Origin of the sequence: Streptomyces sp. AHA2, assembly GCF_036857595.1 — a bacterium.
In the GTDB taxonomy this organism is placed as follows: Bacteria; Actinomycetota; Actinomycetes; order Streptomycetales; family Streptomycetaceae; genus Streptomyces.
Genome location: NZ_JAUQWJ010000003.1, coordinates 624,923 through 681,425 on the forward strand (window position 1 = coordinate 624,923; position 56,503 = coordinate 681,425).

54 protein-coding genes and 1 tRNA gene (2 of these 55 cut by a window edge) are annotated in these 56,503 nt (G+C 73.4%); 33 read left to right on the plus strand and 22 right to left on the minus strand.

Going from position 1 to position 56,503, the window contains the following annotated elements:
• From tmk to Q5694_RS10240, 7 genes are all read left to right on the plus strand, one after another.
• Positions 1–1,936: the 3' portion of a dTMP kinase gene (tmk, locus tag Q5694_RS10210; protein ID WP_333932244.1), read on the plus strand. 1,397 nt of this gene lie to the left of the window's left edge; 1,936 of the gene's 3,333 nt are visible here — the last part of the coding sequence; the start codon falls outside the window, past its left edge; it ends in the stop codon at positions 1,934–1,936.
• Between the two features lie 421 nt (positions 1,937–2,357).
• Entirely contained in the window at positions 2,358–3,563 is a 1,206-nt protein-coding gene (locus Q5694_RS10215) for a DNA polymerase III subunit delta' (protein WP_333932245.1), read from the plus strand.
• 120 nt (positions 3,564–3,683) lie between these two features.
• Positions 3,684–5,312: an alpha/beta hydrolase gene (locus tag Q5694_RS10220; RefSeq protein WP_333932246.1), complete on the plus strand. Its 1,629-nt coding sequence runs from the start codon at positions 3,684–3,686 to the stop codon at positions 5,310–5,312.
• 107 nt (positions 5,313–5,419) lie between these two features.
• Positions 5,420–5,496: transfer RNA gene (locus Q5694_RS10225), tRNA-Thr, on the plus strand.
• A 169-nt stretch (positions 5,497–5,665) separates the two neighbouring features.
• The gene (locus tag Q5694_RS10230) at positions 5,666–6,073 is read left to right on the plus strand and encodes a YciI family protein (RefSeq protein WP_333932325.1); all 408 of its coding nucleotides are present in this window, start codon (positions 5,666–5,668) and stop codon (positions 6,071–6,073) included.
• Positions 6,074–6,081: 8 nt separating this feature from the next.
• Positions 6,082–7,227 (plus strand): RNA polymerase sigma factor, encoded by a 1,146-nt coding sequence (locus Q5694_RS10235; RefSeq protein WP_333932326.1) that lies wholly within the window; start codon positions 6,082–6,084, stop codon positions 7,225–7,227.
• A 394-nt stretch (positions 7,228–7,621) separates the two neighbouring features.
• Entirely contained in the window at positions 7,622–10,021 is a 2,400-nt protein-coding gene (locus Q5694_RS10240) for a BTAD domain-containing putative transcriptional regulator (protein WP_333932328.1), read from the plus strand.
• A gap of 132 nt (positions 10,022–10,153) precedes the next feature.
• On the opposite strand, the gene Q5694_RS10245 is transcribed toward Q5694_RS10240, so the two are convergent.
• Both Q5694_RS10245 and Q5694_RS10250 read right to left on the minus strand, forming a co-directional pair.
• On the minus strand, positions 10,154–11,842 hold the full coding sequence (locus Q5694_RS10245; protein WP_333932247.1) for a bifunctional 3'-5' exonuclease/DNA polymerase: 1,689 nt from the start codon (positions 11,840–11,842) through the stop codon (positions 10,154–10,156).
• 55 nt (positions 11,843–11,897) lie between these two features.
• The gene (locus Q5694_RS10250; protein ID WP_333932248.1) at positions 11,898–12,638 is read right to left on the minus strand and encodes a Clp protease N-terminal domain-containing protein; all 741 of its coding nucleotides are present in this window, start codon (positions 12,636–12,638) and stop codon (positions 11,898–11,900) included.
• 47 nt (positions 12,639–12,685) lie between these two features.
• Between Q5694_RS10250 and Q5694_RS10255 the strand changes: the two genes are divergently transcribed.
• Positions 12,686–13,813 (plus strand): DUF2786 domain-containing protein, encoded by a 1,128-nt coding sequence (locus Q5694_RS10255; protein ID WP_333932249.1) that lies wholly within the window; start codon positions 12,686–12,688, stop codon positions 13,811–13,813.
• A gap of 505 nt (positions 13,814–14,318) precedes the next feature.
• On the opposite strand, the gene Q5694_RS10260 is transcribed toward Q5694_RS10255, so the two are convergent.
• From Q5694_RS10260 to rpmB, 4 genes are all read right to left on the minus strand, one after another.
• A complete protein-coding gene (locus Q5694_RS10260; RefSeq protein ID WP_333932250.1) occupies positions 14,319–14,858 on the minus strand; it encodes a DUF4232 domain-containing protein in 540 nt (179 codons plus the stop codon).
• 158 nt (positions 14,859–15,016) lie between these two features.
• On the minus strand, positions 15,017–15,577 hold the full coding sequence (locus tag Q5694_RS10265) for a hypothetical protein (RefSeq protein ID WP_443040842.1): 561 nt from the start codon (positions 15,575–15,577) through the stop codon (positions 15,017–15,019).
• A gap of 134 nt (positions 15,578–15,711) precedes the next feature.
• Positions 15,712–16,017 carry a 30S ribosomal protein S14 gene (gene rpsN / locus Q5694_RS10270; RefSeq protein ID WP_333932253.1) on the minus strand — a complete coding sequence of 102 codons (306 nt, stop codon included), beginning with the start codon at positions 16,015–16,017 and terminating at the stop codon, positions 15,712–15,714.
• The gene (gene rpmB / locus Q5694_RS10275; RefSeq protein WP_333932255.1) at positions 16,017–16,253 is read right to left on the minus strand and encodes a 50S ribosomal protein L28; all 237 of its coding nucleotides are present in this window, start codon (positions 16,251–16,253) and stop codon (positions 16,017–16,019) included. Before rpmB ends, rpsN begins: the two co-directional genes overlap by 1 nt.
• Before the next feature lie 63 nt (positions 16,254–16,316).
• Between rpmB and rpmG the strand changes: the two genes are divergently transcribed.
• The 5 genes from rpmG to Q5694_RS10300 all read left to right on the plus strand — a co-directional run bounded on the left by rpmG (position 16,317) and on the right by Q5694_RS10300 (position 19,044).
• Positions 16,317–16,481: a 50S ribosomal protein L33 gene (gene rpmG, locus Q5694_RS10280; RefSeq protein WP_333932256.1), complete on the plus strand. Its 165-nt coding sequence runs from the start codon at positions 16,317–16,319 to the stop codon at positions 16,479–16,481.
• A gap of 2 nt (positions 16,482–16,483) precedes the next feature.
• Entirely contained in the window at positions 16,484–16,732 is a 249-nt protein-coding gene (locus tag Q5694_RS10285) for a type B 50S ribosomal protein L31 (protein ID WP_030235956.1), read from the plus strand.
• A 4-nt stretch (positions 16,733–16,736) separates the two neighbouring features.
• Entirely contained in the window at positions 16,737–17,954 is a 1,218-nt protein-coding gene (locus Q5694_RS10290; RefSeq protein WP_333932257.1) for a CobW family GTP-binding protein, read from the plus strand.
• Positions 17,955–17,960: 6 nt separating this feature from the next.
• Positions 17,961–18,194 (plus strand): 30S ribosomal protein S18, encoded by a 234-nt coding sequence (gene rpsR, locus Q5694_RS10295; protein ID WP_333932258.1) that lies wholly within the window; start codon positions 17,961–17,963, stop codon positions 18,192–18,194.
• A 634-nt stretch (positions 18,195–18,828) separates the two neighbouring features.
• Positions 18,829–19,044, plus strand: coding sequence for a DUF397 domain-containing protein (locus Q5694_RS10300; RefSeq protein ID WP_333932329.1), 216 nt, complete (start codon positions 18,829–18,831; stop codon positions 19,042–19,044).
• Between the two features lie 89 nt (positions 19,045–19,133).
• Here the strand turns inward: Q5694_RS10300 and Q5694_RS10305 are convergent, their stop codons facing one another.
• Complete coding sequence (locus Q5694_RS10305) at positions 19,134–19,628, minus strand: ATP-binding protein (protein WP_333932259.1); 495 nt, start codon at positions 19,626–19,628, stop codon at positions 19,134–19,136.
• Positions 19,629–19,992: 364 nt separating this feature from the next.
• Between Q5694_RS10305 and Q5694_RS10310 the strand changes: the two genes are divergently transcribed.
• The 6 genes from Q5694_RS10310 to Q5694_RS10335 all read left to right on the plus strand — a co-directional run bounded on the left by Q5694_RS10310 (position 19,993) and on the right by Q5694_RS10335 (position 25,485).
• Positions 19,993–20,817, plus strand: a complete 825-nt coding sequence (locus Q5694_RS10310; RefSeq protein WP_333932330.1) for a helix-turn-helix domain-containing protein — start codon at positions 19,993–19,995, stop codon at positions 20,815–20,817.
• 70 nt (positions 20,818–20,887) lie between these two features.
• Entirely contained in the window at positions 20,888–22,351 is a 1,464-nt protein-coding gene (locus Q5694_RS10315) for an aldehyde dehydrogenase family protein (protein WP_333932260.1), read from the plus strand.
• Between the two features lie 137 nt (positions 22,352–22,488).
• A complete protein-coding gene (locus Q5694_RS10320; RefSeq protein ID WP_333932262.1) occupies positions 22,489–23,037 on the plus strand; it encodes a DinB family protein in 549 nt (182 codons plus the stop codon).
• Between the two features lie 24 nt (positions 23,038–23,061).
• A complete protein-coding gene (locus tag Q5694_RS10325) occupies positions 23,062–23,703 on the plus strand; it encodes a PadR family transcriptional regulator (RefSeq protein WP_333932263.1) in 642 nt (213 codons plus the stop codon).
• 73 nt (positions 23,704–23,776) lie between these two features.
• The gene (locus Q5694_RS10330) at positions 23,777–24,727 is read left to right on the plus strand and encodes an ATP-binding cassette domain-containing protein (protein ID WP_333932264.1); all 951 of its coding nucleotides are present in this window, start codon (positions 23,777–23,779) and stop codon (positions 24,725–24,727) included.
• The gene (locus Q5694_RS10335; RefSeq protein WP_333932265.1) at positions 24,724–25,485 is read left to right on the plus strand and encodes an ABC transporter permease; all 762 of its coding nucleotides are present in this window, start codon (positions 24,724–24,726) and stop codon (positions 25,483–25,485) included. The genes Q5694_RS10330 and Q5694_RS10335 overlap by 4 nt, the downstream gene beginning before the upstream one ends.
• Positions 25,486–25,544: 59 nt before the next feature.
• Here Q5694_RS10335 and Q5694_RS10340 read toward each other — a convergent pair whose 3' ends face one another.
• Positions 25,545–26,951 (minus strand): glutamate decarboxylase, encoded by a 1,407-nt coding sequence (locus tag Q5694_RS10340; RefSeq protein WP_333932266.1) that lies wholly within the window; start codon positions 26,949–26,951, stop codon positions 25,545–25,547.
• A gap of 47 nt (positions 26,952–26,998) precedes the next feature.
• Complete coding sequence (locus Q5694_RS10345) at positions 26,999–28,285, minus strand: ion channel protein (RefSeq protein ID WP_333932267.1); 1,287 nt, start codon at positions 28,283–28,285, stop codon at positions 26,999–27,001.
• A gap of 102 nt (positions 28,286–28,387) precedes the next feature.
• Here Q5694_RS10345 and Q5694_RS10350 point away from each other — a divergent pair, with 102 nt between their 5' ends.
• Entirely contained in the window at positions 28,388–29,149 is a 762-nt protein-coding gene (locus tag Q5694_RS10350; RefSeq protein ID WP_333932268.1) for a MerR family transcriptional regulator, read from the plus strand.
• 19 nt (positions 29,150–29,168) lie between these two features.
• Here Q5694_RS10350 and Q5694_RS10355 read toward each other — a convergent pair whose 3' ends face one another.
• Positions 29,169–29,534, minus strand: a complete 366-nt coding sequence (locus Q5694_RS10355; RefSeq protein ID WP_333932269.1) for a YbjQ family protein — start codon at positions 29,532–29,534, stop codon at positions 29,169–29,171.
• 134 nt (positions 29,535–29,668) lie between these two features.
• On the opposite strand from Q5694_RS10355, the gene Q5694_RS10360 reads away from it, so the two are divergent.
• Complete coding sequence (locus tag Q5694_RS10360) at positions 29,669–30,646, plus strand: DedA family protein (protein ID WP_333932270.1); 978 nt, start codon at positions 29,669–29,671, stop codon at positions 30,644–30,646.
• A gap of 117 nt (positions 30,647–30,763) precedes the next feature.
• On the opposite strand, the gene Q5694_RS10365 is transcribed toward Q5694_RS10360, so the two are convergent.
• Together Q5694_RS10365 and Q5694_RS10370 are read right to left on the minus strand one after the other, a co-directional pair.
• The gene (locus tag Q5694_RS10365; RefSeq protein WP_333932271.1) at positions 30,764–32,461 is read right to left on the minus strand and encodes a threonine/serine ThrE exporter family protein; all 1,698 of its coding nucleotides are present in this window, start codon (positions 32,459–32,461) and stop codon (positions 30,764–30,766) included.
• Positions 32,462–32,577: 116 nt separating this feature from the next.
• Complete coding sequence (locus tag Q5694_RS10370; protein ID WP_079311408.1) at positions 32,578–33,069, minus strand: inorganic diphosphatase; 492 nt, start codon at positions 33,067–33,069, stop codon at positions 32,578–32,580.
• 79 nt (positions 33,070–33,148) lie between these two features.
• Here Q5694_RS10370 and dacB point away from each other — a divergent pair, with 79 nt between their 5' ends.
• From dacB to folE, 6 genes are all read left to right on the plus strand, one after another.
• Positions 33,149–34,726, plus strand: coding sequence for a D-alanyl-D-alanine carboxypeptidase/D-alanyl-D-alanine endopeptidase (dacB, locus tag Q5694_RS10375; protein WP_333932272.1), 1,578 nt, complete (start codon positions 33,149–33,151; stop codon positions 34,724–34,726).
• Between the two features lie 121 nt (positions 34,727–34,847).
• Positions 34,848–35,972, plus strand: coding sequence for a zinc-dependent metalloprotease (locus Q5694_RS10380; protein WP_333932273.1), 1,125 nt, complete (start codon positions 34,848–34,850; stop codon positions 35,970–35,972).
• Positions 35,973–36,168: 196 nt separating this feature from the next.
• Positions 36,169–37,206: a tRNA lysidine(34) synthetase TilS gene (gene tilS, locus Q5694_RS10385; RefSeq protein WP_333932274.1), complete on the plus strand. Its 1,038-nt coding sequence runs from the start codon at positions 36,169–36,171 to the stop codon at positions 37,204–37,206.
• 62 nt (positions 37,207–37,268) lie between these two features.
• Entirely contained in the window at positions 37,269–37,829 is a 561-nt protein-coding gene (gene hpt / locus Q5694_RS10390) for a hypoxanthine phosphoribosyltransferase (protein ID WP_333932331.1), read from the plus strand.
• A gap of 187 nt (positions 37,830–38,016) precedes the next feature.
• Entirely contained in the window at positions 38,017–40,056 is a 2,040-nt protein-coding gene (gene ftsH / locus Q5694_RS10395; protein ID WP_333932332.1) for an ATP-dependent zinc metalloprotease FtsH, read from the plus strand.
• A 107-nt stretch (positions 40,057–40,163) separates the two neighbouring features.
• The gene (gene folE / locus Q5694_RS10400; RefSeq protein ID WP_333932275.1) at positions 40,164–40,769 is read left to right on the plus strand and encodes a GTP cyclohydrolase I FolE; all 606 of its coding nucleotides are present in this window, start codon (positions 40,164–40,166) and stop codon (positions 40,767–40,769) included.
• 9 nt (positions 40,770–40,778) lie between these two features.
• On the opposite strand, the gene Q5694_RS10405 is transcribed toward folE, so the two are convergent.
• The 6 genes from Q5694_RS10405 to Q5694_RS10430 form a co-directional block, all read right to left on the minus strand.
• Positions 40,779–41,267 (minus strand): DUF3180 domain-containing protein, encoded by a 489-nt coding sequence (locus Q5694_RS10405; protein WP_333932276.1) that lies wholly within the window; start codon positions 41,265–41,267, stop codon positions 40,779–40,781.
• A 58-nt stretch (positions 41,268–41,325) separates the two neighbouring features.
• Entirely contained in the window at positions 41,326–41,937 is a 612-nt protein-coding gene (gene folK / locus Q5694_RS10410; RefSeq protein ID WP_333932277.1) for a 2-amino-4-hydroxy-6-hydroxymethyldihydropteridine diphosphokinase, read from the minus strand.
• Positions 41,934–42,293, minus strand: coding sequence for a dihydroneopterin aldolase (gene folB, locus Q5694_RS10415; protein ID WP_333932278.1), 360 nt, complete (start codon positions 42,291–42,293; stop codon positions 41,934–41,936). The genes folK and folB overlap by 4 nt, the downstream gene beginning before the upstream one ends.
• A gap of 238 nt (positions 42,294–42,531) precedes the next feature.
• Complete coding sequence (locus Q5694_RS10420; RefSeq protein ID WP_333932279.1) at positions 42,532–43,038, minus strand: nuclear transport factor 2 family protein; 507 nt, start codon at positions 43,036–43,038, stop codon at positions 42,532–42,534.
• Positions 43,035–43,916, minus strand: coding sequence for a dihydropteroate synthase (gene folP / locus Q5694_RS10425; RefSeq protein ID WP_333932280.1), 882 nt, complete (start codon positions 43,914–43,916; stop codon positions 43,035–43,037). Before folP ends, Q5694_RS10420 begins: the two co-directional genes overlap by 4 nt.
• A 97-nt stretch (positions 43,917–44,013) precedes the next feature.
• Positions 44,014–45,846, minus strand: coding sequence for a phosphatidylglycerol lysyltransferase domain-containing protein (locus Q5694_RS10430; protein WP_333932281.1), 1,833 nt, complete (start codon positions 45,844–45,846; stop codon positions 44,014–44,016).
• Between the two features lie 233 nt (positions 45,847–46,079).
• Between Q5694_RS10430 and Q5694_RS10435 the strand changes: the two genes are divergently transcribed.
• Complete coding sequence (locus tag Q5694_RS10435) at positions 46,080–47,201, plus strand: alpha/beta hydrolase (protein ID WP_333932283.1); 1,122 nt, start codon at positions 46,080–46,082, stop codon at positions 47,199–47,201.
• A gap of 161 nt (positions 47,202–47,362) precedes the next feature.
• Entirely contained in the window at positions 47,363–48,544 is a 1,182-nt protein-coding gene (locus Q5694_RS10440; protein ID WP_333932284.1) for a hypothetical protein, read from the plus strand.
• A gap of 163 nt (positions 48,545–48,707) precedes the next feature.
• Here Q5694_RS10440 and Q5694_RS10445 read toward each other — a convergent pair whose 3' ends face one another.
• Together Q5694_RS10445 and Q5694_RS10450 are read right to left on the minus strand one after the other, a co-directional pair.
• Positions 48,708–50,030: a PH domain-containing protein gene (locus Q5694_RS10445; protein ID WP_333932285.1), complete on the minus strand. Its 1,323-nt coding sequence runs from the start codon at positions 50,028–50,030 to the stop codon at positions 48,708–48,710.
• 191 nt (positions 50,031–50,221) lie between these two features.
• Positions 50,222–50,794, minus strand: coding sequence for a PH domain-containing protein (locus tag Q5694_RS10450; protein ID WP_333932286.1), 573 nt, complete (start codon positions 50,792–50,794; stop codon positions 50,222–50,224).
• A gap of 31 nt (positions 50,795–50,825) precedes the next feature.
• Between Q5694_RS10450 and Q5694_RS10455 the strand changes: the two genes are divergently transcribed.
• Positions 50,826–51,977, plus strand: a complete 1,152-nt coding sequence (locus Q5694_RS10455) for an NADH-quinone oxidoreductase subunit D (RefSeq protein ID WP_333932287.1) — start codon at positions 50,826–50,828, stop codon at positions 51,975–51,977.
• A 24-nt stretch (positions 51,978–52,001) separates the two neighbouring features.
• On the opposite strand, the gene Q5694_RS10460 is transcribed toward Q5694_RS10455, so the two are convergent.
• Complete coding sequence (locus Q5694_RS10460; protein WP_333932288.1) at positions 52,002–52,997, minus strand: SAM-dependent methyltransferase; 996 nt, start codon at positions 52,995–52,997, stop codon at positions 52,002–52,004.
• Between the two features lie 118 nt (positions 52,998–53,115).
• On the opposite strand from Q5694_RS10460, the gene Q5694_RS10465 reads away from it, so the two are divergent.
• Positions 53,116–54,306, plus strand: coding sequence for a sensor histidine kinase (locus Q5694_RS10465; protein ID WP_333932290.1), 1,191 nt, complete (start codon positions 53,116–53,118; stop codon positions 54,304–54,306).
• A 107-nt stretch (positions 54,307–54,413) separates the two neighbouring features.
• A complete protein-coding gene (locus Q5694_RS10470) occupies positions 54,414–55,085 on the plus strand; it encodes a response regulator transcription factor (RefSeq protein ID WP_333932291.1) in 672 nt (223 codons plus the stop codon).
• Between the two features lie 20 nt (positions 55,086–55,105).
• Here the strand turns inward: Q5694_RS10470 and Q5694_RS10475 are convergent, their stop codons facing one another.
• Positions 55,106–56,215 carry a DUF5937 family protein gene (locus Q5694_RS10475; protein WP_333932292.1) on the minus strand — a complete coding sequence of 370 codons (1,110 nt, stop codon included), beginning with the start codon at positions 56,213–56,215 and terminating at the stop codon, positions 55,106–55,108.
• 159 nt (positions 56,216–56,374) lie between these two features.
• Between Q5694_RS10475 and Q5694_RS10480 the strand changes: the two genes are divergently transcribed.
• A protein-coding gene (locus Q5694_RS10480; protein WP_333932293.1) for a hypothetical protein crosses the window boundary here: on the plus strand, positions 56,375–56,503 show its 5' portion. 84 nt of this gene lie beyond the right edge of the window; 129 of the gene's 213 nt are visible here — the first part of the coding sequence; the start codon lies at positions 56,375–56,377; its stop codon lies off the right edge, out of view.

A 56,503-nucleotide genomic window follows, 5' to 3' on the forward strand; every position in this document is an offset into this window, starting at 1 on the left:
CCTGCTGCTGCCCGTCGCCGCGCTGGTGCTGGCCAAGGTCGACGACCGTTCCGGCGTGCCGCTGCGGCAGGACCTGAAGGACGCCCTGCTCCGCGGTGACGACCCCGACCAGGCCCCCGCGGCCACCGGCTTCTTCATCGCCCTGGAGGGCGGCGACGGGGCCGGCAAGTCCACGCAGGCCGAGGCCCTCGCCGAGTGGATCCGCGCCAAGGGCCACGAGGTCGTGCTCACGCGCGAGCCGGGGGCGACGCCCGTGGGCAAGCGGCTGCGGTCGATCCTGCTGGACGTGTCGAGCGCCGGCCTGTCCCACCGCGCGGAGGCCCTGCTGTACGCGGCCGACCGGGCCGAGCACATCGACACCGTCGTCCGGCCCGCCCTGGAGCGCGGCGCGGTCGTCATCTCCGACCGGTACATCGACTCCTCGGTGGCCTACCAGGGAGCGGGCCGGGACCTGTCGCCGACCGAGATCGCCCGCATCAACCGCTGGGCGACGAACGGACTCGTGCCGCATCTGACCGTGCTGCTGGACGTCGCGCCGGAGACCGCCCGCGAGCGGTTCACGGAGGCTCCCGACCGGCTGGAGTCCGAGCCCGCCGAGTTCCACGCGCGCGTGCGGGCCGGTTTCCTCACCCTGGCCGCCGCGGACGCCGGGCGGTACCTGGTGGTGGACGCCGCGCAGGAGCCCGAGGCCGTCACGACCGTCATCCGGCACCGGCTCGACCAGGTGCTGCCGCTGTCCGAGGCCGAGATCAAGGCCCAGGAGGAGGCCCGGAGGAAGGCCGAGGAGGAGGCCCGCCGCAAGGCCGAGGAGGAGGCCGCCCGCAAGGCCGAGGAGCAGCGCCTGGAGCGCGAGCGCCAGGAGCAGCTGGCCAAGCTGCGCGCCGAGGAGGAGGAGCGCAAGCGCCGCGAGCTGGAGGAGGCGCAGCGCCGCGAGGCCGAACGGCAGGCCGAGGAGGCCCGGCGCCGGGCCGAGGAAGCGCGCAGGAAGGCCGAGGAGGAGCGGGCACGTCTCCTCGCGGAGGAGAAGGCCCGCGCCGAGGAGGAGGCCCGCCGCAAGGTCGAGGAGGAGCGGCGCCGCAAGCAGGCCGAGGAGGAGGCACGGCTGCGTGCCGAGGCCGAGGCGCTCCGGCTGGAGAAGCAGCGCAAGGCCGAGGAGGCCCTGCTGCGGGCCGAGGAGGCGCGGCGCCTCGCGGAGGCGGCGGCGGCCGCCGCCGAGGCGGGCCCCAAGAGCCCCCCGCGCGGCCCCGCGGCGTCCGCGGCCGGCCGGGACGCGGCGACCGTGCCGACGCCCGTGGTGACGCCGGGCGGCTCGGCGGAGGACACGACCGTGCTGCGTCCCGTGCGGGACGAGAACGCCGGCGACCGCGACTCGCGCCGGGCGTCCGGTGCCTCCGCTTCCGGCGCGTCGGCGTCCGGTGCCTCCGCGTCCGGTGTGTCCGAATCCGAGGTGACGGCCGAGCTGCCGTTGCCGCCCGCTCCGCAGGGCACGGGGGAGGAGACGGAGGTGCTGCCCGCGGTTCGCCCCGGTGCCGCGCCCGGTCCCTCAGCGGACGAGCCGTCCGGCGCGGCCGACGAGACGGCCGTCCTGCCTCCGGTCCGCCCGGAGGACCCGGAGGACACGGCCGTACTGCCGCCCGTCCGGCCGGACGCCGAGGAGACGGCGGTGCTGCCGCCCGTGCGCGGTGACGGACCGGAGGACCGGGTGCCGCCCGGGTACTTCCGCGACGAGGCCGCCCGGCCCGACGGCGGCGAGGACCGCACGCGGGAACTGCCCCAGGTCGACCCCGAGGGCGCGCCGCGCCGCCGCCGCTCCGACTGGGCGGAGGAGACCCCGCTGGACGACCTCCCGTCCCTGGCGGACGAACTCCTCGGACCCCGCGAGGACGAGCCGGACGAGGGCCGGGGCCGCCGGGGCAGGGGCGGCCGGGGCCGCTGAGGCCTCCGGCGGGCCCGAGAGGTGTCCGGCGGGCGGCCGAGAGGCTTCCGGCGGGTCAGGGGCGTCGTACCGGGCCCGGGCCGAGCGGGGGCGGGAACCCGGTCCGCGCCGACCTGCCCGGGCTTTGCCGGCCCGGGATCGCCTGCCCGGGCTCGACCGCCAGGCCGGGCCGACCCGGCGGGGTCCGTGCGGTCGGACCGGGCCGGCACGCACCCGCCGGCCACGCCCGGCCCGGCGGACTCGATCCGGCGGGTGCTCGCGAGGCCCGGGCAGGCCGGTACGGCGCGGACGGCCCGGCCCCCCTTACCTCCGGCGGCACCTTTGTCGCCCAGCCCCCGCCCCCGCCCCCGCCGCCGCTGTCAGTGGCCGCCCCCACAATGGACCTGGCAATGCGCAATGTGACGGAAGGGCGGCGTGACCCGTGACCGTGTGGGACGACCTCGTCGGGCAGGAGAGGGTGAGCGAGCAGCTTGACGCTGCCGCCCGGGACGCCGACGCCCTGGTCACCGCGGCCTCCGCCGACGCCCCGCCGCCCGAGGCGTCGAAGATGACGCACGCCTGGCTGTTCACGGGCCCGCCCGGAGCCGGGCGGAACCAGGCGGCGCGGGCCTTCGCGGCGGCCCTGCAGTGCGTCAGCCCCGACCGCGCACTCGGCGGCTCGCCCGGCTGCGGCTTCTGCGACGGCTGCCACACCGCCCTGATCGGCACGCACGCCGACGTCACCACCGTCGCCGCGGTCGGCACGCAGATCCTCGCCGACGACATGCGCGACACCGTCCGCAAGTCGTTCACCTCGCCGGCGAACGGACGCTGGCAGATCATCCTCGTCGAGGACGCCGAGCGGCTGAACGAGAAGTCGGCCAACGCCGTCCTCAAGGCCGTGGAGGAACCCGCCCCCCGCACGGTCTGGCTGCTGTGCGCCCCCTCCATCGAGGACGTCCTGCCGACCATCCGCTCCCGCTGCCGCCACCTGAACCTGAGCACGCCGTCGGTGGACGCCGTCGCCGACATGCTCGTCCGCCGCGAGGGCATCGAACCGCCCGTCGCCGCCGCGGTGGCCCGCGCGACCCAGGGCCATGTCGACCGCGCCCGCCGCCTGGCCACCGACCCGGCCGCCCGGGAGCGGCGCGCCGCCGTGTTGCGGCTGCCGCTGCGCGTCGAGGACGTCGGCGGTGCGCTGAAGGCCGCCCAGGAACTGGTCGACGCGGCCGCCGAGGACGCCAAGCAGCTCGCGGAGGAGACCGACGCCAAGGAGACCGAGGAGCTGAAGGCCGCCCTCGGCGCGGCGCAGGGCGGTCGCATGCCGCGCGGCACGGCGGGCGTGATGAAGGACCTGGAGGACAAGCAGAAGCGCCGCAGGACGCGCACCCAGCGCGACAGTCTCGACCTCGCGCTGACCGACCTGACGTCCTTCTACCGCGACGTCCTGGCCCTCCAGCTCGGCTCGCGCGTGGCCATCGCCAACGCCGACGCCGAGGAGGCTCTGGAGCGGCTCGCCCGCGGCAGCACCCCCGAGTCCACGCTCCGGCGGATCGAGGCCATCGCCGCCTGCCGGGACGCCCTCGACCGCAACGTGGCGCCCCTGCTCGCGGTGGAGGCGATGACCATGGCGCTGAGAGCGGGCTGAGGCTCCGCGGGAGCTCCGGCGGACGCCCGTGGGAGACCCGGCGGGTTGACGGTGTCACTCGTCCGAGGCACGCCCCGCACGCAGGGCACTTGAGGCGTCGCTCAGCGTTACGCTCGCTGGATGTACACGAGGCGCCCCCCACGCTCCGCCACCGCCCCCCGCTCCGGCGGCGGCCACCGCAGGACCCGCAGCCGGGCCAGGACCGCGGCCGGTCTGCTCGCCACGGCCGCGCTGCTCGTCTCCGCCTGCTCCTCCGGAAGCTCCACGTCCACCGCGTCGGCGGCCGGAGGCACGGCCGCCCTGGCCGCCCTGCCGCAGGCCACCCCGGCGGCCCTCGCGTCGTACTACGGGCAGAAACCGGCCTGGCGGGGTTGCGGCGTCCCCGGCTTCGAGTGCGCCACCGTCAAGGCGCCCCTCGACTACGCCGAGCCCACTGCCGGCGACGTGAAGCTCGCCGTCGCCCGCAAGAAGGCCACCGGTCCGGGCGAACGGCTGGGCTCCTTGCTCGTGAACCCCGGCGGGCCGGGCGGCTCGGCGGTCGGCTACGTGCAGCAGTACGCGGGCATCGGCTACCCGGCCGAGGTACGGGCCCGCTACGACATGGTCGCGGTCGACCCGCGCGGCGTGGCCCGCAGCCAGCCCGTCCGCTGCCTGGACGGGCCGGACATGGACAGGTACACGCAGACGGACTCCACGCCCGACGACGTCGAGGAGACGGACGGGCTGGTCACCGCCTACCGGACGTTCGCCGAGGGATGCGGTGCGGACGCGCCCCGGCTGCTGCGCCATGTGTCCACCGTGGAGGCGGCCCGGGACATGGACATCGTCCGGGCGGCGCTCGGCGACGAGAAGCTGAACTTCGTCGGAGCCTCCTACGGCACCTTCCTCGGGGCGACGTACGCCGGGCTGTTCCCGAAGCGGGCCGGCCGGCTGGTGCTTGACGGCGCGATGGACCCGTCGCTGCCCGCGCGGCGGCTGAACCTGGAGCAGACGGCGGGCTTCGACACGGCGTTCCGCTCCTTCGCCCGGGACTGCGTCCGGCGGTCCGACTGCCCGCTGGGCGGCGCGGGCACCAGGCCCGAGCAGGTCGGGAAGAACCTCAAGGCCTTCTTCACCGAGCTGGACAGGCGGCCCGCCCCCACCGGCGACGCCGACGGACGCCGGCTGACCGAGTCGCTCGCCACGACCGGCGTGATCGCGGCGATGTACGACGAAGGGGCCTGGGAGCAACTGCGCGAGGTGCTGACCGCGGCGATGAGGAAGAACGACGGCTCCGGGCTCCTCGCCCTCTCCGACAGCTACTACGAGCGGGACGCCGACGGCGCCTACAGCAACCTGATGTTCGCCAACGCCGCGGTGAACTGCCTGGACCTGCCGGCCGCCTTCGACACCCCCGACGAGGTGCGCAGGGCGCTGCCCCAGTTCGAGAAGGCGTCGCCCGTGTTCGGTGAGGGCCTGGCGTGGGCCTCGCTGAACTGCGCGTACTGGCCGGTCCGGGCCACGGGGGAGCCGCACCGCATCGAGGCGAAGGGCGCGGCGCCCATCCTGGTGGTCGGCACGACCCGCGACCCCGCGACGCCCTACCGCTGGGCCCGGGCCCTGGCCGGTCAGCTCTCCTCGGCCCGCCTGCTCACCTACGAGGGCGACGGGCACACGGCCTACGGGCGCGGCAGCTCCTGCATCGACCGGACGATCAACGCCTACCTCCTGCGGGGCACCCCGCCGCCGGACGGGAAGCGCTGCTCGTAGCGGCTGCTCCGGCCCCGGAAGCCCGGCCTCCGGGGCTGGTGCGGAGCACCCTCGGAAACTGTGTAGACTTACCGTCGTTGCTGATCGCACCATAGTGCGGACAGCGCGCCGCCTTAGCTCAGATGGCCAGAGCAACGCACTCGTAATGCGTAGGTCTCGGGTTCGAATCCCGAAGGCGGCTCCACTGGAACCCCAGGTCGGATGGATCCCGGCCTGGGGTTCCGTCGTGCGGTGAGGGTGCTCTGCCGATCCCGTCGAAGGAAGTTCCGCGGTGATGTCGAGAACCCGGTGGTGGCTTCGTCCCCGGGGTGAGCGCGACCACAATGGGTCGCATCCGCACCGAGGAGAGCACCATGGCCAAGTACCTGCTGCTGAAGCACTACCGCGGCGCCCCGGCGGCGGTGAACGACGTGCCGATGGACCAGTGGACGCCGGAGGAGATCTCCGCGCACATGCAGTACATGCAGGACTTCGCGGACCGGCTGGAGAAGAGCGGGGAGTTCGTCGACGGTCAGGCGCTCGCTCCCGAGGGGGCGTGGGTCCGCTACGACGGGGAGGGGCGCCCGCCGGTCACCGACGGCCCGTTCGCGGAGACCAAGGACCTCATCGCCGGGTGGATGGTGATCGACGTCGACACCTACGAGCGGGCCGTCGAACTGGCCGGTGAACTGTCCGCGGCGCCCGGGAAGGACGGGAAGCCGATCCACGAGTGGCTGGAGGTGCGCCCGTTCTACGGCGTGCAGCCCACCGTCACGGAGTGACCGCACCCGTGGACGAGGTCCTGCTGCGCAGCCTCACCCCGAGCGTGCTCGCCGTCCTCGTCCGCCGCGGAGCCGACTTCGCGGCGGCCGAGGATGCCGTCCAGGACGCCCTGATCGAGGCGGTCCGGGTCTGGCCGGCCGACCCTCCGCGGGACGCGAAGGGCTGGCTGGTCACCGTCGCCTGGCGTAAGTTCCTCGACGCGGCCCGGGCGGACGCCGCCCGGCGCCGCCGCGAGGACCTCGCCGACGAGGAACCGCCGCCCGCAAGCGCGCCCGCGGTGGACGACACGCTCCAGCTCTACTTCCTGTGCGCCCACCCGTCGCTGACCCCGTCGTCCGCGGTCGCCCTCACCCTGCGGGCGGTCGGCGGCCTCACCACCCGGCAGATCGCCCGGGCCTACCTCGTGCCCGAGGCCACGATGGCCCAGCGCATCAGCCGCGCCAAGCGCACGGTGTCCGGGGTGCGGTTCGACCGGCCCGGTGACGTCGCCACCGTGCTGCGCGTGCTGTACCTGGTCTTCAACGAGGGCTACTCCGGGGACGTCGACCTCGCGGCCGAGGCCATCCGGCTCACCCGGCAGCTCGCGGCCCGGTGCGACCACCCGGAGGTGCGGGGGCTGCTCGCCCTCATGCTGCTCCACCACGCCCGGCGCGCCGCCCGCACCGCGCCCGACGGCGGCCTGGTACCGCTGGCCGAGCAGGACCGCGGGCGTTGGGACACCCGCATGATCGCCGAAGGCGTCCGGATCCTGCAGGCGGCTCTCGCCCGCGACCGGCTGGGCGAGTTCCAGGCGCAGGCCGCGATCGCCGCGCTCCACGCGGACGCGCGGAGTGCCGAGGAGACCGACTGGGTGCAGATCGTCGAGTGGTACGACGAGCTCTTGCGGCTGAACGACAGCCCGGTCGTCCGGCTCAACCGCGCGGTGGCCGTCGGGGAGGCCGACGGGCCGCGCGCCGGTCTGGCGGCACTCGCGGAGCTCGACGCCGACCTCCCCCGCCACAGCGCGGTGGCCGCCTACCTCCACGAGCGCGACGGCGACCCGGCGACGGCGGCCCGTCTGTACGCGGAGGCGGCACGGAAGGCTTCCAACCTGGCCGAGCGGGACCATCTGACCCGCCGGGCGGCCCGGCTCAACACGCAGCGCGGCCGGTGACGGGCCGCCCGGCTGACACGCACCAGGGCCGGTGCCGGGCTGCCCGGACGCCTGCGCTGGAAGAGGGTGGGCCCCGGCCGATCACCTCCGTCGGCCGGGACCCGGATCCGGCCGCGGCGGCGGCACTCCCCCGAGTTGCGCGTCCATACGCGCGCGCCCCCGGGCCGGATCCGATGAGGTGATCACATCAAACCTTGCCAACCGATCGCTAACATGGGGCCAACGGTTCGCCGTTGCGTCATTGAACGATTGGCCGGAAGTCGCCGAACCAAGATCGAGAACGGCCCGGACAGCGGACCGTTCCGGGGCGACCGAGAGGGTAGAGGTGGCGGAAAGACGCCGCCCGGAATCGGGATCGCGGCACGGGTACGGGCACGGGGGAGGCAAAGCGGTGATGCGGTTCGGGCTGCTCGGGCCACCGGCGCTGTTCGACGGCACCCGCGGCGGCCGCCCCGGAGAGGCCCGGATCGTCCCGAGCGGGAAGTCCCGTGTGCTGCTGGCCGCGCTGCTCCTGGACGCCGGCCGGGTCGTCTCCGTCGAGTCGCTCAAGGACGCGCTGTGGGGTGGGGCCCCGCCGGTCTCCGCCCATGCCTCGCTGCACAACCACGTGTCCCGGCTGCGGCGGGTGCTCGACGATCCCGGACGGCTGCGGACGGTCCCGTCCGGCTATGTGCTGCGGATCGCCGAGGGCGAGCTGGACGTCCACGTCTTCGACGCCCATGTCGCCGCCGCCCGGGCCGCGCACATGTGCCACGAGCGGGAGCGGGTGGTACGCGAGGTCGAGGCCGCGCTCGCCCTGTGGCGCGGCGCGCCGCTCGCCGGGCTGCCGCCCGAGGCCGGCGGATACGCCGTCGCACACCGGCTGCGCGAGGCGCGGCTGCTGCTCCTGGAGTGGCGCTACGACGCCGAGCTGGCGCTGGGCGGCCCGCGCCTCGACCAACTGGTGCCGGAACTCGCCGTGCTGGCGGAGGAGTACCCGCTGCGCGAGGTGTACCACCGCCAGCTGATGCTCGCCCTGCACCGCACCGGCCGCCGCGCCGAGGCCCTGGCCGTCCACACCGAGCTGCGCAACCGCCTGGTCGACCGGCTCGGCATCGAACCGGGGCCGGGCGTACAGGCGGCGCACGTGGAGGTACTGCGGGGAGCCGCCGACACCGGCTACCGCCCTGCCGGGCCGCCGACGCCGTCCGCCGACACCGGCTCCCGCCCCGTCGCGCCGTCGGGTCTGCCCGCCGATACCGGTTACGGCTACGCCGCGCCGTCGGGCCCGCCTGCCGATACCGGCTATCGCCCTGCCGCGTCGTCGGGCTGGCCCGGCACCATCAGCCACCGCCCTGCCGGGCCGCCGACGCCGTCCGCCGACACCGGCTCCCGCCCCGTCGCGCCGTCGGGTCTGCCCGCCGACACCGGCTACGGCTCTGCCGCGCCGTCGGGCCTGCCTGCCGACACCGGCTCCCGCGCCGTCACGCCGTCGGGTCTGCCCGCCGACACCGGCTCCCGCCTCGTCACGCCCCTGCCCCCCTCCGCCGCCGACACCGGCTCCCGCCTCGTCACGCCCCTGCCCCCCTCCGCCGGCGGCAGTGAGCCCGCCGGCATGCCGTCGCGCTCGTCCACCGGCACCCCGCCTCCGCGCCCTGGCGCGCCGTCGTCCACCGGCACCCCGCCTCCGCGCCCCGCCGCGCCGTCGTCCACCGGCAGCCCGTCCCGGCGCCCTGGCACGTCGTCACTCCCGTTCGGCCACACCCCGCCTCCCCCTGCCGCACCGCCACCGCCCACGCCGTCCCACTCCTCACCCCCGCCCGCCCAACTGCCGCCCCCGCCGGTCCCCTTCACCGGCCGCCGTTCCGTCCGCAACGCCCTGTGCCGCACCCTCACCGCCACCGGGCCGCGTCCCACCGTCGTCGTCAGCGGTATGGCCGGGGTCGGCAAGAGCGCACTCGCGCTGGTGGTGGCGCACGATCTGGCGAAACGTTTCCCCGACGGGCAGCTCCATCTCGACCTGCACGGTGCCACCCCGGGCCGGACGCCCCTCACCCCCGGCCAGGCGCTGACCGCGTTGCTGCGTGACCTGGGCATCGAGCCCTGCCGCGTCCCCGAGTGCCCCGACGCGGCGTCCGCCCTGCTGCGTTCGCTGCTCGCCCCCACCCGCACGCTGCTCGTCCTGGACGGAGCCGCGGGTGCCGCGCAGGTGCGGCCCCTGCTGCCGGGCGGCGCCGGATGCGCCGTGATCGTCACGAGCCGTTCGCCGCTGACCTCCCTCGACGGAGCGGCCCGCTTCCGGCTGCGGCCCCTCTCGGACGAGGAAAGCGCAGATCTGCTGCGCCTCGCCTCGGGCCGTGAGGAGCTCGAGGGGGCGCCCGCCTCCCGGCACCTCGTCGCACACACCGGCCGCCTCCCGCTGGCCCTGCGCGTCGTCGCCGCCCGGCTCGCCGCGCGCCCGGCGCTCACACCGGAGGGCCTCGCCGGGCAACTGGCGGACGGCAAGGAGCGCTTGCGGCTCCTGGAGTACGACGACCTCAGCGTCCGGCGCTCCCTGGCGGTGACGTACGACGCGCTCGCCGCCTCCGAGCACACGGCCGACCGGGACGCGGCCCTCGTACTGCGCCGCATCGGCGCGCTCGACCGGCCGGCCTACGGCGCCGGGCACCTCGCCCCTCTCACCGGCCTCGACGTACGCCGCACCGAAGCCGCGCTGGACCGCCTCCGCGACGTGGCGCTGCTGGAGGAGACGGCGTTCGGCCGCTACTCGCCGCACGACCTCGTGCGCGACTTCGCCCGGGAGCCGGCCGGGTGAGGCGGAACCGGAGGGCGGAGGGACGGGAGGCCACCGAAGGCAGGGAGCGGGGGAGCCGGAGAGCGCGACGGGGGACCGGGCTCGTCCGGTCGCTCACCCGCCGTCCGCCCGCTGTCACAGCCTCCCCGCCGCTCACTTGGCGTCGGCATAACACTCGACCACGGCCGTCGTGAACGGGAACCGTACCGGCGTCTCGCCGAAGGTCAGCCGTCCGGCCAGGGCCGCCGCCTCGCGGATCGCCTCGACGACCGCCCCGGTCTCCTCCTCGGGACAGTGCACGATCACCTCGTCGTGCTGGAAGAAGACCAGCTCGGCGGCCAGGTCCGCGCAGGTCTTGCGGAGCGCGGCGAGCAGCAGCAGGGCCCAGTCCGCCGCGCTGCCCTGGACGACGAAGTTGCGGGCGAAACGGCCGCGCGCGCGGGCATCGGTGGAGGCGTACCCGGGCACCCACTGCCCGGGCTCGGGCCGATCCTCGTCGGCCGCCGGGATACCGGCCTCCTCGGCGCCGTCGTCGGTGCCCCGGGCCGCGGGCGGGCAGGTCCGGCCGAGCCAGGTCCGTGCCAGGCGGCCCTCCTCCCCGGCCCGGGCGGCTTCGTCGACGTAGGCCACGGCGCGGGGGAAACGGCGGCGCAGCGCGGCCAGGTTCTTCAGTCCGTCCCCGGAGGTCTGCCCGTACACCGCGCCCAGCACGGCGATCTTGGCCTGGTCGCGGTCACCGGAGAAGGCCCGCTCGGAGACGGCCTGGTAGAGGTCGCTTCCCCGCCCGGCCACCTCCATGAGGCCGGGGTCGCGGGAGATGGCGGCGAGGACGCGCGGTTCCATCTGGTCGGCGTCGGCGACGACGAGCCGCCAGCCGGGGTCCGCGACCACGGCCCGGCGGATGACCTTGGGGATCTGCAGTCCGCCCCCGCCGTTGGTCACCCAGCGGCCGGTCACCGTGCCGCCGGCGAGGAACTCGGGCCGGAACCGGCCGTCGCGCACCCAGTCCTGGAGCCAGGACCAGCCGTGGGCGACCCAGATGCGGTACAGCTTCTTGTACTCGATGAGCGGCTTCACGGCCGGGTGGTCGATCGAGTTCAGCTCCCAGCGGCGGGTCGAGGTGACCTTGATGCCGGCCTGCGCGAAGGCCTTGACGACGTCGGCCGGCAGGTCGGGGCGGACGCGGCGGCCGAACGCGGCGGACACCTCGTCGGCCAGCTCGGCCAGGCGGCGCGGTTCGCCGCCGCCCGCGTACCGCTCGCCCAGCAGGTCGTGCAGCACGGCCCGGTGCACCTCGGCGCTCCAGGGCAGCCCCGCGCGGTTCATCTCGGCGGCCACCAGCATGCCCGCCGACTCGGCCGCCGTCAGCAGCCGCATCCGGTCCGGGTGCTCGGCGCGTGCGTGCCGCCGCTGCTGCTCGGCGTAGACCGCGAGGAGGTCCGCCAGGGGCAGGTGGACGCCCTGGGGCTCGAACAGGGAGGACTGGGCGCCCGGTGCCGCGGAGCGCTGCGGCGGATCGGGCGGCACGGGCAGGTCGCGCAGCCGGGCCAGGGCGGCCGCGGCCGAACGGGGCTCCCCGTACCGCCCCTCGTGGCCGAGGAGGAGCGTCTCGGCGGCCTCGACGTCGTAGCACCGCTCCACTCGCACCCCCGTGGCGAGCAGGCGCGGATAGACCTCGGCGGTGGACCGCCACACCCACCGCGTGACGCCGGGACGGCTCCGCACGGCCCCGGCGGGATCCGCCTCCCGCCGCACCGGCCCGGCGGGCAGCCCGTCCGGGCCGAGGGGGGCGACGTCCACGCCACCGTCCTCGGCCGGGGCGAGCGCCCACCGGTCGGTCATGCAGCGAGTGTGCCAGGGGGGTCTGACAACGCCCCCCCGCCACCGCCGGGGCAGGTCAGGACTCGTCCAGCACGTTCTCCTGCGCCCGCGCGATCCTCTCCAGCACCTTGGCGACGTACTGCTCCGTCCGCTCCTTGCCGATGCCCAGGCCGCTGAGGACGCCCTGGCCGTTCTCGTGCTCCAGGAGGGCGAGCAGGATGTGCTCGGTACCGATGTAGTTGTGCCCGAGGCGCAGGGCCTCGCGGAAGGTGAGCTCCAGGACCTTCTTGGCGGCCGGGCCGTACGGCACGAGCTCCGGGACGTCGTCGGAGGCCGGCGGGAGTGCCGCCGTGGCCGCGGCGCGGACCTCGTCGAGGGAGACGCCCTGCTCGACGATGGCCTTCGCGGCGAGGGCGTCGGGTTCGGCGAGCAGGCCGAGGACCAGATGCTGGGGCAGGCCCTCGGCGTTGCGGGCGGCCTTGGACGCGTTGTGCGCCGCCATCACCGCGCTGCGGGCCCGGGGTGTGTAGCGGTTGAAGCCCTGGGCGGGGTCGAGGTCGGCGGACTCCTTGGGCACGAACCGCTTCTGCGCGGCCTGCCGGGTGACGCCCATGCTCCGGCCGATGTCGGTCCAGGAGGCGCCGGAGCGCCGGGCCTGGTCGACGAAGTGGCCGATCAGATGGTCGGCCACGTCGCCGAGGTGGTCCGCGGCGATCACCGCGTCCTGCAGTTGGTCCAGCGGTTCGTCGTGGACCTTCTTGATGGCGGCGATGAGGTCGTCGAGACGGACGGACGACGTGGGATCGGGGTTCGTCATGTGTCAACCGTAGGTTGCGTCTTGGAGGGTGTCAACCGAAGGTTGACATGCGGCCTCGTGGCACCATCGGCCGGGTGAGCACGTCCAGCACCGTCGACCGCGCCTTCGCCGCCTCCCTCTACGAGACGGGCGAGACGGCCCTCGACACCGGTGCGTCCCTGCTGGCCGCCGACCCCGCTGCCGACGCCGAACTCGCCCGCCGCGGGCAGGAGTTCGTGGCGTCGGCCTGGCGCCGGGGCTGGCAGCCCGCCGATGTCGTACGGATCGTGCGGCGCGAGCTGGAGGAGACGCACGTACGCCTCGTGGCGGAGCTGATCCGCGCCCGGCAGGGCGACGACCGGCCGCGCGGGCGGCGCTGGAACGCCCAGCTCGCCGAGCTGCCGGCCGATCCGCCGCCCCGCACCGACCGCTTCTCGTACGCCACGGCCGTGCTGGAGCTGTACCGGCTGCTGCTGCGCCTGCCCCCGCTGGAGGTGCTCGACGAACAACCCGGGGGAGCGCGCACCGAGTCCCGCATGCTCACCCGCATCCGTGCCCTGCTCGCCAAGGCGGAGGCCACCGGCTTCCCGGAGGAGGCGGAGGCGCTCAGCGCCAAGGCGCAGGAGCTGATGGCCCGGCACAGCGTCGACGAGGCGCTCCTCGCCGCGCGGGCGCCGTCCCCCGAGACGCCCGGGGCGTGCCGCATCGGGGTCGAGCCGCCGTACGAGGAGGCCAAGGCGGTACTGCTGGACGCCGTCGCCGCGGCCAATCACTGCCGGGCGGTGTGGAACGAGGCGCTGGGCTTCTCCACGGTGGTCGGGTTCGAGACCGACCTGGACGTGGTGGAGCTCCTGTACACCTCCCTGCTGGTGCAGGCCACGACCGCGATGACCAAGGCGGAGGCGGCGCAGCGGGCGGGCGGACGCAAGCGCACCAAGACCTTCCGGCAGTCCTTCCTCGCGGCCTACGCCCACCGCATCGGCGTCCGCCTCGCCGCGGCGGCCGAGACGCAGGTGACCGACGACCTGCTGCCGGTCCTGGCCTCCCGCGAGGTGGCCGTCACCGGGCGGCTGGAGCACATGTTCCCGGAGACGACCACGACCCGGCTGCGTTCGGTACGCGACGCGGCCGGCTGGACGGAGGGCGCACAGGCGGCGGACCGGGCCCAGATGCGCCACCGGCCGCGGCTGGGCTGACCCGCCGACGGCCACCGGCCGTGGCTGTCTGACGTGCTGGCGGCCTCCGGGCACTGCGGGGCTGAGGCGTCGTCGGCCACCGGCCGTGGCTGGGTTGAGGCGCTGACGGCCACCGGCCGTGGCTGTCTGACGTGCTGGCGGCCTCCGGGCACCGCGGGGTTGAGGCGTCGTCGGCCACCGGCCACTGCGGGGCTTGACGCGCCGAGGGCCACCGGCTGCGGCTGGGCTGACGCGCCGACGGTCTCGGGCCGTGGCTGGGTTGAGGCGCTGACGGCCACCGGCCGTGGCTGTCTGACGTGCTGGCGGCCTCCGGGCACCGCGGGGCTGAGGCGCTGACGGCCACCGGCCACCGCGGGGCTTGACGCGCCGACGGCCACCGCGGGGCTGACCCGCCGACGGCCACCGGCCACCGCCGGGCTGAGGCGTCGACGGTCACCGGAGCCCTGTGGTCGGCCTCGGGGCGCGGCGGTCACGCCACCGCGCCCGTCACACCGGAGGGCCGCCCTCAGTCGCCCGAGGTCTCGAACCCGCTCACCGTGGCGTCCGCCGTGCCGCCGTCTCCCGGACGGGCCACCGGACCGTAGGACCACTTCAGTTCGTGCGCGTCCCCGGGCGCGCCCGGCAGCGTGAAGGACGCCGCGTGCACGACGAGGCTCTTCGCGGGGTCGGCCTCGCCGCGGACGTAGGTGATCGTGAAGGACGTCGTGGCGCCCTTGCCGAGCGTGAGCGGCTGAGCCTGGGCGCCCTCCTCCGGGAGCACGTTCGTCGTGCTGCTCTCGGCCAGGAGGTCCACGGCGGGGAAGCCCTTCAGGGTGCACTGCGCGCCCTGGTTGGTGAGCGTGACGGTGACGTTGCCGGTGTCCCCGGCCGCCGGTGCGGCACCCGCCCCGACCTCGACGTCCATGTCGCGCAGCGCGCAGGCCGCCGGGCCGTTCGACGGGTCCGTGTTCTTCGTGTCGTCGGCGCCGTCGCCGCCGTCGTCGCAGGCGGTCAGCAGGAGCGTCGCGGAGAGAGCGGCGGCGAGGGTGACGGGCAGGGTGCGCATGAGGTCCTCTGGGCGTGAGCAGCGGGAGGGGTTTCGGCTCCCTGGATCATCACGCACGGGGATGCCGCGCGGGCACCCGCCCCCGGGGAATCCCCCGAACGCCGGACGGGCCACGGCGCCCGGAGGCGTACCGCGGCCCGTCGTCGCGCCACCGGGTCCTACTGCGCGTCGAGACTCGCCGTCGGAAGCCCGGTGGGCAGCTTCCCGCCCTCGGCCTTGGTGTAGGTCTCGGTGCCCACGCCGTTCTCCCAGGTGACCTTCATGCTGGTGCCGGTGACCGAGTCGACCGTGCCGGTGGCCCGGCCCTTCGAGCCGTCCGTGCACTTCAGGCGGATCGTCCTCGTACCGGACTCCTCGCCCGCGGTGCCGCTGCACACGCCCCCTCCGGTGGCGAACAGCGCGGCCTGCTTGCCGGTGATCACCAGGGCCACGGCCTTGCCGTCGGTCGTCGCGAGCCAGCTGCCGGCCAGTTCGCCGCCCGCCTCCTCGCCGGAGCCGGAGCCGGAACCGGAGCCGGACTCCGGCCCGGACGATCCGGAGCCGCCGCCCGTGCCGGCCGACGCCGAGGCGGACGGGGCCGGGCTCGACGCCGGGTCGTCACCGGAGCCGCCGTCGCCGTCACCGCTGCACGCGGTGAGCGCGAGCGCCCCCACCAGCCCCGCGACCGCCGCCGCGGCGCGCGCGGCGCCGGAGCGACGCGAGAAGATCACCGAAGTCACTGCAAGCCCCCAAGGTGTAGCCGGTCGGCGGGCCGGTCCGGGGAACCGGCCGGCCGATCCCCTGGCCGGAACGATCGCAGCAAGCTACCAGGGCCCGTCAAGGGGTCCCGGAAAGCCCGTCCCCGGGGAGCCCGTCACCAGGACGACTTGCGCACACCGGGCAGATACCCCGCGTGCGCCTGCTCCCGCAGGCCGACCCGGGACAGTCCGAACGCCCGGAAGTACCCGCGCGGCCGCCCGTCCACCTGGTCCCGGTTGCGCACGCGCGTGGCGCTCGCGTCCCGCGGCTGCCTGCGCAACTCGGCCTGAGCCGCGGCCCGTTCGGCATCGGTGGACGAGGGCCGCCGCACGATCTCCTTCAGCTCGGCGCGCCGGGCGGCGTGCCGCGCGACGATCTCCTTGCGCCGCTCGTTCTTCGCGATCTTGCTCTTCTTCGCCATCAGACCCTCACTCCCCGGGCCCGGATTCGGGCGACGGCCGCCTCGACGCCGATCGTGTCGACGGTCTTGATCCCCTTGGCGCTCAGCCGGAGCCGCACGTGACGGCCCTCGCTCGGCAGCCAGTAGCGCTTGGACTGGATGTTCGGGTCGAACCGGCGGGACGTGCGCCGGTGGGAGTGCGAGATGCGGTTGCCGAAACCGGGCCGGGCCCCGGTCAGCATGCAGTGCGCGGACATGGTGGTGACGTACCTCTCGTCTCAGGTGATGTAAATGGAATTCATTTTCAGTAGCATAGCGGCATGGCTCGCAACGAACTCCGGCCGGTCATCAAGCTCCGGTCCACCGCCGGGACCGGCTACACCTACGTGACCCGCAAGAACCGCCGCAACGACCCGGACCGACTGACCCTGCGCAAGTTCGACCCGGTCGCCGGCCGCCACGTCGACTTCCGAGAGGAGCGCTGACCATGCGCGAGGGGATCCACCCGGAGTACGGTCCGGTCGTCTTCCGCGACCGCGCCGCGGACTACGCCTTCCTCACCCGCTCCACCATGACGAGCGAGAAGACGATCGAATGGGAGGACGGCAACACCTACCCCGTCGTCGACGTCGAGATCTCCGACGTCAGCCACCCCTTCTACACCGGCACCGCCCGCGTCCTGGACACCGCGGGCCGCGTCGAGCGCTTCGAGCGCCGGTACGGGAAGAAGGGCTGACCCGGTGCCCGAGTTCCCCGTTCCCGAGCCCCCCGCCTCCGGCCTCGCCGTCGTCCTCGTCGGCGGACTGCACGCCGACGCCCGCAGGGCGGCCGTCGCACGGCTGCTCGCCGACGTGCCCGGCAGTGTCGTCCTCCACCACGACCTGTCGACGGCCGCGGCGGGCACGGTCGTACGCACCGTCAGGGACGCGACCGGCGTCCTCGACACGGGCCGGGCGCCACTCGTCAACGACTGCGCGTGCTGCGCCCTGCGCGAGGACCTGGTCCCGGAGCTGGAACGGCTCCGCGACGCCGGCGGCACCCGGCTCGCCGTCGTCGAGCTGTGGGACTCCGTCGAGCCCAAGGCCATGGCCGAGGTCGTGGCCGCCGGGGGGCTCACCGTCACCGGCGTGATCACCGCCGTCGACCCGGCCCTGGTCCTGCCGTACCTGGCCAACGGCGACGACCTGGCCGACGGCGGCCTGGCCGCGGCCGCCACCGACCAGCGCACGGTCGCCGACACCTTCGCGCGCCAGCTGGAGTACGCCCCCGTCCTCGCGGTCGCCGACTCCCCGGAGGCCGACGACGAGGACCGCGAGCTGCTCGCCCAGCTGCACCCCACCGCCCGGCAGGTGCCGCTCACGCCGCAGGGCCCGGCCGAACCGGCCGGCGACGACCTGACCGTGCCGCCGCCGCGCCTGCTGTCGCCGCTGGCCCGGGCCGCCCTGGCCGGCTTCGACATCGAGGCGGCCGCCGCCGCCCAGCACCCCGCCTGCGCCCTGCTGCCCGCCGAGGCCGACGCGCACGGCGTGACCACCCTGGTCTGGAGCAGCCGCCGCCCCTTCCACCCGGAGCGGCTCTACGCCGCGCTGGAGGACCTGACCTGCGCGGCCGCCCGCAGCCGGGGCCGGTTCTGGCTCGCCGACAAGCCCGACACGCTGTTCCACTGGGACGCGGCGGGCGGGGCCCTGTGCGTGGAGAGTGCCGGGCCGTGGCTGGCCTCCCTGCCGGACGCGGCCTGGGAGATGGTGCCGCCGGTGCGCCGGGCCGCCGCCGCGCTGGACTGGCACCCCGAGCACGGCGACCGCTGCCAGCACCTGGTCTTCACCTCGCCGGGCCTCGACCGGGACGGCCTGGCACGGCTGCTGGATTCCTGCCTGCTCACCGATGCCGAGTACGCGGCCGGGCGTGAGGCCTGGCAGCGGCTGCCGCACGCCTTCGACACCCTCCTGGAGGTCTGAACCGACATGCCCCGCAAGCCCGAACGCACTCCCGCCAGGAACCGGCCGAACCCCCTGGACCAGGCCGGGATCACCTACATCGACTACAAGGACACCGATCTGCTGCGGAAGTTCATCTCCGACCGCGGCAAGATCCGCAGCCGCCGGGTCACCCGGGTCTCGGCGCAGCAGCAGCGGCAGATCGCCGCGGCGGTCAAGAACGCGCGGGAGATGGCACTGCTGCCCTACTCCGCTCGTTGAGCACGTCCGCATCCGGGTGAGGTTCCCCACGCTTGACGCGTGGGGGACCTCTTGCCCGTCGAGGGGCGGACGCGACGGCACGTCCCGGCAGGCCGGTGCGAGGGGGCGGGTGGCTGGTGGCCCGGCCCGGACGGGACGTCCGGGGGACCGCGGGGAAAGCGCTTCGAGCGGCACGGCCGGTCCGGAGCGCCGAGCCCGGACCGGGCGCCGGTCCGAGCCGGGCGTGGTCCGGGTGCACGACGGCCATGTCGTCCGCACGGCGCATTCCTGCCTGGTCAGACGCGGGCCGGGCCCTTCCGGATGCGGTTTCCGGTCCCCGGTTTCCCGCCGTGCAGTCACCCGCCGGCCCGGTCGAGCGGATGCTCCGCCTCCATCGGACCTCCACCGGGCCCGCCTACTTCCCGCCCGGCCCGGGGGAACGCGACACGTGTCAGGGGCGTCAAACAAGCAAGAGCTTTCGGTAAAGCGGCCGTCAAGGCTGTAACCGCGGGACCACCGCGCGTGCACGTGCATCTGCTCCTGCATCTGCACTTGAACAGAGCTATGATCCGGGTCAGTTGACCGCTGCATCAATGGCCACACCAGCCAGTGCACCACCGGGGAGCGACCTGTGGACCACGACGTGTACAACGGGATGGCGGCCACCAGGCTGAACGGTGTTGCCTGGCAGAAGAGCCGGCACAGCAACTCGCAGGGTTCCTGCGTGGAGTTCGCCCGGCTGCCGGGCGGTGACGTGGCGGTGCGCAACTCCCGCTTCCCCGACGGTCCCGCACTGGTCTACACCCGCGCCGAGATCGAGGCGATGCTGCTCGGGGTGAAGGACGGGGAGTTCGACCATCTCGTCGGCTGATGACAGCGATGTCGCCCCCCGGGGCGCCCGGTGCGCAGCCAACGCTGTGACGCGCGTAGAACCGCGACGCGACGAGGCGCCGCGGTGCCTCATCCGCCGGCCGGACCGGCTCCGGTGTGCGGCAGCCGGAACAGCGCCCAGACCACCTTGCCGCTCAGGGTGCCCGCGAGCGGGTGCCAGCCCCAGCTGTCGCTGAAGGAGTCGACGAGGAACAGTCCCCGTCCCGACTCGGCCGAGAAGTCGTCGGTCTCCCGCGCGACGGGGCTGTCGTGGCTGGGGTCGCGCACCGCGCACACCAGCCGCTCGGTCCACCGCATCAGGTGCAGCCGCACCGGGGGCTCGTGACGCGCCGCGCACAGGGTGCTCGCCGGCAGCCCGTGGCGCAGGGCGTTGGTGACGAGTTCCGAGACCACCAGACAGACGTCGTCGAACCGGTCGCCCAGGTCCCACTGGTCGAGGGTTCTGCGGGTGAACCGGCGTGCCTCGCCCACCGCTTCGAAGCGGGCGGGGAGTGCGCAGGAGGCGGCGTGGGACACGGCCGCGGGGTCCAGCGGCGGAAGGCCCTGCCGTAACGGCTCGAGCATGGTCGATCCATTCGTCCCCATGCGAGGCACTCCCGGGTGTTCGCGGTCGGTGCGATGCAGCGGTGGTGCGGGACCATGGTTTCGGATGCGTACAGCAGATGCAAGGGCAGATGCACGTGCAGGTGACCGGAATGCGTCGTCCCGTACCACTTGTTGGTCAATTTTTCCGTCATCCTGACGTCGCTCTTCGGCCGTTCACATGCCTCTTTCTTCCGCACGCGCGCGTGCGTCGACTGTCTCGATTCCGTTTCCGTAACCGGACGAGTACTGCTCGAAGTGTTTTAGTGGCAGACTTCGGCCCCTGAAACCGTTGGGGAGGCTGGCGAACGTGAGCGCGGGAGAGCCGGGATCGGTGGTGCGGCGCATGCTGCTCGGATCACAACTCAGGCGACTGCGTGAGGCGCGGGGCATCACGCGCGAGGCGGCGGGCTACTCGATCCGCGCCTCCGAGTCGAAGATCAGCCGGATGGAGCTGGGCCGGGTGAGCTTCAAGACCAGGGACGTCGAGGACCTGCTGACGCTGTACGGCATCACGGACGAGCAGGAGCGCTCCTCCCTGCTGTCCCTGGCCAAGGAGGCCAACGTCGCGGGCTGGTGGCACAGTTACTCCGACGTGCTGCCGAGCTGGTTCCCGACCTACGTCGGCCTGGAGGGCGCCGCCTCGCTAATCCGGGCGTACGAGGTGCAGTTCGTGCACGGCCTGCTGCAGACCGAGGCCTACGCCCACGCGGTGGTCCGGCGCGGCATGCAGGGTGCGAGCGAGGCCGACGTCGAGCGGCGCGTGGCCCTGCGCCTGGAGCGGCAGAAGCACCTCGTCGCCGAGTCGGCGCCCGACTTCCACATCATCCTGGACGAGGCCGCGCTGCGCCGCCCCTACGGCGACCGCGAGGTGATGCGCGGCCAGCTCCAGCACCTGATCGACATCTCGGAGCGGCCCAACGTGCGCCTGCAGGTGGTGCCGTTCAGCCTCGGCGGGCACTCCGGCGAGAGCGGCGCGTTCACGATCCTCAGCTTCCCCGAGTCGGACCTGTCGGACGTGGTGTACCTGGAGCAGCTCACCAGCGCGCTGTACCTGGACAAGCCCGAGGACGTCGCGCAGTACGAGCGGGCCCTCAAGGAGCTGCAGCGAGACTGCCCCGGCCCCTCCGAGAGCCGGGACGTCCTGAGGGGTCTCCTACAACTCTCCTGAGACACAAGTACGATGACGTGTGATCAGATCGCGGGGAAGCGATCGAAGGTCTCAGGGATCGAGGGATCACATGTCGTCGTCCTGCTTCACCGACCTCGCACAGCAGTACATCGACGGTGAGTGGCGCCCGGGAACCGGCTCCTGGGACATCATCGACTTCAACCCCTACGACGACGAGAAGCTGGCGTCGATCACGATAGCCACGGCCGACGAGGTCGACGAGGCGTACCGGGCCGCCGCCCGCGCCCAGAAGCAGTGGGCGGCGACCAACCCCTACGCCCGCCGGGCGGTCTTCGAGAAGGCGCTCCGGCTCGTCGAGGAGCGCGAGGCGGAGATATCCGAGGCCATCATCGCCGAGCTCGGCGGGACGCGCCTGAAGGCCGCCTTCGAGCTGCACCTGGTCAAGGAGTTCCTGCGCGAGGCGGTCCACCTGGCCCTCGCCCCCACCGGCCGGATCATCCCCTCGCCCGTGGACGGCAAGGAGAACCGCGTCTACCGGGTGCCGGTCGGCGTGGTGGGCGTGATCAGTCCCTTCAACTTCCCCTTCCTGCTGTCGATCAAGTCCGTCGCACCCGCCCTCGCCCTCGGCAACGCCGTGGTGCTCAAGCCGCACCAGAACACGCCGATCGTCGGCGGCTCCCTGGTCGCGAAGCTCTTCGAGGACGCCGGACTGCCCGGCGGCCTGCTGAACGTGGTCATCACCGACATCGCCGAGATAGGCGACGCCTTCATCGAGCACCCGATCCCGAAGGTCATCTCCTTCACCGGCTCCGACCAGGTCGGCCGGCACGTCGCCACCGTCTGCGCCCGGCAGTTCAAGCGCTCCGTGCTCGAACTGGGCGGCAACAGCGCGCTGGTGGTCCTCGACGACGCCGATCTCGACTACGCCGTCGACGCCGCGGTGTTCAGCCGGTACGTCCACCAGGGCCAGGTCTGCATGGCCGCCAACCGCGTCCTGGTCGACCGGTCGGTGGCCGACGCGTTCACCGAGAGGTTCGTCGCCAAGGTGAAGAGCCTCAAGACGGGCGATCCGCGCGACCCGGAGACCGTCATCGGCCCGGTCATCAACTCCTCGCAGGCCGAGGCGCTGGCAGGCGTGGTGGAGCAGGCCCTGGCCGAGGGCGCCACCGCCCTGGTGCGCGGCGGGCGGACCGACAACCTCGTCGAGCCGTCCGTGCTGACCGACGTGCCCGCCGGCTCCGCCCTGCTGCGGCAGGAGGTCTTCGGACCGGTCGTGTTCCTGGTGCCGTTCGACGGCGAGGAGGAGGCCGTGCGCCTCGTCAACGACAGCCCCTACGGACTGAGCGGAGCGGTGCACACCGGCGACGTCGAGCGGGGCGTGCGGTTCGCCCAGCGGATCGACACCGGCATGTTCCACGTGAACGACGGCACCGTCCACGACGAGCCGATCGTCCCCTTCGGCGGCGAGAAGCACTCGGGCGTCGGCCGGCTCAACGGCGAGACGATGCTGGACGCCTTCACCACCACCAAGTGGATCTCGGTGCAGCACGGGCGCAGCGGCTTCCCCTTCTGATCCCTCGCCTTCCGATCCGTCGCCTTCCGATCGGTCGCCGCGGCCGCCGTCCTTGCGGACAGCACCTGACCGCAAGGGTGCGTAGCTTCGTCGGTGTGAGGGGGAGAGGCCCCCGGTCACGACGGAAGGCGGCGGTCATGGTCACTCACGTTCCCGCGGAGGCACCCGGCGACGAGCGCGGAGCGCTGTTGTCGTTCATCGCCGAGCAGCGCGGCGGCATCCGCCGGTCGCTGCTGGGCCTGACGGAGGAGCAGGCGACGTCCCGTCCCAGCGCCAGCGAGCTGTCCCTGGCCGGGCTGCTCAAGCACGTGGCGGAGGTCGAGCAGGGCTGGATCGCCCGGGCCGAGGGCGTGCCGCCGGCCGTCCACCGGGACGAGTCGAACTGGGACGAGTGCTTCCGGCTGGTCGGCGACGAGACCGTGGAGTCGCAGCTCGCGTACTACGAGGAGGTGGCCGCCGCCACCGAGGCGTTCATCCGCGCGGTGCCCAGTCTCGACGACACGTTCCTGCTGCCGGCGACGTCCTGGAACCCGAAGGACGAGCAGCTCTCGATGCGCTGGCTCTGTCTGCACCTGATCCGCGAGACGGCCCGGCACGCCGGTCACGCCGACGTCATCCGCGAGTCGCTGGACGGCGCGACGGCCTTCGAGCTGGTCGCGAAGGAGCAGGGCAGCTCCTGGGGCTGACCTCCCCCGGCCTACGCTGGCCCCATGTCAGCGATCCGTCTCCTCGTGCTCGGCGCGGTCCGCATGCACGGGCGGGCCCACGGCTACCAGGTGCGCAACGACCTGGAGTACTGGGGCGCCCACGAGTGGTCCAGCGCCAAGCCCGGCTCGATCTACCACGCGCTGAAGCAGATGGCCAAGCAGGGCCTGCTGCACGCGCACGAGGTCGCCCCGTCCACGGTCGGCGGCCCGCCGCGCACGGAGTACGAGCTCACCGGGCAGGGCACCGAGGAGTACTTCCGGCTGCTGCGGGAGGCGCTGGTCACCTACGACCAGCGCGGGGACGTGAAGACGGCCGCCGTCGGCTTCGTGGTGGACCTGCCGCGCGCCGAGGCGGTCGCCCTGCTGAAGGAGCGGACGCTGCGCATCGAGCAGTGGCGGGCCGCCGTCCTGGAGCACTACGCGCCGGAGCAGGGGCCCCAGCAGCTCGGTCACATCGGGGAGATCATGAACATGTGGGTCCACACGGCCGACTCCGAGGCCGAGTGGACCCGGGGGCTGATCGAGCGCATCGAGGGCGGTGCCTACACCTTCGCCGACGAGGGCGACCCGTTCGTGGGAGTCCTGGCCGACGGTGAGGAGAACCCGTACGCGACGGAGGAGCGGCACCCGGGGGACACTCACTAATCAAGTTTGACGAATGGCGCGGGCGGGGATACCTTCCTGTGTGTAGTCAAGTTTGACTAGCGAAGGAGGCGCGGTGGCCGACGCGGCGATCACCGTCGAAGGCGTGCACAAGAGGTACGGCGACAAGAAGGCGCTGGACGGGCTCGGCCTCACGGTCGCGCGCGGCACGGTGCACGGGGTGCTCGGGCCGAACGGCGCGGGCAAGACCACCCTGGTCAGGGTCCTGTCCACGCTGCTGCGGCCGGACGCGGGCCGGATCGTGGTGGCCGGCCACGATGCGGTCCGCGAGGCGTACGCCGTACGGCTGCGCATCGGCCTGCTCGGCCAGCACGCCGCGCTCGACGAGGAGCTCGGCGGCCGGCAGAACCTGGAGCTGTTCGGCCGGCTGCACCATCTGGGCGCCAAGGGGGCACGCGCACGTGCCGGCGAACTCCTGGAGCCCTTCGGCCTGACCGACACCGGCCGCAAGCCCGTGCGCCAGTACAGCGGGGGCATGCGGCGCCGGCTGGACCTGGCCGCCTCCCTGATCACCGAGCCGGAGGTGCTGTTCCTGGACGAGCCGACCACGGGGCTGGACCCGCGCGGGCGCGCCGAGGTGTGGGACTCCGTCCGCGCCCTGGTCGGCGGCGGGACGACGGTCCTGCTCACCACGCAGTACCTGGAGGAGGCCGATCAACTCGCCGACCGCATCAGCGTGGTCGACGCCGGGAGGGTGATCGCCGAGGGCACGGCCGACGAGCTGAAGGCCCGGACCGGCGGCGACCGCATCGACGTGGTCCTGCGGGACGCGGGGCAGCTGGGCGCGGCCGTCGCCCTGCTGCCCCTCACCGGGGTCACCGCCGACCCCGACCGCCGCCTGCTGAGCGCGCCGGTCACCGACCGCATGGAGGCCCTGACCGGCGTCGTACGGGCCCTTGCGGAGGCCGGGATCGACGCGGAGGACGTCGCCCTGCGCCGCCCGACGCTGGACGAGGTGTTCCTGCACCTGACCGGGGACGACACCCGAGTGAAGGAGGCCGTGTGACCGCGCACGCACTGACCGACTCCTGGACCATGACCCGCCGGGAGCTCGCCCGCTGGCAGCGGCAACCGGTCCAGCTGGCCGTCAACCTGGCCTTCCCGGTGATGCTGCTGCTCATGTTCGGCTACCTGGTCGGCGGCGGCCGGGGCGTGAGCGGCGAGTACCGCGACTACCTGATCCCGGGCATGCTCGCGCTCACCATGGCCTTCGGCCTGGAGGGCACGATGCTCGCCGTCACGCAGGACCTCAACAAGGGCGTGATCGACCGGTTCCGGTCGATGCCGATGGCCGACGGAGCCGTGCTGGTGGGCCGCTCGGCCGCCGACATGCTCCAGTCGGCGATGGCCCTGCTCGTGCTGATCGGCGTGGGCGCGGCCCTCGGCTGGCGGCCCGGCGGCGGCCCGGCCGCCCTCCTGGCCGCCCTGGGTCTGCTGCTGCTGTTCCGCTTCGCGATGCTGTGGATCGGCATCCACCTCGCCCTGGTGGCCGGCCGGCCGGAGATGGTGCAGGCCGTGCAGATCCTGGTCTGGCCGGTCGGCTTCCTGTCCAACGCCCTGGCCGCGCCCGGCTCCATGCCCGGCTGGCTGGGCACGGTCGTCGAATGGAACCCGATGTCCCACACGGCCACGGCCGTACGGCACCTCTTCGGTGTCCCCGGCACGGAGTCCGGGCAGGTCTGGGCGGCGGTCGCCTGGCCCCTGGCGCTGCTGGCGGTGTTCTTCCCGCTGGCGGTGCGCAGGTACGGGCGGCTGAGCCGGTGAGGGCCGGCGTCCGGGGCGATCGGACGCCGGGGCCCGCGACCTGATCCGGACGACCGGTCCTAGTGGTGGAAGCCGGTGGCCGCGCCCCTGTCCCGGGTCAGCGGGTGCGGCTGCCGGCGCAGCTCGGGCAGCAGCCGTTCCAGGTCCTGCGCGAGCAGGTCGGCGAGGTCCGCGGAGAAGCCGTTGCGGCACACCACCCGCAGGACGGACAGGTCCCGACGGTTCTCCGGGAAGGTGTACGCGGGCACCAGCCAGCCGTGCTCGCGCAGCCGCCGCGACACGTCGAACACGTCGTACGCGCTCACGTCCGGCGCGGTGGTGAAGGCGAACACCGGCAGCTGGTCGCCCCGGGTCAGCAGCCGGAAGTCGCCGAGCGCCTCGATCCGTGCGGCCAGCCCCGTGGCCACGTCCCGCGCGGCCTGCTGCACGGCCCGGTACCCGTCCCGGCCCAGCCGCAGGAACGTGTAGTACTGCGCCACGACCTGCGCGCCCGGACGCGAGAAGTTCAGCGCGAACGTCGGCATGTCGCCGCCCAGGTAGTTCACCCGGAACACCAGCTCCTCCGGCAGCGCCTCGGCGTCCCGCCACAGCGCCCAGCCGACGCCCGGGTAGACCAGGCCGTACTTGTGGCCCGAGGTGTTGATCGACGCCACCCGCGGCAGCCGGAAGTCCCACACCAGGTCCTCATCGAGGAAGGGGGCGACCATCGCGCCGGACGCCCCGTCGACGTGCACCGGGATGTCGAGCCCCGTGCGCTCCTGCAGGGCGTCCAGCGCGGCGCACAGGTCGGCGACCGGCTCGTAGGAGCCGTCGAAGGTGGAGCCCAGGATGCCGACGACCCCGATGGTGTTCTCGTCGCACAGCTCGACGGCGGCCTGCGGGTCGAGGTGGTAGCGCTCGCCCTCCATGGGCACCAGCCGCGCCTCGACCTCCCAGAAGGTGCAGAACTTCTCCCAGCAGACCTGCACGTTCACGCCCATCACCAGATTGGGCCGGGCTCCCGGGTACCGGTCGGCGTTGCGCCGGGCCCAGCGCCGCTTCAGGGCCATCCCGGCGAGCATGCAGGCCTCGCTCGACCCGGTCGTGGAGCAGCCGACGGCCGCGGCGGGGTCGGGCGCGTTCCACAGGTCGGCGAGCATCGCCACGCAACGCCGCTCCAGCTCGGCCGTGCGCGGGTACTCGTCCTTGTCGATCATGTTCTTGTCCCGGCACTCCGCCATCAGCAGCCCGGCCTCCGGCTCCATCCAGGTGGTGACGAAGGTGGCGAGGTTCAGCCGCGCGTTGCCGTCGAGCATCAGCTCGTCGCGCACCAGCTGGTGGGCGGTCGCCGGGGCCATCGGCTGGTCGGGGAGCCGGTGGGTCGGCGGGGCCTCGGCCATGTCGCCGACGGGGTTGGCGGGGCCGTAGAAGGGATTGACGGAGATGCGGGTCTCGCCGGAGCGGCGGGGACCTTCGTGGAGCGGCACGGGTGCCTCCGAGGGGGTGGGGTGCGACCGGAGTGGTGGTGAGGGCTTCAGCGGACCGGTGTGCCGTCCTCGCGCAGCTGCATCTGCGGCCGGCCCGTGACCAGCAGCCACGCCGGCAGGGAGGCGACGCACAGGAGGGTGAGGATCGAGGGGGAGGCGACCAGCACCGCGGCGACGAACAGGCTCACCCAGCCCTGCCGGGTGATCGCCAGCAGCACGCCGAGCACCGCGGCGGACACCCCGACCGAGGGGTGCACCCCGTCGACGAGGGCGTGGGCGCACAGGCCGAGGGTGGTGCCGACGAACACGGCCGGGAAGATGCGCCCGCCCCGGAAGCCGCAGGACGCGGCGACGAGCAGCGCGGCCAGCTTCACCACGGTGAGCACGGCGTACTCCCCGGGGCCGCGGCTGTCCGGGTCCTGCGCCAGCACGCCGATCTCGCCGAGCCCCTTGAACAGCGTCAGGTGCCCGCCCAGCGCCGCCAGGGCGCCCAGCACGGCCCCGCCCGCCGGCAGCATCAGCATGGGGTGCCGCAGCCGGCGGAAGGCCGCGTGGACGTGGGGGAAGGCGTAGACCGCGCACAGGGTGAGCAGCGCACCGGCCGAGGCGATCACGACGGCCGCCGCCAGATCGGCCCAGCCGGGACGCCCGAAGGGCGGCAGGCCGAGGTCGAAGCTCGGCCGGTCGACGAGGGAGGCGGTCAGGGAGCCGGCCGCGGCGGCGGTCAGCGGCGCGAACAGGTTGTCCCAGAGCAGGCCGCGCGTCTTCTGCCCGGCCAGCACCTCGGAGATCACCAGGGCGGCCGCCACGGGCGTGCCGAACAGCGCGCCGATGGTCGCCGCCTCGGCCAGCGCCGGCCAGATCCGGCCCGGCGCCCGCGGGACGGCCCGGCCGCCCAGCCACACCGCGAGGCCCACGTTGACGGCGATGATCGGGTTCTCCGGGCCGAGGCTGGGTCCGCCCGCCAGCATCAGCGCGGTCGCCAGCACCAGGCCCGGCAGCACCACGGGCGGCAGGACCGGGGCGTCCAGACCCAGCGTCGCCGGGTCGGGGCCCGCGTGCCCGGGCATCCGCCACACCACGAGCCCGACGGCCACCCCGGTCGCGACGAGCATCACGAACATCCACGCCACCGAATACCGGCCGATGCCCAGCGCGTCCGGCAGGGGCCCCCACAGCACCTCCTGGAGGTGCTCGGCGGCGACCTCCACGCCCACCAGCACCAGGCTGGACAGGACACCGACGGCCACGGCGGGCACGATCGACGGCAACAGGGTGCGAGCGGGGGTCGCGGGGGTGAAGGAGGGCGCCTGCGGCTCGGTGTCCTGGACCACGAGCACACGATAAACGGATCAAACCGGACAAAAGCTCAACACGCTTGCACCTCACGCGGCGTGAGGCCCGACCGTGGAGCGCGGAAGAAGAAGGGAGCGGAAGTGAGCTACTCCGTGGGACAGGTCGCGGGCTTCGCCGGCGTCACGGTGCGCACGCTGCACCACTACGACGACATCGGCCTGCTCGTCCCAAGCGAACGCAGCCACGCGGGCCACCGGCGCTACAGCGACGCCGACCTCGACCGGCTGCAGCAGATCCTGTTCTACCGGGAACTCGGCTTCCCGCTCGACGAGGTCGCCGCCCTGCTCGACGACCCGGACGCGGACCCGCGCGCACACCTGCGCCGGCAGCACGAACTGCTGACCGCCCGGATCGAGAAGCTGCGCAAGATGGCGGCGGCCGTGGAGCACGCCATGGAGGCACGCACGATGGGACTCGACCTGACGCCCGAGGAGAAGTTCGAGGTCTTCGGGGACCACGACCCCGAGCAGTACGACGAGGAGGTGCGGGAACGCTGGGGCGGCACGGCCGCGTACGCCGAGTCGCAGCGCCGAGTCGCCCGCTACACCAAGGACGACTGGACGCGCATCCAGGCCGAGGCCGCCGACTGGGGCGAGCGCTACGCCGTCCTGATCGCGGCCGGCGAGGCCCCCACCGGCGAGGCGGCCATGGCCCTGGCGGAGGAGCACCGGCAGCACATCTGCGCCCACTTCTACGAGTGCTCCCACGAGATGCACCGCTGCCTGGGCGAGATGTACGTCGCCGACGAGCGCTTCACGGCGTTCTACGACGCGATCCGCCCCGGCCTCGCCGCGCACCTCAAGGACGCCATCGCCGCGAACGCGGACCGGCACACCTCCTGATCCCCGGCCCGGGGGTGCCTCACTCCCGGGTCAGGACCACGGCCGTGCCGTAGGCGCACACCTCCGTGCCCACGTCCGCGGCCTCGGTCACGTCGAAGCGGAACGCGAGCACTCCGTTGGCCCCACGGGCGCGTGCCTGCTCCACGAGCCGCTCCATGGCCTGGTTGCGGGTCTGCACGAGGGTCTTGGTCAGGCCGCGCAGCTCGCCGCCGACCATCGACTTCAGCCCGGCGCCGATCTGGCTGCCGATGTGCCGGGAGCGCACGGTGAGGCCGAACACCTCCCCGAGCACTTCCTGCACGCGGTAGCCGGGTACGTCGTTCGTGGTGACGACGAGGACGTCGGGCCGGGGGCCCTGTCCGCCGCCGTATTCGTCGATGCCCATGTCCACAGCTTTGCCCGGGACGGGCCGCAGTGCATCCTGATAACCCCCATGGAACCTGGGTCCTGACGGCTGCGTTGATACCTTGAGGCAGTCAGCCCCAGCCCGTATCCCCCAGCAGCAGGAGCCACATCCCCGTGACCACGCTTGCGCTCGGCCCCGAGTGGCTCAGCCCGGACTATCTGATCTCCACGTTCAGCCTGCCCGGCATCCTGCTCATCGTCTTCGCGGAGTCCGGCCTCTTCGCCTTCCTGCCGGGTGACTCCCTGCTGTTCACGGCGGGTCTCTTCGTCGCCGAGGGCACGTACATCAGCCAGCCGCTGTGGCTGGTCTGCACGCTGATCGTGCTCGCCGCCGTCCTCGGCGACCAAGTGGGCTACATGATCGGCAAGTTCCTCGGGCCGAAGCTGTTCAGCCGGCCCAACTCCAAGCTCTTCAAGCAGGAGAACCTGGACAAGGCCCACGAGTTCATGGAGAAGTACGGGCCCAAGGCGATCGTCCTGGCCCGCTTCGTGCCCATCGTGCGCACCTTCGCGCCCATCGTCGCCGGCGCCGGCCGCATGAAGTACCGCACGTTCCTGACGTACAACGTCGTCGGCGGCATCGCCTGGGGCACCGGCGTGACCGTCGCGGGCTACTGGCTGGGCCAGATCGACTTCATCAAGAAGAACGTCGAGTCGATCCTCATCCTGATCGTCGTGCTCTCCGTCGTCCCGATCATCGTCGAGTACCTCCGCGACCGCTCGAAGAAGAAGCGCGCGGCCGCCCAGGCCCCCGAGGAGGGGCGGCCCCCACAGCGGCCGGTCATGGACGACGCGACGACCCAGCTGCGCCGCATCACCCCGGACGACCGGCCGCCCCACCGCCATCCCCAGCAGCAGTCCCCCTACGGCGACCGGAACAGCCGGCAGGACCAGCAGGACCAGCAGTACTACGGCCAGTACCCGCAGAACCCGGACCCGGGCTACGGCGCCCGGCAGCCGTACGGCGCGCAGCAGCCCTACGGTCGGCCGCACGCCCCCCAGCCGCCCTACGGTCAGCCGCAGGCACCGCAGCAGCCGTACGGCAGCCAGCAGGGCGGCGGGCAGCAGAACCCCTACGGCAACGGTTACTGAGCGGCCGGCGTGGCCTGAGCGGGGAGGGTGCGAGCGGGCACGGGATGCCGCCGGCCGCCGGACCGGTCCCCGCCCGAGGGGCCCCGCCCGGCGGCGGACCCCACCTGGCGGCGGGTCCTAGAAGCCCCTCGTGCGCTTGGCCGCGCGCCGCTTCTCCGCCGACCCGATCCGCAGGAACATCCGCGAGATCTCGGAGCCCAGATTCACGCCGATGGCGATCGCCATGGCCAGTGCCACCGCCTTCGACAGCGACACCAGCCCCGCGTCGACCTCGCTCTGCGCGATCGCCAGCAGGCCGAAGTACGTGGCGGAACCGGGCAGCAGCGGCCCGATCGCGGCGGTCGTGTACGGCAGGGCCGAGGCGAACCGGTAGCGGGACAGCAACTGCCCGAACAGCCCCACCAGCCCCGCGGCCGCCGCCGTGGACGCCACCGGCGAGATGTCCCCCACGTAGTGCATCGCGCCGTACACGACCCAGGCGACACCCCCGTTCAGCGTCACCCAGATCACGGTGGAGCGTTCCTGCTGGAGCAGCACCGCGAACGCCAGTGACAGCAGCATCGACGCGGCGATCATCATGACCGGGTCGTCGGAGGCGCCGAGCGCCTGGTCGGGGTTGAGCCGCGCGCCCAGCTGCACGCCGAAGTACAGCACCAGCAGCACCCCGGCGACGATGCCCACGAAGAAGTACAGGACCTCCAGCAGCCGGGCGGAAGCCGTGATGTAGAAGCCGGTCAGACCGTCCTGCACGCCCGCGACCAGGGCACGCCCCGGCAGCAGCGCGAACAGCCCACCGGTGATCACCGCGGAGGCCTTCACGTCGACGTGACCGAGCGTCAGCGCGACCCCGATCGCGGCCGGCGGCATCGCCGCCACCGTGAACTGGTAGAACTCCGGCAGTCCGCGCCCCGCGCACAGCCACGCCAGCCGGTCGCCCAGCATCGCGCCCAGTGCCGCCGCGACGAACACGACCACGTCACCGCCCACCAGGACGGAGGCCGCGCCCGCCAGCAGACCGCTGGCCCCGGTCAGGGCCCAGCCGGGATACGGGTGCCGGTTGCGGCGGATCTCCGCGAGCCGCCGGTAGGCCTCCTCCAGGGAGACCGCCGTCTCGACGTCGCTGAGGTCGTCGACCAGCTGGTACACGGCCGCCAGCCGCGTGTAGTCGGTGCCCCGGCGGCGCACGGTCCGCGACGCCGTGACCGGGTCGTCGACCAGGGACGGCTGGTAGGAGATCGCCAGCAGCGTGAACGTCACGTTGGGCTCGCAGCGGTCCAGCCCGTAGGACCGGCAGACGGCGAACATCGCCGCCTCCACGTCCTCGGCGCCCTCACCGCCCGCCAGCAGCAACTCACCGATACGCAGCGTCAGGTCGAGCACGCGCGGCACCGCCGGCCCGCTCTCGTCACCGCCGCGGTGCGCCGTCTCCGGCGCGGGCCGCTCCGCCACCGGCATGCGCAGCATCGTGCGCATCCGGTCCTGCCACGGCACGTCCTTGGTCAGACTGACCTGGGGAATGCCGTTGGGCGGTGTGAAGGCCGTGGGCGCGTGCTTGGCGCTGTAGGTGCTCGGCGGGGTGAACGCCGACCCCTCGTGCTCGGCGGGGTGCGCCGGCTGCACGTCCAGCCCGTCCGGCACGGCGAACTCGGACGTGGTCTCGGACTCGGGGACCGTCGCTCTGGGAACCGCCAGCCCGTCGGGGATCGCGAACTCCGACGTCGTCGACATGTCCCCGTCGACGACCGTCTGGGCCGGAGGCTGGAAGGCACTCCTCGCCTCGTCCGACTTCGGCTTGCGGTCCTCCGCGTCCGTCACTGCCTGGCGCTCCCTGTACGACACGTCAGCCTCAGTACCCCCTGGCCTCAGTATGCGCACATGCAGGCCGACGGGCCGCACGCGCAGGCGTACGGCCCGTGGGCATCAGCCGGGGGTCAGTGACCGCCGGACTCCTTGAAGCGCTTGTAGGAACGCTCGATCTCGGCCTCGGCGTCCACCCGGCCGACCCAGTTGGCGCCCTCGACCGACTTGCCCGGCTCCAGGTCCTTGTAGACCTCGAAGAAGTGCTGGATCTCCAGGCGGTCGAACTCCGACACGTGGTGGATGTCCCGCAGGTGCTCCACGCGCGGGTCCGTCGCCGGCACGCACAGCAGCTTGTCGTCGCCGCCGGCCTCGTCGGTCATCCGGAACATGCCGATCGCCCGGCACTTGATCAGGCAGCCCGGGAACGTCGGCTCGTCGAGGATGACCAGCGCGTCCAGCGGGTCGCCGTCCTCGCCGAGGGTGTTCTCGACGAAGCCGTAGTCGGTCGGGTAGGCGGTCGAGGTGAAGAGTCGCCGGTCCAGGCGGATACGACCGGTCTCGTGGTCCACCTCGTACTTGTTGCGCGAACCCTTCGGAATCTCGATCGTGACGTCGAACTCCACCGGTGGCTCCTCCATGATCAACACATAGTTCTGGTGGTTAAGTGTCCCTCACGCAGGTGTGTGATCGCGAAAGGGGCTGGTGGTCGTGCCAGAGCTGAGGCCTTGGCGGGCCGCGAGACCGCACGTGGTGCGGATCGCGGACGCCGTACGACCACGCCTGGCCCGGGCCGCGGCGACCGTGCGCCCAGGACTTCCCCGGCCCGGGGGAGACGGGAAAGCGCAGGTCACGCGGCCGAAGACCTGGGGCTACACCGCGGGGGCCGCCACCGCCGGGCTCGCCCTCGCGGCCGGAGTGGTGACCGCGGCCGGTCCCTGGGACTCCTCGGGTCAGCGTACGGCCGAGCGGGACCGGGCCGTGGCCCTGGCCCGCCCGGGTGGCGCAGATCACGGCAGCGCCGCCGGCGCTCCCGGCCGCCCACGGCCCGCTCCCAGCGCCGGGCCCGTGCTGACCGGTCTCGGCGGCGTCAGCACCGTGCGGTCCGGACCGGACGGCAAGGCGCTCGCGGACGCCCTGACGCCCCTGCTCCGGGACCCCGCGCTCGGCCCCCGGCCCGCCGCGGCCGTCGTCGACGTCACCACCGGCAGGCGCCTGTTCGGCAAGAGGCCGGACGCCGCGTCCACCCCCGCCTCCACGACCAAGATCGCCACGGCCGTCGCCGCCCTGTCCGCGATGGGCCCCGACCACCGGCTCACCACCCGGGCCGCACTCGAACCCGACACGAAAGAAGTGGTCCTCGTCGGCGGCGGCGATCCCACCCTCACCGCCCGCGAGAAGGCCGACGGCCAGGCGAGCCTGCGCGACCTGGCCGCCGGCACGGCCGCCGCCCTCGCCGACCGCGGCATCCGCGAGGTCACCCTGTCCTACGACACGACCCTCTACACCGGCCCCGACCTGCACCCGATCGGCAAGAACGACAACCTCGCCCGGGTCACCCCCCTGATGGCCGACGAGGGCCGTCCCGACGACTCCACCAGCGGGCCCGTCGAGCGCGTGCCGGACCCGGCCGCGGACGCGGCCCGGCGGTTCGGCGGCTTCCTGGAGTCCCACGGCATCAAGGCCACCGCCCCCGGCCCGTCCAAGGCCACGACCCGGGCCAAGACCCTCGCGAAGGTCTCCTCCCCGCCGCTGTCGGCCCTCGTCGAGCGCATGCTCACCCACAGCGACAACGACCTCGCCGAGGCCCTGGCCCGCCAGACCGCGATCGCCACGGGCCACCCGGCCGACTTCGCGGGCGCCGACAAGGCCGTCAGCGCCCGGCTGCGCGCACTCGGCCTGCCGGTGAAGGGCGCCGCCTTCAAGGACGGCAGCGGGCTGGACCGGGCCGACCGCCTGACGCCCGGCCTCCTCACGGCCCTGCTCGCCAAGGCGGCCGACCCGTCCCACCCCGAGCTGCGCCCGGCCCTCACCGGCCTGCCCGTCGCCGGCTTCACCGGCACCCTGACCAGCCGTTACGCGGACGGGGCGGCCGGCGTGGTCCGCGCCAAGACGGGCACCCTGCACGGCGTCAACGCCCTCGCGGGCACGCTGGTCGACGAGCAGGGCCGCCTGCTGGCCTTCGCCGTCATGACCACCGGTACGGAGACCATCGACCCGGCGGTGACCCAGAAGGCCCTGGACCGGGTGGCCGGCGCCCTGGCGGCCTGCGGCTGCGGCTGACCGACCCCGCTGCGCGGGACCCGGACCCGCCATCCAGGGCCCGGGCGTCCGGGGACGTGCCCCGGGGCCGCCGGTCCTCGCCGCCCTGCCCCACCGGGCGGCGCTCACGTACGGTTGACGCATGACGAGCATCGGTGGTGCTTCAACCGGCATGGTCGACTGGAATCTCGCGGTGGCGACCGCGACCCGGCTCGTACGGCCGGGCCCCGAGGTGAGCCGCGACGAGGCGAGGGCCGTCGTCGCGGAACTGCGCCGGCACGCCAAGGCCTCGGAGGCACACGTCCGCGGCTTCACCCGGCTCGGCACCGAGGAGGGGCACGACACCCCCGTCCTCGTCGTCGACCGGCCGGGCTGGGTGCGCGCGAACGTCGCCGGGTTCCGCGAGATCCTCAGGCCCCTGCTGGACAAGATGCAGGAGCGGCGCGGCAGCAGCCCCGGCAGCGCGGTCATGGGCGCCGTCGGCGGCAAGGTCACCGGCGTCGAACTCGGCATGCTGCTGTCCTTCCTGGCCTCGCGCGTCCTCGGCCAGTACGAGACCTTCGCCCCGGCGACCCGCGAACTCCCCGGCGGCAGCGGCGGCGGCCGGCTCCTGCTCGTCGCCCCCAACATCGTCCACGTCGAGCGCGAACTCGACGTCGACCCGCACGACTTCCGGCTCTGGGTGTGCCTGCACGAGGAGACGCACCGCACGCAGTTCACCGCCGTGCCGTGGCTGCGCGACCACCTCGAGGGCGAGGTCCAGGCGTTCCTCGCGGAGACCGACGTCGACCCCATGACGGTGCTGGAGCGCGTCCGCGAGGCCGCGCAGAGCCTCGCCGGGGGACGCCCCGAGGCCGAGGAGGACGACGGCGGCCGCTCCCTCGTCGAGATCGTGCAGACCCCCGCCCAGCGCGAGATCCTCGGCCGCCTCACGGCCGTGATGTCCCTGCTGGAGGGGCACGCCGACTTCGTGATGGACGGCGTCGGCCCGTCCGTCGTCCCCTCCGTCGGCGAGATCCGGGAGAAGTTCCAGCAGCGCCGCGCCAAGGGCGCCTCCCGCCTCGACCTCGCCCTGCGCAAGCTGCTCGGCCTGGACGCCAAGCTGCGCCAGTACCGCGACGGCGAACGGTTCGTGCGGGCCGTCGTCGACGAGGTCGGCATGGACGGCTTCAACCGCGTGTGGACCTCGCCCAACACGCTCCCCACCAAGGCGGAGATCGCCAAACCGGCGGACTGGGTCACGCGGGTGCACCGCAAGGCCGAGTAGTGAACGGGATGCCCAGGTCGTGAAGGAGAACGCGCCCACGGCAGGCGAACGCCCCACCAATCACCCGTCCGAGGGACCGTGAGCCAGGGGTAGGCGTGCAATGCTCGGGGAACGGCCCGCTTCTGTCACCATCTACACACTCTGCGTGACCGGCACGCGGGCTCACCCCCCGAAAACTTCATGAAGGGAACCGGACATGGGTCCCCATCCTGCGGTCGCGGCGATACGCCTGGCGGTCCGCCGCGTCCTCCACGACCTCCTCACCGAACTCCACCGCGCCCCCGCCGCGGTCCCGCACGCCCTCCCGCACGACCGGCCGCCCCGGCCGCTCGTGCTCGTGGCGTGCTCCGGCGGCGCCGACTCCATGGCCCTCGCCTCCGCCCTCGCCTTCGAGTCCCCCAAGCTCGGCATCAGGGCAGGCGGCATCACCGTCGACCACGGCCTGCAGACCGGCTCCGACGTGCGCGCCGCGGAAGTCGTCCAGCGCATGCGCGAACTCGGCCTCGACCCCGTCGACTCCGTCGCCGTGAGCGTCGGCCGCGCCGGCGGGCCCGAAGCCGCCGCCCGTGACGCCCGCTACGCCGCCCTGGACACCGCGGCCGAACGCCACGGCGCCGCCGCCGTCCTGCTCGGGCACACCCGCGACGACCAGGCCGAAACCGTCCTGCTCGGCCTCGCCCGGGGCTCCGGCACGCGCTCCCTGTCCGGAATGGCCGCGGTCTCGGGGGCCGGCGGCCGTTACCGGCGCCCCTTCCTGGAGCTCGACCGGCAGACCGCCCGCAAGGCCTGCATGGTCCAGTCCCTGCCCGTGTGGGACGACCCCCACAACGCCGACCCGGCCTACACCCGCTCCCGGCTGCGCCACGAAGGACTGCCCGCCCTGGAGAAGGCCCTCGGCAAGGGGGTGGTCGAAGCCCTCGCCCGTACGGCCCAGCTCTCCCGCGACGACGCCGACGCCCTCGACACCTGGGCCTCCCAGGCCGAGGCCACCGTCCGCGACGCCACCGGACAGCTGGAGTGCGCCAAGCTCTACGCCTTGCCGCCCGCCGTGCGCCGCCGTGTCCTGCGCCGGGCCGCCGTCGCGGCCGGGGCACCGGCGGGGTCGCTGTTCGCCCGCCACATCGAGGAAGTCGACCGGCTGATCACCGGCTGGCGCGGTCAGGGAGCCATCAACCTCCCCGGCAAGGTCGTGGCCCGGCGGCAGGGTGGCAGACTGGTGATTCGGCAAGGCTGAAGCACCACCCCTCCGCAGCCGCGGAGGCGAGGGCCGCTCAGCCGGTGGGACGACCGAAAGTGATGCGGGTGGACGCGAAAGACATGGGTGCCGACCTCGAGAAGGTGCTCATCACCAAGGAACAGATCGACGCCAAGCTGGCCGAGCTGGCCGAGAAGATCGACGCGGAGTACGCGGGCAAGGACCTGCTGATCGTCGGCGTCCTCAAGGGCGCGGTGATGGTCATGGCCGACCTCGCGCGGGCGCTGTCCACCCCCGTCACCATGGACTGGATGGCCGTATCCTCGTACGGGGCGGGCACCCAGTCCTCCGGTGTGGTGCGGATCCTCAAGGACCTCGACACCGACATCAAGGGCAAGCACGTCCTCATCGTCGAGGACATCATCGACTCCGGCCTGACCCTGTCGTGGCTGCTCTCCAACCTCGGCTCGCGCGAGCCCGCCTCCCTCAAGGTGTGCACGCTGCTGCGCAAGCCCGAGGCCGCGAAGGTGGCCATCGACGTGGAATGGGTCGGATTCGACATCCCCAACGAGTTCGTCGTGGGCTACGGCCTCGACTACGCCGAGAAGTACCGCAACCTCCCGTTCGTCGGTACGCTCGCGCCCCACGTGTACGGCGGCTGAGACACCCGGCCGGGGTGCCGTGACGGTGATCGGGAACCCCGGCGGGCTTCCCGCCGTTGGAGCAGGCGTGGACGGATCGCCAGCCGCACCGCGCAGCTTCAGGTGACAATGCTGGGGTACCGTCCGAAGAACAGTCTTTATCAAACTCACTATGGCAGGAGGGACGGGGCGGCACCGCTCCGTATGGATGGACGTGAAGCGATACTTCCGTGGGCCGGTCATGTGGATCGTGCTGGCCGTCCTCGCCGTGGTCGTGTTGATGCAGGTCGTCGGCTCGTCCGGCGGCTACAAGACGGTGGACACCGGCGAGGTCGTCCAGGCGATCAACCAGAACAAGGTGGAGTCGGCCAAGCTGACCACCGGTGACGAGCAGATCATCAAGGTCTCGCTCAAGGACGGCGTGAAGGTCGACGGCAGCTCGAAGATCCAGGCGAGCTACATCGGCGACCAGGGCGTGGCCATCGCCAACACGCTGCAGAACAAGTACCAGGACAAGCAGATCCCGGACGGCTACACGGTCTCGCCGTCCAAGCAGAACCCGATCGTCGGGATCCTGCTCTCGCTCCTGCCCTTCGTCCTCATCGTGGTCGTCTTCCTGTTCCTGATGAACCAGATGCAGGGCGGCGGCTCCCGCGTCATGAACTTCGGGAAGTCCAAGGCGAAGCTCATCACCAAGGACACCCCCAAGACGACCTTCGCCGACGTCGCCGGATCCGACGAGGCCGTCGAGGAGCTCCACGAGATCAAGGAGTTCCTCCAGGAGCCGGCCAAGTTCCAGGCCGTCGGCGCCAAGATCCCCAAGGGCGTCCTGCTCTACGGGCCTCCCGGCACCGGCAAGACCCTGCTCGCGCGTGCCGTCGCGGGCGAGGCGGGCGTCCCCTTCTACTCGATCTCCGGTTCCGACTTCGTCGAGATGTTCGTCGGTGTCGGTGCCTCCCGCGTGCGTGACCTGTTCGAGCAGGCCAAGGCGAACGCCCCGGCGATCGTCTTCGTCGACGAGATCGACGCGGTCGGCCGCCACCGCGGCGCCGGCCTCGGCGGTGGTCACGACGAGCGCGAGCAGACCCTGAACCAGCTCCTCGTCGAGATGGACGGCTTCGACGTCAAGGGCGGCGTGATCCTCATCGCCGCGACTAACCGGCCCGACATCCTCGACCCGGCGCTGCTGCGTCCCGGCCGCTTCGACCGGCAGATCGCCGTCGACCGTCCGGACATGCAGGGCCGTCTGGAGATCCTCAAGGTCCACCAGAAGGGCAAGCCGGTCGCGCCGGACGTCGACCTGTCGGCCGTCGCCCGCCGCACGCCCGGCATGACGGGTGCCGATCTCGCCAACGTGCTGAACGAGGCCGCCCTGCTGACGGCCCGCAGCGACCAGAAGCTGATCGACAACCACATGCTCGACGAGGCGATCGACCGGGTGGTCGCGGGCCCGCAGAAGCGGACCCGGATCATGTCGGACAAGGAGAAGAAGATCACCGCGTACCACGAGGGCGGACACGCCCTGGTCGCGGCGGCCTCGCCGAACTCCGACCCGGTCCACAAGATCACCATCCTGTCGCGTGGCCGTGCCCTCGGTTACACGATGGTCCTGCCGGACGAGGACAAGTACTCGACCACGCGCAACGAGATGCTCGACCAGCTCGCCTACATGCTGGGCGGCCGCGCGGCCGAGGAGCTCGTCTTCCACGACCCGACCACGGGTGCCGCCAACGACATCGAGAAGGCCACCGGCCTGGCCCGTGCGATGGTCACGCAGTACGGCATGACCGAGCGCCTGGGTGCGATCAAGTTCGGCGGGGACAACACCGAGCCGTTCCTCGGCCGTGAGATGTCCCACCAGCGCGACTACTCGGAAGAGGTCGCCGCGCTCGTGGACGAAGAGGTCAAGAAGCTCATCGAGACCGCGCACAACGAGGCCTGGGAGATCCTGGTCGAGAACCGCGACGTGCTCGACAACCTCGTCCTGCAGCTGCTGGAGAAGGAGACGCTGGGCAAGGAGGAGATCGCCGAGATCTTCGCCCCGATCGTCAAGCGCCCGCCCCGGCCCGCCTGGACCGGCTCCTCCCGCCGCACGCCGTCGACCCGTCCGCCGGTCCTCTCCCCCAAGGAGCTGGCCCTGACGAACGGCGCGAACGGCGCGACGCCGGCGATCAGCACCGCCAAGAGCACCACGGCGGAGCCCGCCCCGGCGCCCGAGCGCACCCCGGAGGACCGCCCGGAGAGCTGACCGGAGCCCTCCCGGCGCCCACCGGCCCCGGAATGAAAGCCGCGTCTCCCAGGTTTTAGCCTGGGGGCGCGGCTTTCCGCCATTGGGACACAGGAACGAGGCACCAGATGACCGACCCCGTGACGCTGGACGGCGACGGCCGGATCGGCGAGTTCGACGAGAAGCGCGCCGAGAACGCCGTACGTGAACTGCTGATCGCGGTCGGCGAGGACCCGGACCGCGAGGGCCTGCGGGAAACGCCGGCGCGGGTGGCGCGGGCGTACAAGGAGATATTCGCCGGGCTGTGGCAGCAGCCCGAGGATGTCCTGACCACCACGTTCGACCTCGGTCACGACGAGATGGTGCTGGTCAAGGACATCGAGGTGTACTCAACGTGTGAGCATCATCTGGTGCCGTTCAGGGGTGTCGCCCACGTCGGCTACATCCCGTCCACCAACGGCAAGATCACCGGGCTGTCCAAGCTGGCCCGGCTCGTGGACGTCTACGCCCGCCGCCCGCAGGTGCAGGAGCGGCTCACCACGCAGATCGCGGACTCGCTGATGGAGATCCTGGAGCCGCGCGGAGTGATCGTGGTCGTCGAGTGCGAGCACATGTGCATGTCCATGCGCGGGATCCGCAAGCCGGGCGCCAAGACGCTCACGTCGGCCGTGCGGGGACAGTTGCGCGACATGGCGACGCGGAACGAGGCGATGAGCCTCATCATGGCCCGCTGACGCCCCGCGTCACACCGTCGGGGCCGGGCCCGTGCCGTCGTGTTCCTCGTCGTCCGGGAGTTTGCAGACGCGCTCCAGGAAGATCGCGGCCGCTATGACGCCGATGCCCGCGAGGACCGAGAGGCCGGCGTAGACGGCCTGGTCCCGGCGGGCCGGGATGTCGAGGGACTCCAGGAGGAAGACGCCCGTGCCGCCGTACATGCCGGCGACCAGGGCGGCGACCAGGGCGCTGGCGTGGCCGAAGACGACCGCGCGGGCGGCCATCATCGGGTCGACGCCCTTGGCGTCGGGCCGCCGCTCGCGCTGGGCCTTCAGCCGGGCGCGCAGCGAGAGCGCCGTGGCCAGCAGGACCACGGCGATCAGCGCCAGGACGATGGGTGCGGCCAGGGGGACGCTGGGGAGCGTGCCGATCGAGTTCCACAGGCGGGCGCCCGCCCAGGACAGGACTCCGGCCACGACGAACACGCCGGCCAGCAACCTGATGCGCAGCTCTTTCACGGTGTCCCTTCGCATTCCCCCGGTTCGGCCCGGTTCCCGGCCGTCTCGACCTTAACGGCTACTCGGGCAGCCGGAGTTCCAGGTCCTCGCGCGGCGTCACGCCCTCCCGGGTGACGGCGTCCAGCAGTCCGGCGACCGGCCCGTGGCCGGGCAACTGCGCCTCGGGGTCGAGGTCGTGCCAGGGGGCCAGGACGAAGGCGCGTTCGTGGGCCCGGGGGTGCGGGAGGGTGAGCCGCGGGTCGTCGGAGACGACATCGGCGTAGGAGACGATGTCGACGTCGAGGGTGCGCGGGCCCCAGCGCTCGTCGCGGACCCGGTGGAAGGCCTCCTCGACGGCCTGTGCGCGCTCCAGCAGCGAGGAGGGCGGCAGGGTGGTCTTGAGGACGACGACGGCGTTGAAGTACGCGGGCTGGCTGCCCGGCTCCACGCCCCAGGGCTCGGTCTCGTAGACGGGGGAGACGGCCTTGACGCGGACGCCGGGCGTGTCCTCCAGGGCGTCGACGGCCCCCTGGAGGGTCTCCAGGCGGTTGCCGAGGTTGGAGCCGAGGGCGACCACGGCCCGTTTGGGGTTGGACAGGGTCGTGTCGGCGGCGTCGACCCGGTCGACGACGGAGGTGGGTACCGGCTGGACGGTCGGGTCGCTGGGACCCTTGATGAAGGGCGCGGTCATGCTCGGCTCCGGGTGATGGTGACGGTCACGTCGTCGAAGGGGACCGTGATCGGGGCGCCCGGCTTGTGGACGCAGACCTCGACCTGCTGGACCGCCTCGTGCCGCAGGCAGACCTGGGCGATGCGCTCGGCGAGGGTCTCGATGAGGTCGACGGGCTCGCCCTGGACGACGGCCACGACCTCCTCCGCCACGATGCCGTAGTGCACGGTCCTGGTCAGGTCGTCGTCGGCCGCGGCCGGCCGGGTGTCCAGGCCGAGGACGAGGTCCACGACGAAGGTCTGGCCCTCCTTGCGCTCCTCGGGGAACACACCGTGGTGCCCGCGGGCCCTCAGGCCGCGCAGCGCGACACGATCCACGCGAATCACTCCTGCAGTCGTCGGTGCCGGCCGGTCGGTGCCGTGTGCGGGCGGCACACCGGCCTCGGTCGAATCTACCTGCGTGTCCGGGCGGACCCGGGCCGCAGGGGGTGCGGATCCGGGCCGGTGCCCGCGGGATTCACCGGGCGTTCCGCCTGGGCAGCCCGGTGGTTCACGGGCCGGTGGCCGCCCGGGTCCGCCGGGCGGTGATTCCCACCACGTCCTCGCACGTACCCGCTCAGGCGGGGGTGTCGTCCTCTTCGTCGTCGTCGTTCTCGGCGAGGACGGGGGAAGCGTGGTGCGCCCACAGCTTCCACCCCTGGGGCGTGCGCCGGTACACGTTGGTGGCGACCACGAGCTGCCCGACGAGCGGGCCCAGCTCCTCGTCGTCGCCCTCGGGGGCGGGACCGCCGCTGAGGATGTTCTCGGTGCAGGTCACCAGGGCGGTGTCGCCGGTGACCGAGACGTGCACGTCGGTGAGGAAGAACTGGATGTAGTCGGTGTTGGCCATGATCAGGGCGTAGGAGCGCAGGACCTCGCCGCGGCCGGTGAGCACGGGCCAGCCGGGGTGCACGCAGGAGACCACGCCGGTGTCGGCGGGGTCGTGGTAGGTCTCGTCCACGCCCAGGTCGGAAGGGGTCAGCCAGAGCGAGGCGAGCTCCTCGAAGTCGCCGCGTTCCAGTGCCTCGTAGAAGGCCGTGTTGGCGGCCTCGACCTGCTCGACGTCGGTGTGCGGGGCGCTCACCGGTCGCCTTCCGCGCCGGTGCGGGCTGCCTCGATGGCGCGGGCGACCCGTACGGCGTCCGCGGTGGCGCGCACCTCGTGCACGCGCACGGCCCAGGCGCCGGCGTGCGCGGCGAGGGCGGAGACGGCGGCGGTGGCGGCGTCGCGCTCGCGGGCGGGCGGGGGCGCCGCGCCGGGGCCGGCCAGGACACGGCCGAGGAAGCGTTTGCGGCTGGCGGCGACGAGCACCGGGTGGCCGAGGCCGAGGATCCGGTCGAGGCGGGCGAGGAGGGCGAGGTCGTGCTCGGCGTCCTTGGAGAAGCCCAGACCCGGGTCGACGATGACGCGGTCGGCACCGATGCCACCGGCCAGGACGGCCTCCACGCGCGCGTGCAGTTCGTCGACGACCTCGGTGACGACGTCGGTGTAGGTGCCGCGGACGTTGCCGCCCTCCAGGAAGCCGCGCCAGTGCATGACGACGAAGGGGGCCCCGGCGTCGGCCACGGCCGGGATCATGCGGGGGTCCGCCAGGCCGCCGCTGACGTCGTTGACGAGGGCGGCGCCGGCGGCGAGGGCACGGGCGGCGACGGAGGCGCGCATCGTGTCGACGGAGACGGTGACGCCCTCGGAGGCCAGTCCGCGGACCACGGGGATGACGCGGCGCAGCTCCTCGTCCTCGTCCACGCGGGTGGCGCCGGGGCGGGTGGACTCGCCGCCGACGTCGACCAGGTCCGCGCCCTCGGTGACCAGCTCGAGGCCGTGTTTGACGGCGGCCGTGGTGTCGAAGAAGCGGCCGCCGTCGGAGAAGGAGTCGGGGGTGACGTTCACGACTCCCATGACCGCGCAACGGTCCCGATCCGGTAGGCCCGCCACGCGCCCGCGTCCGCTCTGGTTGCTCATATGTTCAGCGTAGGCCCAGGCGGGTGCGGGCCGGCGCCGCGGCCCGGGTGCGGCAGCGGCCGGGCGGCCTTCCTGGTGTCCGGGCCGGGAAGCGGTCTCAGGCTGCCCGGACGTGGTGTTCCGTCCTGGTGCCGTGGGCGCAGGGTCGTGGGGCCGCCGGGCGGCGGCGCAGGAAGCGCGGCAGCGGCAGGGCGAGGCTGACGAAGCCCTCGGCCTGCAGCGCGGCCAGGCCGATGCGGGGCAGGTCGGCGGAGGCCCGGTAGACGACGAAGCGGGGTTCCCAGCGCGGCTGGAACTTGGCGTTGAACTTGTACAGGGACTCGATCTGGAACCAGCGGGAGAGGAAGACCAGCAGTCCGCGCCAGGCGCGCAGGACCGGCCCGGCACCGATCTTCTCGCCGCGGGCGAGGGCGGAGCGGAACATGGCGAAGTTGAGGGAGACCCGCTCGACGCCGAAGCGGGGCGCGGCCTGCAGGGCGGCCACGATGAGCAGTTCGTTCATGCCGGGGTCGGCCGAGCGGTCGCGGCGCATGAGGTCCAGGGAGGCGCCGTCGGTGCCCCAGGGCACGAAGTGCAGGATCGCCTTCAGGTCGCCGTGGGGGCCCGGCGGGTCGTCGGTCTTGTGGGCGGTGGCGATGAGGCAGTCGCCGTCGGCGTGGTCGCCGATGCGGCCCAGGGCCATGGAGAAGCCGCGCTCGGTGTCGGTGCCGCGCCAGTCGTCGGCGGCGCGGCGGATGCGCTCCAGCTCGGCCGCCCCGAGGTCACGGACACGTCGTACCCGGGTTTCGTAACCGGCGCGCTCGATGCGCTTGACCATCTGCCGCACGTTGCGCATCGCGCGGCCGGCCAGGGAGAAATCCCGGACGTCCACCACCGCCTCGTCGCCGAGTTCGAGGGCGTCGAGCCCGGTCTCGCGGGTCCACACCTCGCCGCCGGTCTCGGAGCAGCCCATGACGGCGGGGGTCCAGGAGTGGGCCCTGGCCTCGTCCATGAACCGTTCGATGGCGCCGGGCCAGGCCTCGACGTCGCCGATGGGGTCGCCGCTGGCGAGCATCACGCCGGAGACCACCCGGTAGGTGACGGCCGCCTTGCCGCTGGGGGAGAACACGACGGCCTTGTCGCGGCGGAGCGCGAAGTGGCCGAGGGAGTCGCGGCGCCCGTGGCGTTCCAGCAGGGCGCGCAGGCGGGCCTCGTCCTGCTCGGTGAGCTGTGCGGCCGGGTGCTCGGGGCGGAAGGCCAGGTAGATGGTGGTGACCGCGGTGAGCAGGCCGAGGGCGCCGAGGGAGAAGGCGACGGTCCAGGAGGTGTCGCCCCGGTAGTCGACGGGCCCCTCGAAGCCGAAGAGGCCGTAGATGACGTGGGTGATGCGGTCGGCCAGGCTCGGGTCGCCGAGCATGCGCCCGGGGTGGACGCTGACGACGAGCAGGCCCAGCAGCAGCGAACCGGCGCTCATCAGCACGAAGTTGGCCAGGGCCCGCCAGCGGCTGCGCGGGTCGGGCAGGGCGTCGAACTGGTCGCGGTGGCGCAGCAGGGGGGCCAGCAGGGCGAGGGAGAGGAGGACGCCGACGAGCGAGTGCCGGTAGGTGAACTGGGCGACGGCACCGGCGGGGAGGAGGATCACGGCGGCCCGCCAGGCCCGGCGCTTGCCGCGTTTCAGCCCGTGGGCGAGCAGGAGCAGCAGGACGCCGGTGCTCAGGGACAGCGCGGCCGCGAACGGGCCGAGGGCGCCGGGCAGGACCTCGGCGAGGGCGTGCATCCGGCTGTGCCGGAAGCGGGGGAAGACGCCCGCGGCGATGTCCAGCAGGCCCACGAGGGAGCAGGCTCTGCCGACCAGGACGGGCACGGTCTCGGGGCGTGGGCCGCGCAGTGCCCGGCCGATCCGGCCCGTGCGCACCGTACTGCCCCGGCGGCCCGGAACCCGGCCCGACATTTCCTCATCTGTCCTGACAGACATCGCATCCCGTAGTTCCGCGAGAGACCTTGGATCCGGGCCCGATTCGGGCATCCGGCGACATTGCGCCCTCTAGGACGGTGTCTCGGGGGGAGAGGTTCACTCCCCACGTCAAAGCCGTTCCCAAGGCCGAGGAAAGCCCGGGACAACCTCCAGCGAAGGTCTGTTCGCGGGCGGTTGCCGGGCGGAGAGCGCGAGCAGGTGACCGACCCATGGGTCTGACGAGTGACGAGGTGCTGGCGGCGGCGGTGCTGGCGGCCGTGCTGCTGTTCGCCGGGACGGTCGGGCTGTGGCCGCGGCTGGCCCGGCGTTCCTGGGGGGCGGTGACCGGGCGGGTCGGCCTGCTGCTGGCCACGCAGCTGGTGCTGTTCGCTGCGGTGGGGCTGACCGCCAACCGGGCGTTCGGCTTCTACGCGAGCTGGGCGGACCTCTTCGGGCAGGAGAAGGAGCAGGGTGTGGTCGTCGACCACACGCCGGGGCGGGGGCCGTTGCGGGTGGTCGGCTCGCAGCGCGTCCCGGGCACGGCGGGGGGTCCGGCCGTCGCGGGCCGGATCCAGCGGGTGGACGTCGTGGGCGCCACGAGCCGCATCGCCTCGCCCGCGTACGTCTATCTGCCGCCGGAGTACTTCCAGCCGCGGTACCGCACCCGTACGTTCCCCGCCGCCGTGGTGCTCACCGGCTATCCGGGCACGGCGTCGGCCCTGGTGGACAAGCTCCACTATCCGCGCACGGCACTGGAGTCGGCCCGGGCGGGCCGGACGCGGCCGATGATCCTGGTGATGCTGCGGCCGACGGTGGCACCGCCCCGGGACACCGAGTGCGTGGACGTCCCGGGCGGGCCGCGGACCGAGTCGTTCTTCGCGAAGGACCTGCCCGACGCGCTGCGCGGTCACTACCGGGTCGCCGGAAAGCCGGGCGCACTCGGCATCGTCGGCAACTCCACGGGCGGCTACTGCGCGTTGAAGATCGCGCTGCACCACCCCGACGTGTACGGCGCGGGGGCGGGTCTGTCGGCGTACTACAACGCGCCGATCGACGCCACGACGGGGGATCTCTTCCGGGGCGACAAGGCGCTGCGCAATCGCGCCGATCTGTGGTGGTACCTCGCCCACATGCCCGTTCCCGACACCTCTTTGCTGGTCACCACCAGCAAGAAGGGCGAATCCAACTACCGGGACACCATGCGGTTCATCGACCGCGTGAAGGGCACCGGGCGGACCCGGATCTCCTCGATCGTCCTCGAAAGCGGCGGGCACAACTTCAACACCTGGCGGCGCGAGATTCCCGCGACGCTGGAGTGGCTGGACGAGCGCCTGAACGCGACCCGGAAATGATCTTCGTAAAGGGCGGGCGGCCGATTCCGCTGCCTTCCGAGTTCTGACGTCGCGTGAGTCTTGCGGTATAGCTTTGTTTTTGCGGGGTGACTCACCACGATTCGCCTACGCGCGGTAAGTTTCTGGCCATGCCACGTGGACGTCATCGCCATTCCCCGCCCTTGCACAGGCTGCTGCCCCCGTCGGCGATCGCAGGCGTCTCCCTCGTCTGCGCCCTGGGGCCCTGGGTGTTCACGGAGCCGGTGGTGCTCCGCGCTCTGGCCGCCGCCGCGGCGGCGACGGCGGTCGTCGGCGCTGTCGTGCTGCGCCGCTGGGACACCCAGGCGGGCAAGCGCGTCGCCGACCTCGTACGCGCGCGTGCGAGCGACGAGTGGCGCTTCGAGGAGCGGGTCGCCGAACTGGAGGCCGATCTCGAGGAGTCGCGCGAGCTGCGCGGGAAGCTGGAGCAGCGGCTGCGCGCCAAGCGCTCCGAACTGGCCGGTCTGCGCAACGAGCACGCGGCGCTGCTGCGCCGGTACGCCACCGCCGAGAGCGAGCGCGCGAGCGTCCTGGAGGACCGCCGGGTGCTGGAGATCGAGGCGACGGCGCCGGTGCGGGCCGCGCTGCCCGCCGGTGCGGCGGACGCCTCCGCCGCACCGGACTCGGCGCCGGACGCGACCGCCGCCGAGGAGCAGACCGCGCGCCCCGCGGTGTTCTCGCCCGAGGGATCCCGGCTGTTCCTGCGGGCGGCGGCCGCGCTCGCCCGGTTCGACGGCGAGAAGGTCCCCGACCCGGACGGCGGCGGGGGCGGCGACGGCGGGCCGAAGGGCCGTGACGGGCAGGCCGCGCCGGAGGGCGAGCAGGACGGGACGCAGGAGCGGGAGCAGCCGGCCGCGCCGGACGAGCCGCGGGTCGAGCCCGAGGCGGCGGACGGCCACCGCCAGGCGACCGCGGCCGGCGCCGCGCGGGGCGAGGGCACGCACCTCCCGGAGCAGGCCGGGCCGCGCAGCGGCGACGACCGGCTCCCCGAGCGGGCCGGGCAGACGCCCTCCGGGCACTACACCGTGCCGGCCGCCGTGGCCGTCGCGCCGCAGCAGCCGGTGCGCCGGCCGGCCACCGAGGGCGGGTTCGACTTCTTCGGCACGAAGAAGGGCACCTCGCCGGCCGACCTCGAGGCGGTGCAGAACGAGGACCTCGCCGACGTCGTCGGCCAGGAGGCGCTGGCCCTGCACAAGGCGGAGACCGAGGCCCGGTTCAAGCCGGCCGACGAGGAGTCCCGCGGCGTCGGCCAGGTCATCGACCTGACGGCCCACGACGAGACGGAGCAGATCGACCTGCAGGGGCTGCGCAGCGCGGTGTCCTGACCCGAGGGTCCTGGAGCGTGCGAAGGCCCCCGGCCGCGGCCGGGGGCCTTCGCGTTGCCCAGCCGAACGGGGCGGTGGGGCGGGCCGGTCGCCCGGGCGGGCGAGCCGGGCCGTCATCCAGCGGTCAGGTCGAAACGAGTCCGGTGGGCCAGGGCGGGTCGGCTCAGGACGGGTCGGTCATCCAGCGGTCGGGGCGGGCGTCACGGCGTCCCGTGCGGGAGCGCTCGGCCTGCGCGGCCAGCAGCGCGCGGGCCTCGGCGGCGTCGCGGAGCCGTGCCGTCACCGTCTTGTCGGCGCCCGTGTCCACCCGCACGTCCGCCACGCCCCTGGCCCGCTCCCACGGCCCCTGCGACAGCCGTACGCTCTGCACCTTGGCGTGCGGGACCAGTGCGAGGGTGCGCCGCAGCAGGCCGGAGCGGGCCGCGAACACCGCGTCCGTGACGGCGAGTCCGTAGCCGCGCCACCACACCGGCACGCACCAGCGGGCGCGGCGCGGGGCGGGCGACAGGACCGCCGCTTCCGGGACGGTCACGCCGGGCAGCACCCGCGTGACGACGTCCTCGGCGATCTCGCGCGGGGCGACCGGTATCAGTACGGAGTTGGAGGAGCCGGCCACGTCCAGTTCCACGCGGACCCAGCGGCGGCGCCGCCACAGCAGCGGTTCGACGATCCGCACGGTCTGCACCCGGCCGGGCGGCACCGTCTCGTGGGCCCGGTCGAGCAGGCCGTGGTCGATGCGCAGGCCGTCCGGGGACTCGCCGACCGTCCAGTCGTATTCGGTGACGAACCGGCCCACACTGCTCGCGCCCGCCGCGCCCAGCAGCGGAAGGGCGACCGCGAGGACCGTCCACAGGCTGTGGGTGACCAGCCACAGCACCGGCGGGACCACGAGCGCCGCGGCCAGCGTCCCCCAGGTCGCGCCGGTCAGCAGCAGGGACACGGCCAGCACGCCGGGCGGCACCCGCAGCAGTTGCCGGCACGGCGCCTCACCGACCTCATGGGCCGTCTCGGGGGCGAGTCCGGCGGCCCGGGCGAGCAGTTCGGCGCGCAGCGCGCGGGCCTCGTCGTCGCCGAGGAAGGCCAGTTCGTCCTTCTTGTCGGTGCCTATGACGTCGAGTTTCAGCTTGGCGACACCCGCGACCCGGGCCAGCAGCGGCCGGGTGACGTCGACGGCCTGGATCCGCTCCAGCCGGATGTGCGCGGTGCGGCGGAAGACGAGCCCGGTGCGGACGCGCAGTTCGGTCTCGGTCACCGCGAAGTGCGTGAACCACCAGGAGCAGAAGCCGTACAGGGCGGCTGCCGGGACGAGGACGGCCAGGCCGACGAGCAGGGTGGTGGTCGTCAGCCGGGACAGGTTGCGCTGGGCGCCGTCGGGGTCGTGCACGGCCCAGCCGACGAGCACGGCGATCGGTGCCCAGGCTCGGCGCAGCGGCGTGACCGGGTGCAACCGCCGCTCGACGGGACCGTCACCGGCCCGGCGGCTCACCGGGGCCCCGCTTCCGGCCGGGCCGTCGGGGGCGGGTTCGTTCCGCGCCGTGCCGCTCCCGGACGGGGTGCTGCCGCCCGAGCGGTCCGTCCCCGCCGGATCGTCGCCGGCCGGGCCGTTTCGCGTCGGGCGGTTTCCCGCCGGGTCGTTCCCGAGCGGGTCGGTGCCCGTCCCGGCGGCTCCCGGCGGCGTCACAGCCCCGCCGATCGGGCCTCGCCCAGCTCGGTGAGCCGGTCGCGCAGGCGTTCCGCCTCGGCCGGGTCCAGGCCGGGGATGGTCGCGTCGGTCGCCGCGGCGGCCGTGTGCAACTGCACGCTGGCCAGCCCGAAGTGCCGCTCGACGGGCCCGGAGGTGACCTCGACCAGCTGCATGCGCCCGTACGGCACGACCGTTTCCTCACGCCACAGCACACCCCGGCTGATCAGCAGGTCGTCGGCGCGCTCGGCGTAGCGCCAGGAACGCCAGTTGCGCTCGATCATCACCCAGCCCCACACGGCGAGGGCCAGGGGCAACAGCGCGAAGGCGGCCCAGGCGGGCCCGGCCAGCAGCCCCGGCACGAGTCCCGCCGCCAGCGTGATCAGCCCGAGCCAGACGACCAGCAGCAACCGCCGCATCTTCAGCAGCCCGGGCGGCAGGGCGATCCACTCGGGCTCCCCGGCATCCGCCGCAGCGTTTCGCGCCGGGCCGCTCCCGCCCGGGGCCGCCGGTCCGGTGAAGCCGTCCGCCCCCCTCGTGCCCGTCTCGTGCGGGCTCCCCGTCTCCATGAGGCCAGCGTACGTACGAGAGACTGTGTCCATGACTCCTACGACGGAGACCACGGTCGGAATCGGCGGCGCCGCGGAGAGCACCGACATGGTGCTCAACATCGGGCCGCAGCACCCGTCCACGCACGGCGTGCTGCGGCTCAAGCTCGTCCTGGACGGCGAGCGCATCACGCACGCGGAGCCGGTCATCGGCTACATGCACCGGGGCGCGGAGAAGCTGTTCGAGGCGCGTGACTACCGTCAGATCATCATGCTCGCCAACCGCCACGACTGGCTGTCGGCGTTCTCCAACGAGCTGGGCGTGGTGCTCGCCGTGGAGCGGATGCTCGGCATGGAGGTCCCGGAGCGGGCCGTGTGGCTGCGCACCCTGCTCGCCGAGCTGAACCGGGTGCTCAACCACCTGATGTTCCTCGGCTCGTACCCGCTGGAGCTGGGCGGGATCACCCCGATCTTCTACGCCTTCCGCGAGCGCGAGGAGCTCCAGCACGTGATGGAGGAGGTCTCGGGCGGGCGGATCCACTACATGTTCAACCGCGTCGGCGGCCTCAAGGAGGACCTGCCGGCCGGCTGGACGGGACGCGCGCGCACCGCCGTCGCCGACGTCCGCTCCCGCATGGACCGCTTCGACGACCTGGTCCTGGGCAACGAGATCTTCCGCGGCCGCACCCGCGGCGTCGGCGTGCTGTCCCCGCAGGCCGTGCACGCCTACGGCGTCAGCGGGCCGATCGGACGCGCCTCGGGCGTGGACTTCGACCTGCGCCGCGACGAGCCGTACCTCGCCTACGGCGACCTGCAGGACACCCTGAAGGTGGTCACCCGGCAGGAGGGCGACTGCCTCGCCCGCTTCGAGTGCCTGCTGGAGCAGACGCACAACGCGCTCGACCTGGCCGACGCCTGCCTCGACCGGCTCGCCGAGCTGCCGCCCGGGCCGGTCAACCAGCGGCTGCCGAAGGTCCTCAAGGCACCCGAGGGCCACACCTACGCCTGGACCGAGAACCCCCTCGGGATCAACGGCTACTACCTGGTCAGCAAGGGTGAGAAGACCCCGTACCGGCTGAAGCTGCGCTCGGCGTCGTACAACAACATCCAGGCGCTGACGGAACTGCTGCCGGGGACGCTGGTGGCGGACATGGTGGCCATCCTGGGGTCGCTGTTCTTCGTCGTCGGCGACATCGACAAGTAAGGGCTCACCGAGGCAGGCAAGGGCTCACCGAGGGAGCGGGTCCGCGATGCCCACCGGCTGCACCAGCCAGCCGAAGTCGCCCAGTCCGCCCGGCGCGGTCAGTTCGGCGGCCTCCCCGGCGCTCGCGAGGGCGCGCACGTAGCCGGCGGGGTCGGTCGAGGCCAGCGCGAGCGGAGGGCGGGCGCCGGTCACGCCCAGGGCGTGCAGCGCCTCGCGCTGGGGGAGCAGCCGCCCGCCGGGCCGTGCGCAGGCGTCCAGGGCGACGTGGGCGGTGAGGTCGCAGGAGCCGTCCGGCACGGGCGTGGTCTCGCGGCCGTCCCGGAAGCCGGTGAGCGTTCCGTAGGGCGGCCGCGCGTCCGCGGTGTGCGCGTAGTCCACGGCGACGGCGAGCCCCCGGCGGAGCGTCCCGGCCGCCGAGGCCCACGCCTCGTCCCGGGGCAGTCCGATCTCGGCGCGCTGCCCGGCCTCGCCGGGCAGCGGCCACCAGCGCTCCAGCCAGCGGGCCTCTGCCCCGGCGACCGGGTCCCCGAGCCGCTCGGCGCCGTCCCGCCGCACCAGCACCAGCCGGGCGGTGCCCGTGCCGTCCACCTCCGCGACCTCGACGGGCACGTTGTCCAGCCATTCGTTGGCGAAGAGCAGCCCGGTCACCTCCCCGGGAGGCTCGGCCAGCCACTCGATCCGGTGATCGAGTCCCGGGGGCCGCCCGGCGACCTCGACGGCGTACACGCGCGTGCGGGCCGCCACCTCGGCGGGCAGCGCGGCCAGGACGCCGGCGGCCAGTTCGCCCCGCCCGGCCGCCATGTCGACGAAGTCCAGCGTCCCGGGCCGGCCCAGCGCCTCGTCGACCCGGCACAGCAACCGCGCCACGGCCCCGGCGAACAGCGCCGAGGCGTGCACCGACGTACGGAAGTGCCCGGCCGGGCCCGCGCCGGCCCGCCGGTAGAAGCCCCCCGGCGCGTACAGCGCCTCGTGCGCCGCCGCACGCCACCCGCGCCACTCGTTGCCGGTTCCCGTCGTCACCGGGCCAGGCTATGCGCACACAACGCACGCAACTCCACCTTGCGGAGTACGCGCGCCCGGTCCGGATCGGCCCTCCGGTTGACCCCTGCACCTATTCCGCTTCCCTACGCTGGGTTACGTGCAGCGCCTCTATGACTTCCTCCGCAGGCACCCGACGTGGGTCGACGGCTCCTGGGCCGTGGTCCTCCTCGGGGTCTCCTTGGTCGGAGGGGCGACGGGCGTCTTCGGGCCCCCCGCCGCCGCCGTCCCGCTCACGGTGCTGCTCTGCCTGGTGGTGGCGCTGCGCCGCCGCATGCCGGAGAAGATGCTGCTGCTCGCCGCCGCCGTCGGGCTGGCGCAGCTGATCACCGACGTGGAGATGACCCCCGCCGACTTCGCCATGCTGGTGATCGTCTACACGGTGGCGGCGGAGGGCGCCCGGTGGGCCTCGCGCTTCGCGCTGGGCGCCGGCCTGTGCGCCGCCCCGGTGGCCCATCTGCGCTGGCCGAACGAACAGGACAGCGTCGCGGCCGGCGTCGCCGCGGCCGTCTTCATGACCGTGCCCTTCGCGCTGGCCTGGGTGCTCGGCGACTCCATCCGCACCCGCCGCGCCTACTTCGCGCAGCTGGAAGAACGGGCCGCCCGGCTGGAGAAGGAGCGCGAGGCGCAGTCCAAGGTGGCCGTCGCCGCCGAACGCGCCCGCATCGCACGCGAGTTGCACGACGTCGTCGCGCACAACGTCTCGGTGATGGTGGTCCAGGCCGACGGCGCCGCCTACGTCCTCGACGCCGCCCCCGACCAGGCGAAGAAGGCCCTGGAGACCATCTCCTCCACCGGCCGCCAGGCCCTCGCCGAGATGCGCCGCCTGCTCGGGGTGCTGCGCACCGGGGAGCACCAGGAGGCCGGCGAGTACGTGCCGCAGCCGGACGTGCAGCAGATCGAGGACCTCGTCGAGCAGTGCCGCGGGTCGGGCCTGCCGGTCGACTTCAAGGTCGAGGGCACGCCCCGGCCGCTGCCCAGCGGCGTCGAGCTGACCGCCTACCGCATCGTGCAGGAGGCGCTCACCAACACCCGCAAGCACGGCGGGCCCAACGCGGGCGCCAGCGTGCGCCTGGTGTACTTCGACGACGGCCTCGGCCTGCTCGTCGAGGACGACGGCAAGGGCGCCCCGCACGAGCTGTACGAGGAGGGCGGCTTCGACGGCCAGGGCCACGGCCTGATCGGCATGCGCGAGCGGGTCGGCATGGTCGGCGGCACCCTGGACGCGGGGCCGCGCCCCGGCGGAGGATTCCGCATCAGTGCCCTGCTCCCGCTCAAACCGGCGCACTGACGTCGCCGCACGCCCCTCGCTGACACCTGTCACGCCGTGGGAATCACCCGAGATGTACCGCCCTGTCACCCCCGAGAACCGTCATGACGACACGGAAGAGGCCCCCGATGACGATCCGCGTGATGCTCGTCGACGACCAGGTGCTGCTGCGCACCGGGTTCCGGATGGTGCTCGCCGCCCAGCCGGACATGGAGGTCGTCGCCGAGGCGGGCGACGGCGTCGAGGCCCTGCAGGCGCTGCGCGCGACCCAGGTCGACGTGGTGCTGATGGACGTGCGCATGCCGAAGCTGGACGGTGTGGAGACCACCCGCCGGATCTGCGCGGACACCGACCCGCCGAAGGTGCTCATCCTGACCACCTTCGACCTCGACGAGTACGCCTTCTCCGGGCTGAAGGCCGGCGCCTCCGGCTTCATGCTCAAGGACGTGCCCCCGGGCGAACTGCTCGCCGCGATCCGGTCGGTGCACAGCGGTGACGCGGTCGTCGCCCCCTCCACCACCCGGCGGCTGCTGGACCGCTTCGCGCCGATGCTGCCGAGCACCGCGCAGCAGCCCCAGCACAAGGAGCTGGAGCGGCTCACCGACCGCGAGCGCGAGGTCATGGTGCTGGTCGCGCAGGGCCTGTCCAACGGCGAGATCGCGGCCCGCCTCGTCCTGTCCGAGGCGACCGTGAAGACGCACGTGGGCCGCATCCTGACCAAGCTGGGCCTCAGGGACCGCGTGCAGGTGGTGGTACTGGCCTACGAGACGGGACTGGTCCGGGCGGGCGGACACGGCTGAGCGCCCCCGCGGGCGGGCCGCTACCTGAGGATCCCCTCCAGGAACTCGCTGCCGAGCCGGGCCACCACCGTCACGTCCAGCTGGTGCAGCACGTAGCGCCCGCGGCGGCGCGTGGTGAGCAGGCCCGCCTTCTTCAGCAGGGCCAGGTGCCGCGATATCTCCGGGGCCGTCATGCCGAGCACCTGCGCCAGCTCGCCCGTGGTGTAGGCGCTGCGGGCCAGGAAACGGCAGATCCGCATGCGCACGGGGTGGGACAGGGCCGTCATGCGCAGCGCCAGCTGGTCGAGGCTCGGCGGGGCGGCGAGCTCGGGGGAGCCCACCGGGTAGTGCAGCACCGGCTGCCAGCCGTGGCGGTGCAGGACCATCAGGTGCGGCCAGCCCAGGCTCGTCGGCACGAGCAGCAGCCCGCCGTCGCCCGTGGTCGTGACGTCGTCGCCGCCCAGTTTGTCGACGGTGAGCCGGGTGCCCGTCGCGTCGAGCGTGATCGCGCGGGACACCGCGGCCAGCATCCCGGGCAGGCCCTTGTGCCGCAGCAGGTCCGTCTTGTGCCGTGCGTCGGCGGCGAGCTGGTGGCGCAACCGGCCCCAGGCCTCCGCGAAGAACGCCTCGTCGCAGTCCCGCAGGAACTGCCGCAGCCAGGCCCGGATCGCGGGCGGGTCGGCCAGCAGCCGCTCGGTGAAGCGCAGTTGCTGCGGCCCGCGCGCGGCGGCCAGCTCCAGCGCCCGGCGGCGCACCCCGGGGTCGGACAGCGGGGTCGGCCCGCACGTGCCGTAGCCGACGGCGCAGGTGAACTCCAGCGCCGCGTCGACGAACTGCTCGTCGGACAGCTTGTCGAGCTGGTCCAGCTCCTCGGCGAGGGTGCCGCCCGGCAGCGCCCCGCCCTCCGGCAGACCGGCCCACGGCATGAACAGGTCGGAGAACGTGGACCGCCACAGGAAGTCGGCCTCGCACATCCGGTCGGCCAGATGCGGGTCGAGCCGCGCGCTCACGCCCGTCACCCAGCCCTGCAGGCCCGGGTGGTGCGCGGGCTCCGACAGCGCGTGCAGGGCCATGCCCAGCTCGGCCAGGGGCGAGGGAACGACGGCGACCCTCTCCGGCCGCAGCCCGGCGATGTCGATGTGCACGCTCATGACCTCATGGTGCACCCCGCCACCGACAACGCCCCCGACGATTGACGGCCCCCGTCAATCGACGCGACGGCGCCCCGGGCGCGGGCGCACGGTGGAGGCACCGGGGCAGCCGCGGAGCCTTCGGACCTCCATCACCCCGTCCCGCAGAGGCGATCCACCATGAGCATCACGCAGCAGTACCTCCTCGACACCCACCGCGCCCGCTCGCTGGGCGACGCCGCCCCGCCCGCTCCCGGCACGCACGACTGGCAGGTCGTGCGGGAATGGCGCGATGAACGGCAGTTCCGC

Excerpts from the sequence above, each read along its gene's own strand:
- Q5694_RS10220 (WP_333932246.1), top strand. The coding sequence starts at position 3,684 with ATGTACACGAGGCGCCCCCCACGCTCCGCCACCGCCCCCCGCTCCGGC.
- Q5694_RS10230 (WP_333932325.1), top strand. The coding sequence starts at position 5,666 with ATGGCCAAGTACCTGCTGCTGAAGCACTACCGCGGCGCCCCGGCGGCG.
- Q5694_RS10240 (WP_333932328.1), top strand. The coding sequence starts at position 7,622 with ATGCGGTTCGGGCTGCTCGGGCCACCGGCGCTGTTCGACGGCACCCGC.
- Q5694_RS10245 (WP_333932247.1), bottom strand. The coding sequence starts at position 11,842 with ATGACCGACCGGTGGGCGCTCGCCCCGGCCGAGGACGGTGGCGTGGAC.
- Q5694_RS10250 (WP_333932248.1), bottom strand. The coding sequence starts at position 12,638 with ATGACGAACCCCGATCCCACGTCGTCCGTCCGTCTCGACGACCTCATC.
- Q5694_RS10255 (WP_333932249.1), top strand. The coding sequence starts at position 12,686 with ATGCGGCCTCGTGGCACCATCGGCCGGGTGAGCACGTCCAGCACCGTC.
- Q5694_RS10260 (WP_333932250.1), bottom strand. The coding sequence starts at position 14,858 with ATGCGCACCCTGCCCGTCACCCTCGCCGCCGCTCTCTCCGCGACGCTC.
- rpsN (WP_333932253.1), bottom strand. The coding sequence starts at position 16,017 with ATGGCGAAGAAGAGCAAGATCGCGAAGAACGAGCGGCGCAAGGAGATC.
- rpmB (WP_333932255.1), bottom strand. The coding sequence starts at position 16,253 with ATGTCCGCGCACTGCATGCTGACCGGGGCCCGGCCCGGTTTCGGCAAC.
- rpmG (WP_333932256.1), top strand. The coding sequence starts at position 16,317 with ATGGCTCGCAACGAACTCCGGCCGGTCATCAAGCTCCGGTCCACCGCC.
- Q5694_RS10285 (WP_030235956.1), top strand. The coding sequence starts at position 16,484 with ATGCGCGAGGGGATCCACCCGGAGTACGGTCCGGTCGTCTTCCGCGAC.
- rpsR (WP_333932258.1), top strand. The coding sequence starts at position 17,961 with ATGCCCCGCAAGCCCGAACGCACTCCCGCCAGGAACCGGCCGAACCCC.
- Q5694_RS10300 (WP_333932329.1), top strand. The coding sequence starts at position 18,829 with ATGGCGGCCACCAGGCTGAACGGTGTTGCCTGGCAGAAGAGCCGGCAC.
- Q5694_RS10305 (WP_333932259.1), bottom strand. The coding sequence starts at position 19,628 with ATGCTCGAGCCGTTACGGCAGGGCCTTCCGCCGCTGGACCCCGCGGCC.
- Q5694_RS10310 (WP_333932330.1), top strand. The coding sequence starts at position 19,993 with ATGCTGCTCGGATCACAACTCAGGCGACTGCGTGAGGCGCGGGGCATC.
- Q5694_RS10315 (WP_333932260.1), top strand. The coding sequence starts at position 20,888 with ATGTCGTCGTCCTGCTTCACCGACCTCGCACAGCAGTACATCGACGGT.
- Q5694_RS10320 (WP_333932262.1), top strand. The coding sequence starts at position 22,489 with ATGGTCACTCACGTTCCCGCGGAGGCACCCGGCGACGAGCGCGGAGCG.
- Q5694_RS10325 (WP_333932263.1), top strand. The coding sequence starts at position 23,062 with ATGTCAGCGATCCGTCTCCTCGTGCTCGGCGCGGTCCGCATGCACGGG.
- Q5694_RS10355 (WP_333932269.1), bottom strand. The coding sequence starts at position 29,534 with ATGGGCATCGACGAATACGGCGGCGGACAGGGCCCCCGGCCCGACGTC.
- Q5694_RS10380 (WP_333932273.1), top strand. The coding sequence starts at position 34,848 with ATGACGAGCATCGGTGGTGCTTCAACCGGCATGGTCGACTGGAATCTC.
- tilS (WP_333932274.1), top strand. The coding sequence starts at position 36,169 with ATGGGTCCCCATCCTGCGGTCGCGGCGATACGCCTGGCGGTCCGCCGC.
- hpt (WP_333932331.1), top strand. The coding sequence starts at position 37,269 with ATGCGGGTGGACGCGAAAGACATGGGTGCCGACCTCGAGAAGGTGCTC.
- ftsH (WP_333932332.1), top strand. The coding sequence starts at position 38,017 with ATGGACGTGAAGCGATACTTCCGTGGGCCGGTCATGTGGATCGTGCTG.
- folE (WP_333932275.1), top strand. The coding sequence starts at position 40,164 with ATGACCGACCCCGTGACGCTGGACGGCGACGGCCGGATCGGCGAGTTC.
- folK (WP_333932277.1), bottom strand. The coding sequence starts at position 41,937 with ATGACCGCGCCCTTCATCAAGGGTCCCAGCGACCCGACCGTCCAGCCG.
- folP (WP_333932280.1), bottom strand. The coding sequence starts at position 43,916 with ATGAGCAACCAGAGCGGACGCGGGCGCGTGGCGGGCCTACCGGATCGG.
- Q5694_RS10430 (WP_333932281.1), bottom strand. The coding sequence starts at position 45,846 with ATGTCGGGCCGGGTTCCGGGCCGCCGGGGCAGTACGGTGCGCACGGGC.
- Q5694_RS10435 (WP_333932283.1), top strand. The coding sequence starts at position 46,080 with ATGGGTCTGACGAGTGACGAGGTGCTGGCGGCGGCGGTGCTGGCGGCC.
- Q5694_RS10450 (WP_333932286.1), bottom strand. The coding sequence starts at position 50,794 with ATGGAGACGGGGAGCCCGCACGAGACGGGCACGAGGGGGGCGGACGGC.
- Q5694_RS10455 (WP_333932287.1), top strand. The coding sequence starts at position 50,826 with ATGACTCCTACGACGGAGACCACGGTCGGAATCGGCGGCGCCGCGGAG.
- Q5694_RS10470 (WP_333932291.1), top strand. The coding sequence starts at position 54,414 with ATGACGATCCGCGTGATGCTCGTCGACGACCAGGTGCTGCTGCGCACC.
- Q5694_RS10475 (WP_333932292.1), bottom strand. The coding sequence starts at position 56,215 with ATGAGCGTGCACATCGACATCGCCGGGCTGCGGCCGGAGAGGGTCGCC.